This window comes from Thermocatellispora tengchongensis, from assembly GCF_014202315.1.
Lineage (GTDB): Bacteria > Actinomycetota > Actinomycetes > Streptosporangiales > Streptosporangiaceae > Thermocatellispora > Thermocatellispora tengchongensis.
The window spans coordinates 31,602-88,647 of sequence record NZ_JACHGN010000009.1 but is presented as its reverse complement, the minus strand read 5'-3'; the positions used below and the strand labels follow the sequence as shown (position 1 = coordinate 88,647).

Below are 57,046 nucleotides of genomic sequence, written 5' to 3'. Positions count from 1 at the left end.
GACCGCCCCCGCCCCCGGCGGCCGGACCGTCGCGTACGCCGAGTGCCGCGTCAACGGCGCCGTACGCTGGGGCGCCGGCCGCGACGCCGAGCCGCTGACCGCCTCGGTCAACGCGATCCTGGCGGCGGTCAACCGGGCCGCGACGGAGGCCGCGATAGCGTTCGAGATGTGATCCCACACCCCCGCCGCGTCACCCTGCGGCGGCTCGGCGACGACGACCAGGACGAGTTCCTGCGCCTGGTCCGGCTCAGCGCCGAGCTGCACCACCCCTGGATGTCACTGCCCGCCACCCCCGCGGAGTTCCGCGACTTCCTGCACCGGTTCACCGACCCGGAGGCCGCCCAGAGCCTGCTGGTCCTCGTCCGCGAGACCGGCGCCGTCGCGGGCATGATCAACATCAACGGCATCGTCCGGGGACGCTTCCAGTCGGCCTCCCTCGGTTATGCCGCCTTCGCCCCCACCGCCGGGCGCGGGTACATGACCGAGGGCCTGGCCCTGGTGCTCCGGCACGCCTTCGAGCGCCTGCGGCTGCACCGCCTGGAAGCCCAGATCCAGCCGGACAACCACGCCTCGCTCAAGCTGGTACGACGGCTCGGCTTCCGGTACGAGGGCGTCTCGCCGGAGCTGCTGTTCATCGACGGCGCCTGGCGCGACCACGAACGCTGGGCGATCACCAGCACCATGGCCGGCTGCACCGCCGCCCCGCACCCCACCCTGCCCACCCGCTGACCACCCCGTCCTCAGTGGGCGTACTCACTCGCACAAGGCGGTGTCGAGCACGTCCTCGATGTGCTCGGCGGCCGGCAGCTCGGTGGGCAGCGCGGTGACCGCGATGGCCGCGGCGCGCCCGTCGGAGGTCACGGCGTTGCGGGTGACGTACCCGGGGGCGTCGCCACCGTGCGTCCAGGCGAAGCCGCCGCAGCTCAGCTTGAAGGTGCCCAGGCCGAGCCCGTACCGCGACCCGCCGGTCAGGTCGAACCCCGGCGCGGGCACGGTCTTCTTCATCTCCCTGAGCTGCGCGGGCTTGAGCAGCTTGCCGTCGAGCAGCGCGGTCAGGAACCGGTTCAGATCGCTCGGGGTGCCGATGAGCTGGCCCGCCGCCCAGGCCGAGGAGGGGTCCATCCGGGTGACGTCCGTCCAGGGCTCGCCCGGCTTGGTGGCGAAGTAGCCGTGCGGGTGCGGGCCGCGGATGCCCTGCTCGCCCGCCTCGGGCCAGTACGTGTCCCGCAGCCCGATCCTGTCGATCACCCGCTCGGTGATCTGCTCGCCGATCGGCCGGCCGGTGACCCGCTCCACGATCATGCCCGCCAGGATGTAGTTGGTGTTGCTGTAGCTCCACTTCTCACCGGGGGCGGCGAGCGCCTCCTTCGTCAGCGCCGCCTCCAGCAGCTCACGCGGCTCGAAGTACCTGTGCCGCACCGCCAAGTAGTCGCGCAGCAGGAGGTCGTCGTAGTCGGGCAGGCCGCTGGTGTGCTGCAGGAGCTGGCGCACGGTGATCTCGCGCCCGTCGATCCCCTTGCCCCGCACCAGCTTCGGCAGGTACCTCTCCACCGGCGCGTCCAGCTTCACCTTGCCCTCCCCGACGAGCTGCAGCACCACGACGGCGGTGAACACCTTGGTGTTGCTGGCGATGCGCACCCGCCCGTCCACCGGCACCTCGGCCCCGGTCTTCAGGTCGCCCACACCCGCGGTGTAGTGCCGGGTCTTCCCGTCACGCCCCCGCACGGCGGCCAGCGCGCCGGGGAACCCTTCCTTGCCCACCAGTCCGTCCAGCCCACGCTGCACGGCGTCCCCCCGGACGGCGGCCACGGCACTGCCGGTCACAGCACCACCGGCCGTCGCGGCGCCCGCTTCGGCCCCGCCGATCCCGACGGTGAGGGCCGTGGCGGTGATCGCGGCCAGCGCCCCGAGCCGCCGGCGAGAGACAACAGACATGATCGCTCCTGAATGACTGGGTTCGCGTGCTTCCGACGAGCCCCAGACTTCCGGAGAAGCACCCCCTGATCGATCCCGCGTACTGAACTCCCGAAGTAGCGCAGGCACTACGGCGGCTTGGGCGCGGGCCGCGTCTGGCCTGAGGAGCGCGATAGGCAACCCTGCGCGTGTAGGCGGGTCTCACAAAAGGGCGCGGTGACGGGGTAGTGGTGGCTTGGGCGCGGGTCGTGTCTGGAGGAGGAGCGGCGGGAGCGAAGCGACCAGAGCGACGAGGGAAGACGCGACCCTGAAGGGCGCCCAAGCCCGCCCGCGCGGAGCACGGGCCATAAGCACAGCCACTAGCGCCGGTTGACGTCCTCCAGGTAGCGCAGGACGGCCGTGACGCGGCGGTCGGCGCGGTCGGTCGGGGCGAGGTCGAGCTTGGCGAAGATGCTGCGGATGTGCTTGTGCACCGCGCCGTCGGTGACGACCAGACGTTCGGCGATGGCGGCGTTCCCCAGCCCTTCGGCCATCAGCGCGAGCACGTCGCGCTCGCGCGGGCTCAGCCGCTCCAGCCGGGCGTCCGGCCGGGTGCGGGCGAACAGCTGCGCCACGACCTCGGGGTCGATGGCGGTGCCCCCGGCCACGACCCGGCGGAGGGCGTCCAGGAACTCCTCCACCCGGCCCACCCGCTCCTTGAGCAGGTAGCCCAGGCGGGAGCCGCCGTTGGCCAGCAACTCGGTGGCGAACGCCTGCTCGACGTACGCCGACAGCACCAGCACGGCCAGCCCGGGATGCCGGCGCCTGGCCTCGACGGCCGCGGTGATCCCCTCGCTGGTGTGGGTGGGCGGCATGCGTACGTCCACGATGGCGACGTCGGGCACGTGCTCGTCCACGGCGCGCAGGAAGGCGTCGGGGGTGTCGGCGGTGGCCACGACGTCGAACGACTCCGCGCGCAGCAGCAGGGCCAGGCCCTCGCGCAGCAGCGGGTCATCTTCGGCGATCACGATCCGCATGGCAGGCTCACAGTCAGGACGGTCGGGCCCCCGGGAGGGCTGGAGATCACGAACGTACCGTCATGGGCGTCGATCCGGCGGCGGATTCCGCCAAGCCCCGATCCGCCCTCCGCGTCGGCCCCGCCGCGCCCGTCGTCGGCGACGCTCAGGCACAGGCGCTCGTCCTCCCGGCGTACGGTGACGGTGGCGCGGCTCGCGTGACTGTGCCGGGCGATGTTGGTCAGCGCCTCGGCCACCACGAAGTACGCCGTCGCCTCCACGGACGCGGCGCACCTTCCCGGCACATCGGCGTCGATGTGGCACGGCACCGGGCAGTCGGCGGCCAGCGCGGCGAGCGCGTCGGGCAGGCTGCGATCGTCCAGGACGGGCGGCAGGATGCTGCGCACGACCCCGCGCAGTTCGGCCAGCGCCTGCTCCGCGGCCCCCTGCGCCCGCTCCAGCGCGGCGTCGGCCGCGGCCGGATCGCGCGCCAGCGCCCGCCGGGCCGCCCCGAGCAGCACGGTGACGGCGACCAGCCGGTTCTGCGTCCCGTCGTGCAGCGACCGCTCGATCCGCCGCAGCTCGGCGGCGTGCGCGTCCAGTGCGGCGGCCCGGGTGGCGGTGAGGTGCGCGACGCGCAGGGCCAGGTCGGCGCCGGGGTCGGGCGCCAGCAGCCGCCGTCCGGGCCACGCCTGCAACCGCGCCATCCCGGGCGCGACCAGCAGCGTCACCACGATCCAGGCCATGCCCCACAGCCCGACCGCCAGCGCCCCCGGCCAGTCCTCCACCGTCCACCACCCGAGCTGGGCGCTGGCGACGTCCGGCGGCACCAGCCGCCACCACAGCGGGAACGTGCCGTCGCGCACGGCGTACAGGGGCAGGGCCATACCGAGCAGCCCGAGGAAGAACCCCATGGTCGCGTGCACCGGCACCCAGCGCAGCTCCCGCCACACCGCCGGATCGGCGAGGGCCGCCCGCAGCCCTGACGGCACCGGCCCCGGCCCGATGATCTCCTGGGGCCCCCACCGCGACAGCCGCCCCCGCTCCCGGTCGGCGACGATCCGCACCGCCCGCAGCGCGGACGGCACCAGCAGCAGCCCCACGCCCACCAGGCAGGAGACCGCGGTCAGCGCCAGCCAGAACAGCATCACCAGGGCCAGGATCGAGGTGCCGAGCCCTCCGACGAGATGCTCCAACGCGTCCAGCGCCTGACGAGCACGCGCGACCACCCGCGACCGCGCCACCTCCGCGACAGCGGGCTTGGAGTTCAGGGCGGGCATTCCCACCTCCCCTCGCCCAGCGACGATAGGCCACCCCACCCGCCGCCGTCAGCGCCCCCGGCCAAGGAGTGTCAAGGAGTGCCAAGAAGTACAGCCTGCTGTACCGCATGTGTCCTGCTGCCTGGATCGCCGCCCGCCCCGCTTCCGTACCTCGTGTCGTCACAGGTGGGTGCACCCGTCGCGATCCGGAATCGCGGGACCGCTCCTGAGAAAAGCTCGGGACACGGGCGGCTCGGATGCGTAATCATGTGATCACGCACCGCACATCCACTCATGGAAGGACACAGCCACGATGGGAAGGCACTCGGGCCCGCCGAAGGAGGCCAAGAACTACGAGGTGGAGCAGCCCGCCGACCAGCAGCCCGACACGCCGGCCGACGCCGACGGCAAGGTGGGCGCCGACGGCGCCCCTGACGGCGAGAAGTGACACGGCGGTGCGCCGGCCCTTGGCGGCCCCCGCTCATGAGCCGGCCACCGCATCGCCAGTCCGGCGGATTCCCTGCGAAGATCGAGTTCAGGCCGTCGCTTCCAGTGGTGTCGAGATGCGCGGCCCGCCGCAGACCGGCGCGCAGGGCCACCGCTGAGACGCGTGACAGCGAGACTACAATTCCTGTGCATGGATATCTCCGCTGAGGCGCAGCTTGTGCTTTACGTGGTGGTGTGCGGGGCCCCGGCGGCGGGGACGGTTTCGACGCTTGTGGATCTTGCCCAAAAAGAACGGTGGCAGGTACGCGTGATAGCGACCGAAATGGGGCGGCGCTTCATCGACGCGGAGGAACTGGCGCGACGTACCGGGGATCGGGTCCGAACCGGGTTCCGTATGCCGGATGAGCCGGATGAGCTTCCGGCGGCCGACGCGGTGGTCGTAGCCCCGGCCACTTTCAACACGATCAACAAGTGGGCGAACGGCATCGCGGACTCGTTCCCGGTCGGGCTCCTATGCGAATTGATGGGCTTTGGCGTCCCGATTCTGGCGGTGCCGCTGCTGAAAGATGCACTGGCCCGTCACATGGCCTTCAGCCGCAGCCTGGATGCGCTAAGGGAAATGGGCGTACGCGTGCTGTTCGATCCTGATGCGCCGTCGCATGCTCGCATGCCAAGCTGGGAGCGGGTGATTGAAGAGATCCAACAGATGCTGAGGGATCGGGCGCGAGTGTGACGAAACCAGATGCCCAACACCACATCGGCCAACGCATCGCGCGTGCGCGTAAACGGCGCGGCTTGTCGCAAAGTGTGCTCGCGGGCTTGGTGGGCCGCTCCGAGAGCTGGCTGAGTCAGGTGGAGCGCGGGCAACGTGGCGTGGACAGCCATAGCGTCATCAATGCCCTCGCGAACATTCTTGGCATGCGTGTTGAGGATCTCACGACATGCGAGGCGGGGGAGCTGATGGCCCGGTACGAGGCGGCGGCGAAGATCCGGCAGGCGATGATGGGCTACGAGGGCTTGTCAGTCATGATCGACCCCCGCAAAGGCGAGGCGACCCCGGAGAACATGGCCTGGCTGCGTCAGGAGTTGCTGAGCGTCAATCAGCTCTATCAAGCGACACGGTACGACGAGGCGGGCCGGCGGCTTCCGGGCCTGATCATGGCGACAGAGCTTGCCGGCCGCGCGGCTCCGGCCAGGGAGCGGCGCGCGTACCAGGGGTTACGTGCGCTCACCTACCACGCGACCGCGACGGTTTTGAGCAGGGTGGGAGAACCCGAGCTGGCATGGACCGCGGGCGACCGCTCTTTGTCGGCGGCCGAGGACGCGGAAGAGCCACTTCTGGCGGCGGTGAGCGCCTATCGCCTGGGGTACGTCTTCGTCCGGCTCGGCGAGTCGGAGAAGGCGTTGCATCTGGCGATCCGAGCGGCCGAGGCGCTCGAAGGATCCGCGAGAAGGCTGACCCAGGAGCAGTACTCGGTGCTGGGCGGCCTGTATCTGGTCGCGGTGACGGCGGTTGCCATGCGGTTCGATCGTGCGGCGGTGAGAACCTTCCTGAGCCACGCGCGGCGGGTGGCCGATCTCGTCGGTACGGATCGCAACGACTTCTGGACGGCGTTCGGCCCGACCAATGTGACGATCCATGAAGTGTCGGCGGCGGTCGCTTTCGCGGATGCCAAGCAAGCGATCTCCAAGGGAGAACAACTGGACGTATCCGATCTCGCTCCGGGCTTGCTCGGTCGGCGAGCGCAGGTGCATCTCGACCTCGCCCGAGCGTATGCCGTGCAACGTAAGGACGCGGCATCGGTCAACATGCTGCTCGAAGCAGAACGGATTTCCCCGGAGCTCGTTCGCTATGACACCCGGACGAACGAACTCCTCACGCAGCTCATCAAGCGCGAGCATCGCGCGAGCACGCCCGCCCTTCGAGGGCTGGCCCACCGGGCGGGAATCATCTGACCCGCATCTGGGTGCGGCTTTCTTACGTTTACCCTGGTGCGCATTCACAGCCGTGTAGCCGTCTAACGTCGCCTCAGCCCCGGCACAAGGCCGGTTCATCTCGGTAGAGGCGGTGATGTACGTGAGCCCTTCTTCCCGTCAGGTGGGGATCGGACGCTGATGATCCCACTGGGCGCGATGACATGGCTGATGGATACGGTGTCGGCGTCGGTGTCGCCGTTTCTCGAAGTCGAACGAGCAGCCGGCGTGCTGGCGCGGGAGCTGGCGAAGTCGGGTGTGCGTGCGGACGTGCATCGAGCGGGCCGGTCGGCGTTGGTATCGGTCTGGCGGGGCTTGGTGGTGCAGTGCGTGACCGTGCCGGACGGGGCGGTGCACTACGTGTGGTGGACCGGGCGGACCTCGCACCGGACGCGGCGGCCGGTGCTGGCCACGTGCCCGGCCGATCGCCCGAACGCGGCTGCGGCACGGGTGCTGGCGCGCTATCGGGAGCTGAGCACGAGTGCGACGGACATACCAGCGCCACCCACGGCCGAGCCGATGTGATCGGCGCGATCCGCACCACCCGAGGCAGGCGACAGGCCACCGCTCCGGGGTCTTCCCCCGTGCCCGGGGCGGTCTCTTCCTGGTCATGATCGGGGAGAGAAAGGTCCCCTTGGCCGGCGACCCCCGTGACGGCCAAGGGGACCGTGTATGCCTCCGAGGAGGCTCTTGCCCGTACGGGCGTGATGTACCAGCGCGCCCCGCCGATCGCCCCGCGCCGCCGGCCACAGAGTGCGCGGCTGCTTGGGAAGGTGCCCACCTGCCCGGCCGTGCCCGCCCGCTCTGCGCGGATCACCAGGTTGGGACCGGTCAACCGGCCGGGGTGCCTTCGCGATGTGCCGACATCGTGCACGAAGACAAGCGCAGGTGATCCCGTGGACGCCTGTTGGGCCGATCATCTGATGCCGCCTTGCAAACGTCCTCCTACCTCTCCCTGACGGGCGGCGCGCAACCATTCGCTGTGGGCCGCCGGCCGAAGGTCGGCGGGGGTGGCGGGTGGGGCAGCCGCCCGCACTTGTGCGCGGCCGCGCGAGGACACGCGGGGACACGCGGGGCGGGTTTCAGCCCGCCACCACCGGGCGGCCGGGCTTGGAGGCGCGGGGTTACTCCGAGCGGCGGACTGTGGTCTGGACTTCGCCCACCGGGACGTCTCTTGTGACGCCTACCTCCACCGGGTCGTACGCGAACGGGACGATGTCGTCCTCCACCTCGATCGGCCACACGGTCGTCACCGTCAGGACGTACACGTCCCTGGGCTGGTCCACCGAGGCGCGCAGGTAGCGGACCCCGCACGTGAACTGGCCGCCCCGCCGGTACGGGTGGCCGGTGGCGCCGCAGTCTTCCTTGACCTCGGCGCGGTCGGCGGTGGTGCCGGGGTCGATCTGGATGTCCTCCAGGGTGGCGGTGACGGTGACGCTCATGATGCCGGGGATCGTGGCGGTGACCGAGCGGGTGGGTTCGCCGATGCCGGCCAGCCAGACCCAGGTGGGCAGGTTGACGTAGCTCTTGGCGTCGGGGTTCAGTTCGATGCGGGGTTCGGGGACGGTCAGGGCGGCGCGCGCGATGTCGGCGAGTTCTTGCAGGGTGATGCCGGCGGGCGGGGTCTCGCCCGGGGGCACCCAGACGAACGGGTCGAGCGCGCCCCAGCACGACAGGCCGTCGGGGTCGTCCTCGTTGTACGCCGGAACCCACCAGCGCCCGTCCTGCCCGACCCGCTCCCGGAACTGCCGGAGGAACTCCTGGAACTCCTCCTCGGTGCCGTCGGGGTTGGCCTGCTTCCAGCGGGCGAAGAGGTCCTCCTGCGTGTCCAGCATGGAGCCGGCGTCGGGGCCGGGCTCGTACCAGCAGGGGCGCTTGAGCTGGTAGCCGTCGGAGCGGGCGCCGCCGAGGCCGTTGCCGCGCAGGATGATCTGCGAGTTGCGCAGGGTGACGCCGGCCTTCCTGCCGGACTGCCACGCCTCGCCGTCGGCGCCGCCCGGATCGCCGGGCGGGGCCGTCAGGGGAGCCAGGGCTAGCGCGCCGCTCAGGAGGACGGAGAGCAGGCGGGTCATCGTTGGCATCCTTTCGCGCGTTCGTCCGGGTGTACGGCATAGCGGAGCGCCTTGATCCGCCAGACCCCGTCGTCGCCGCGGTGGACGACGGCCCCCTGGAGGTACGTCGAGCGCGGCGGCCTGGTCCACGCCGGCTGGGCGGGCAGCACGTCCCCCGTACGCGCGTCGGTCAGCCGCAGGCCGGACTCATCGACGCACACGTTCACCTGGGCGGCGGTCTCGCCGGTCACGGACGTGACCGCCATGGCGTACAGCTTGGCCGTGCCGCGCACCGAGCGCCGCTGGTCCAGGAACTCCTTGACCCACGCGGCCGACCCCTGGGCGGCCTCCAGCTCCATCGCCTCCAGGTAGCCCTGGTCGCGGCCTCGCGTGACGACGGCGCGCCACTTGTCCACGTAGAAGTCGCGGTAGGTCTCGATCATCTCGGTCTGGGCCGGGTCGAGGGCGGCGGGCCACTCGACCAGGACCTTGGCGGCCCGGCCGATCGCGATGGTCTCGGTGCGCGGGCCCGCGGGGGTCGGCGCCGCGGACGAGGCCGCCACCTCGGACGCGCCGCCGCCCCCCGGGACGAATGGGCGGTCGCCGCCCGTGCCCGCGCAACCCGACGCGGACAGGACGGCGACCACCAGCGTGAGCAGCAGCCCTCCACGCACGGAGATCACGCTAGGTCGCGGCGCGGTGGCCGGGCCACCGTTATGCGGGTATCGGCATGGCCGCTCGCGCCCGTTCATGCCGACGGCACCGAGTGGACGCGCCAGGACGGGTGCAGCTCGTCGATGAGCGCCTCCGTCTCGGGGGCCATGCCGCCTCCGTACGGGTGCGAGGCGGCGCGCCGGTGCAGGGCGTCCACGACGGCGCGCAGCCGGGCGGGGTCGCCGGTGGCGTGGGTGGCGCGGAGCAGGTCGCGCCAGAGCCCTTCGTCGTCGGCGGCGAGCAGCAGCCCCGCCCGTACGGCGGCGACCGCCTGGGCGGGCTCGCCCTGTGCCAGCCGTATCTCGCACAGGCGGTGCGCGGCGTCGGCGACGCTCGCGGTCACGTCGTACTCCAGGTCGTCGGCGGCGAGCCAGGCGTACCGGCCGCGCGGTCGCCCGTTCAGCAGCGGCCCGCGCACCAGGCCGAGCGCCCGCTCCAGGAGTACGGCGCGGGCCGCCGGGTCGCCGTGGGAGCGCCGGACCAGCTCCCGGAACAGCGCCCAGTCGGTACGCACGTCGGGCCCCAGGCGCAGCCGTCCCGCCTCGTCGGCGTACAGGTGCGGGCGCCCTTCGGAGTCCACGCCGAGCCAGTCGGCCACCCGCGCGATGGTCGCGTCGCGGACCTGCGCCTGGACGCCGCGCGGCCACAGGACGCCGCCGAGGACGACCGGGTGCACCCCGCCCGGATGTGTGGACAGGTAGACGATCAGCTCGGTGGCCAATCCCATCCGGCCCTCTTCCAGCGGGTTCGGGCAGGTGATCTCGATGGGGCCGAGTATCCGCACCTCGATGGCCGGCGGGCCGTGGCGTTCCACGGGCAGTTCCCGCTCGACCGGCAGCGGCTCGCCCTCGCCCTCGTGCGCGGTGCGGAACAGCTCGACCAGCGCCCGGTAGTGCCTGCGCGGCAGCAGTTGCGCGGCGACGTCGAAGCCGAGCGCGTCGATGCCGCTGCGGCCCTCCGCCGAGACCTCCCAGGTCCAGGTGGCGTGGGGCAGCTCGCCCGGGACGACGTAACCGGCGGCCATCCGCCGCCCCTCGCGGGCCAGCAGGGCCAGGCGGCGCGCCTCGTCGGCGCTCGGCGCGATCGTGGACAGCAGGAAGTGCGGCGCCCAGGCGGGGTCGTCGGGCCTGGCGTTGATCCGGCCGGTCAGCACGTCCTGCCCCTGCCGCGCCTGGGCATCGGCCCTGGCCTCCAGCTCCGGCAGCACCTCGGCGAGGCTGCCCGCGCAGGTGATCCGCTCCGGCGCGATGGCGGTCAGCTCGTCGCCGAAGCCGACCAGGGTGATCCGCATCCGGTCGGACCAGCGGTTGGTGGCCAGCTCGACGGCGAGCGCCGCCAGCGCGGCCGTGGTGTTCGCGCCCCTGATGTTGATCAGGCCCTGCGCGGCCTCCAGATCGATGAGCACCCGCCCTCCGGCGTCGGTGCCCAGCGTGACCAGCCCCGGGTACGGCGCGGGCGCGTCGGCCACCGACTGCTCGTCCAGCATCCGGCCCTCGTGCGCGGCCAGCCGCCACACCTGGCCGCCGTCGTGCGCGCTCCACGGCCCGGGGGCCTCGGGCTCCGGCGGGTGGATCCACAGGTCCAGCCCGTTCGCGGACAGGTGCGCCGCGAAGACCGTGGGCGGCTTGCGCCCGCGCAGCGCCAGCTCCCGGCCGAGCACCCGCAGCCCGATGTCCAGCATCCGGCTGCCGGGGGCGTCGGCCCCGATCCGCAGCTCGACCTCCGCCGCCGCGGCGTCGCCGCGCGGCCGGGCGATCCGCCGGCCGAAGGCCCGCCGCCACAACTGCTCCCTGCGCCGCCTGCCCAGCGCCACCAGCAGCCCCGCCGCCGCCAGCGACATCCCGATCAGGTACTCCCCCGGGCCGAGCCCGGCCCCGGCCTCGGCCTCAGAGCCGGCCTCAGACCCGGCCTCGGCCTCGGCCGCCGGTTCGCGGGCGGGTTCGGGAACGGGGTCGGCGTGCGCGGGAGGCTCCTGCGGCACCTCGGGCAGCTCCTGTACGGGCGGGCGCTCCCGCTCGGGCTCCTGTACGCGCGGACGCTCGGTCTCCTGCGCCCGCGGGCGTTCCGTCTCCTGTACGCGCGGACGTTCGGTCTCCTGCACCCGCGGACGCTCGGGCTCCTGCACCCGCGGACGCTCGGTCTCCTGCACCCGGGACGGCCGCTCCTCCTCCCGCACCGGGGGCGGGTCCAGCGACTGGGTGCGGCCGTCCAGTTCCGCGGGCTTGGTGGGATGGTCGGCCAGGGTTTCGGTGCGCGGCTGGTCGGCGGGGACCACGTGCACGTTGACCGCGTCGCGGGGCATGTCCAGCACCCAGCCCGGACGGATCAGGTCGGCCATGTGCAGCCGGCTGCCGTCGGGCTGAAGCTTGTGCTGGTTGAGCTGGTAGATCTCGGGGTAGCGGCGGCCGTCGCCCAGGCACTTCTCGGCGATCTCCCACAGGCTCTCGTGGTGCCGCCCGTGCGGCGGCTGCACGACGTACACCTTCTTGGTCTCGGCGACCTCGTGCAGGGGGGCGCGCTCGGCCCGCGCCGGTGCGACCTGCTCGGTCGCGGCGACCGTAGCGGGACGGGCGGGCGGGGGCAGGGCGCCGGCGCGGACGAGGGGCACCGCGACCGCCGAGGCCGTGAACAGCAGCAGTGCGGCGGTGACGAGCTTGTTGGCGAGCGTCTGGGTGCCGCCGGACAACGGCACCCTGGCGGGCATGCCGACCCTGCGCACCCCGGCGTACACCTCGACGAGGACGCACAGCGCGAACTGCAGCCAGGCCAGCCAGACCAGCAGGACCAGGATCGCGACGATGGTGCTGGTGCCGACGCTGCCGGTGAGCAGGTCCAGGTCGAGCAGTTCGGGGGCGACGGGCGGGCCGACGAAGCGGAGCAGCGCGTACGGCACGCCGCCGAGCAGCGCGGCCAGCGCGGCCAGCGCCGCGAGGCCGAGCACCACGTCGCCGAAGGTGCGCCGTGGCCGGATGCGCTGCGGCTGCATGGCTCTCCCCTCCTCCTTCTCGCGTGCCGGTCGCGTCACGGCGCCGGGGCCTCCTCGCCGATGTCGGGCCCGGCGGTGGCGGACGCCTCCATCCGCGAGCCGCCGAACCCGAGCGCGGCCAGGAAGAACGCCTCCCAGCTCACCCCGACGGTGACCGTCACCTGCTCCTGGCCGGCGCCGACCTCGCAGCCGGTCTGCTCGACCTCGTCGGTGTCGTGGGCGGTGACGATCTCCTCGGCGCGCCCGCACACGGCGCCGTCGTCGGCCAGCAGCCTGGCCTGGCCGGTGGCGCGCAGGTGTTCCACGTCGATCTGGTCGGCGGCGGCGCGGGCGGCCTGCTCGGCGATGTCGGCGGCGCGCAGCCGGGCGTTGATCGCGGCGCCGCCGTCCACGAGCAGCCCGGCCAGCAGGAACACCACGACCGAGAAGACCACCGCGAAGACGGACATCGACCCGCGCTCGGCGTGCCGTTCAGGACGGGCCCTCATTCCTCGACCCTCCTGAACTGCTCCAGGGGCACCACGGCGGTGCCGGTGAGGCTCTTGACCGCGTCGAAGCCGAGGAAGCCGAGGTCCAGCTCGCAGGTCACCCGGGCCTGCACCTGGCCGCCCTCCTCCCACTCCGAGCCCGACAGGTCCACCTCGGGCGAGCCGCACTGGCCGGCCAGCGCCGCCTCGGCCGCCGCGCCCGCGGCCTCCTCGGCGTCGCCGAGCGTACGCTCGACGGAGGCGGCCCTCGCGGCGTCCCTGGAGGCGCCGTTGACCTCGCCCTGCGCCTCGACCAGCCGCCCCGCCCCGGCCAGGAACAGCAGGAAGAGCAGGAAGACCGGGGCGAGCAGCACCGTCTCCACGCTCATCGAGCCGCGCTCGGCGCGCTTGGCGTTCACTGGCACTGGTCCGATCCGTCGTCGGGGCGGAAGCACTCCACCGGCCCGCCGAACCTGGCGGTGATCGAGAAGGTTAGCTCGGGCAGCAGCGGGATCACCTGGACGGCCTGCCCGGTCACCTCGACGCCGCGCTGGTCGCCCTCCTCCCAGGCGGTGGCCTCGGCGTCCTGCAGCAGTTCCGGGCCGACCGCCCGCACGATCGACCGGGCCCGCTCGGCGGCCTCGTCCTGCCAGCCCTCCGACTCGGTGCCGGCCGCGCGCGCGATCCTGGCGCCCTCTCTGGCCGCGGCGTCGGCGACCTGGCGGCCGTGGAACCACAGGGCCACCTGGACGATGAGCAGCACCACGGCCAGCACCACGGGCATGATCATGGCCAGCTCGATCGCGGTCGCACCGCGCTCGCCACCGTGACGCCGCAGCCGGGCCGGGAACCGCCTCACGGCTGTTGTTCGCCGCCGTTGCCGCCGAAGTTGCCCTGGATCTCGGCCTGCTTGGACTCGACCAGGGTCCTGATCAGGGTGGCCAGGCCGAGCGCCACGCCGGCGATGATCGCGGTGATGACGGCCCACTCCACGGCGGACGCGCCCCGGGTGGGCGCGGTGCGCGCCCGGTGGATGCGTACGTTGAGCAGGGCGATGGTGTAGACGACCCACGGATGGTTCAGCATTTATGCCCCCAACATCTTCATGGCTGCCGGATAGGTGATGAAGACCACGAAGCCCGCGCACAGCAGGAGCTGGGCGACGAGCATCGACTGCGAGCGCTCGCCCGCCCGCCCCTCGATCTCGGCGAGCTCGCGGCGGCGCAGGGTGGCCGCGCGGGCGGTGAGCGAGGCGCGTACCTTGGCGCCGTCGTCGGCGACCAGGCCGAGAGCGGCCGACAGGTCGCGCAGTTCGTCCACGTTGATCTCGTCGCCGAGCTGGCCGAGGGCCTGCCACGGCGTGATGCCGACGATCCTGGCGTTGGCCAGCGCCTCGCGGATGCGGGCCATCGGCCAGTTGGCCTCGTCGCCGCTGACCGACACCGACAGCAGCAGCGCCTCGGGCACGCCCCGTCCGCCGGCCAGGTTCATCGCGACCAGGTCCAAGAACGCGCCGACGACGTGGCGGAAGTCGCGTCTGCGCGCGTTGGCGTCGCGGCGTACCTGCACGTCGGGGAGCAGGAAGAACACCGCCGACACCGCGAGCGCCACCCACAGCGGGATGGTCGGGGAGACCTCCCAGCCCATGAGGTAGAGCCAGCCCGCCACGAACGGGTAGGCCAGCAGGCCCCACACGGCGAGCAGCACCTTGGTGGCGAGGAAGCCCTCGAAGGAGCGGCCGAGCAGCGCCAGGTCGGCCCGCACCGAGCGCGCCTCCCAGCCGCGGGCGGCGTAGAAGCGGGCCAGCCGCTCGCCCAGGCCGCGCCGGAACGCCCCGACCTCCTCGTCGGGCAGCACGAGCTGGAAGCGCGGCGGCCCGTCGCCCTGGCCGGCCGCGTCGAGTTCGAGCAGCCGCGCGACCAGCCCCGGCCTGGCCGGGAACAGCGCGCGCAGCAGCAGGAACACGCCGAGTCCGAGCACGCCGCCGGTGATCAGCGCCTCAGTCATGCGTCCCACCTCCCATCGGCCCGTCGAACCGGCCGCCCGGCGTGCCGTTCAGCCGCCCGTCTCCGGGGCGGGGCGCGCGTACGGCCTCAGGGGTGCGTGCGCCGGGCACGCGTGCGCCGGGCATGCTCGCCAGGGCCGGGACCCGGCCGGGCGGGGGTTGCGCGGCGGGCTGCGCCTCGGCGCCCTCGCGTACGGCGCCGAGCAGCCGGGCCGGCTTGTCGAACCGGGCCAGGCGGCGCATCCAGGCGAACCCGGCCCCGAACAGCCCGCCCACCACGACCAGGACCGCCTGGCCGAGCACGTCGTTGTACTCCGACACGTAGTCGGGGTTGAACACCACGAGCGCGGCGGCGAAGGCGAGGGCCGTGCCCACCACGATCTGCGCGCTGCGCCGGGTGGAACGCCGCTCGGCCTCCACCCGGCGGCGCATGTCCAGCTCCTCGCGGGCGGAGACCGCGAGCGCGCCGAGCACGTCGCGCAGGCCGGGGCCGCGCAGCCGGGAGTTGAGGATGAGCGCCGCGACCACCAGGTCGGCGGACGGGTCGTCCAGCTCGTCGGCGAACATGCGCAGCGCGTCGGGCAGGGCCATGCGGGTGTGCAGCCGGTCCACCAGCGCACGCAGGTGCGGCTTGAGCGTGGGGGCCGCGGCCCGGATCGAGGACGGGATCGCCTGCTCCAGCCCGGCCGCCCCGGCGATGGTGTCGCGCAGCGACTCGGTCCAGGCGGCCAGGCCCTCCAGGCGGCGCATCGCCGCGCGCTCCTCCGCCGCGCCGCCGGACAGGCCGCGCCAGGCCAGCACCAGCAGCACCGCCCCGGCCGCCATCACCGGCCACTCGGTGATCACCAGGACCAGGGTGCCGACGATGGCCCCCACGGCGGTGCGGGTGGACAGCATCCGCACCAGCTCCTTGCGCCCTCCGCCCTTGCCGGGGGACGCGGGGCGGCGCCGGGTGCCGTACAGGGACAGGCCGAGCAGGAACAGGCCGCCGCCGATGGCCGCGCCCGCCAGCAGGACGTACGGGTCGAGGAGACCGGGCGGCATCAGCCCCACCCCCCGGGGACGTACCCGTGGCTGATCAGCTCGTCCAGGCAGGAGATCGGGGCGTGCGGCACGGCGGGGCCCTCGGGCGAGGGCTGGAACACCTCCGAGGACAGCACCCGGCCGTCGCAGCCGGTCACCTCGCGCACGCTGGAGACGTACCGGCGCAGCCGGCCGCCGCGCAGGTAGTCGTTGCGCTTCTCGATGAACACCACGAAGTCGATCGCGCCCGCGATCAGCATGTGGGTGGCCTCGACCGGCAGCCGCTCGGCCGCCTGCAGCGCGTAGGTGGCGATGCGGTTGAAGACCTCCATGCTGGAGTTGGCGTGGATGGTGGACAGCGAGCCGTCGTTGCCCTGGGTCATCGCGTTCAGCATCGTGACGATCTCGTCGCCCAGCACCTCGCCGACGATCACCCGGCTGGGGTTCATGCGCAGGCTGCGACGTACCAGCTCGGCCATGGTGATCTCGCCCTGGCCCTCGGAGTTGGGCAGGCGCTGCTCGAAGGCGACCACGTTGGGGTGCAGCTCGGGGAACTGGTCCAGGCCCAGCTCCAGCGCCCGCTCCACCGTGATCAGCCGCTCGGACGGGGGGATCTCGTTGGCGAGCGCGCGCAGCAGGGTGGTCTTGCCCGCGTTGGTGGACCCGGCGATCATGATGTTCTTGCGCGCCGACACCGCCGCCGACAGGAACCGGCCCAGCTCCGGGCTCAGCGTGCCGTTGCCCACCAGGTCGCCGAGGAACACCTTGCCCAGGCGGGCGCGGCGGATCGACACCGCCGGGCGTACGGTGACGTCCATCACGGCCGACAGCCGCGAGCCGTCGGGCAGGCGCAGGTCGAGCTGCGGGTTGGCGGTGTCGAACGGGCGGCTGGACAGCCCGCTGTACGCGGCGAGGATCTGGATCAGCTCCACCAGCTCCTCGTCCGACTCGGCCACCGGCTCGTGCATGACCTCCTGGCCGTCGGCGTAGCTCACGAACACCCGGTCGCAGCCGTTGATGTCGATGTTCTCCACCTCGGGGTCGTCCAGCAGCGGCTGCAGCCGGCCCACCCCGAACAGCGCGGCGTGGATGCCCGCCGCCAGCGCCTCTTCCTCCTCGGCCGTCGGCGGGGTGCGGCCCACCCCGATCTCGCCACGCGCGTACTCCTCCAGGACCTGCGCGATCAGGGCCCGCGCGAACTGCCGCTCGTCCTCACCGGTCATCGGCGGCAGCCCGCTCGCCTGGTCCAGCCGCCGCTGATGCGCCAGCCGGTCCCCCACCTCCTGCCGGAACCGCTTGACCAGCGAATGATCAGTACTCATGGCCTCGCTCCGCTCGGCGGTTCGGGACGCCTCCAGTCGGCGGCTTCCCTCGTCGCTCTGGTCGCTGCGCTCCCGCCGCTCCTCAGTCCAGTCACCGACGCGTCCCTCACGCTCATGGCCTCGCTCCGCTCGGCTGGTTCGCGGCGGGGGCGGCGACGTGGGCGGCCAGGCGGCCGGCCAGCTCGCGGCAGGTGCGGATCAGCAGGGAGCGGTCGAGGCGGCCGCCCCACTGGCCGCGCAGCAGCTCGGCGCCCTTGGGGTCGTGGGCGATGCCGCCGACGAAGACGACCGGCCTGCCGGTCGCGGTGATGATCCGGCGCACCTCGTCGATCGAGGAGCGGTACTGGCGGGGGTCGGCGATCACCACCACGCCGACCTGCGGGCCCCGGCCGATGGACGCCAGGCGCTCGCGCAGGTGGGCGACGTGGTCGAGGCTGGCGCGGGTGAACAGCACCACGAGGTCGGCCTCGGCGATCAGGTCGGCCATCTCGGGGTGGCCGCCGAGCCGGCCGCAGTCGGCCAGCACGTCGGCGTACGGCATGGCGGCCATCGCGCGGCCGAGGGGTCCCCACAGCCAGGTCAGCCCCGCGGCCTGCTCGCCGTGGGTGAGCCCGAGGAGGACGTCCAGCCCGCCGACGATCTTCTGGGTGTGCTCGTGGATCAGGTCGGGGTGCAGGCCGCGGCGGGCGACCGCGCCCAGGGTGAGCAGGCCCTTGCCCGGGTTGAGCACCCCGCCGCCCTCCGCGGGCAGCCGGTAGGCGATGTCGCCCCCGGCCGGGTCGCACTCGGCGAGCAGCACCGGCCGGGGCCAGACCGCGCCGAGGGCCGTGGCCGCCGTGGTGACCCCCGGTGCGCCCTTGTCGGCGGCGAGGACGATGAGGGCCACGTCAGCGCGCTCCCGGCAGCTCGGCGACCGCGATCTCGCCGGTGGCGGCGTACGCGGCGACGGTGGGCGAGATCGCGGTGTCCACGATCACCGTCACCAGGCCGCTGGAGCTCGACGAGCCGGAGGAGCCCGTACGGTTCTGCCCGCCCACGCTGTCGACCAGCGCGCTCTGCGCCAGCACCTTGACCTCGCCGTCGGCCGCCGAGCCCCTGCCGGGCACGTAGATGATCTGCACCCGGTCGCCGGGGTTCAGCACGGCGGGACGCTGGCCGGCCTTGAGCGCCAGGCCCACCCTGGCCTTGCCCGGCCCCAGCTCATCGCTCGCCTCCATGGTCATCTGCTCGGTCAGCAGGGTGCCGGGCAGCAGGGTGACCCGCGCGTACGCCTGCGTCACGCGCTGCCGCTGCGACCAGTGCACGAACGCGATCCCGGTGTCGGCGATCTGGACCTCCTCCATCGCGGACTCGGGGATCGCCTGACCGGCGCCGACCTGTTGCACGATCCTGATCGCCGAGACCCGGTCGCCGCTGCGCAGCACGAGCAGGGTGGTGGCCAGCGCGCCACCGAGAATGAGCAGCACGGCCAGCGCCGCCAGCGCGGGCCGTCGCTCCCGCGGCGGAACCGGCAGCTTGCGGGACGCGGGCCCGGACAGCGCGCCGCCGCCTCCCGGGGCCTCGGCCACCGGGCTGCGGGTGTCGCGGGCGGGCTTCTCACTGATCCTCATGGGTCGGGGGCTCCCAGGAGTCGGTGGATCCGCCCACGCGGCGAGGCGAGGGCTGTGATCACATTATTGGGCGAACGTGAATTGGGGAATTCTCGCTAATTATGAGCTACCGCCGGGACGGGCCGGGAGTCAAATGACCGGAACCATGCCCGATTCATTGAGCTGACCACGTCCATGCCCAACGGGCAAGACTTATTCGTTAGGTTAGCTAGATTTAGGCGACTTTTCGTGATAGGGGGCGATATTTACTGAGGTATCAGTCGTACCAAAAATCCCGCGAGCCCCACACCCGGCCACTCCGGTGGACGCGCGCATGGAAGATGGTGAACCATGCGAATGGCGTGAACCCGCAAAGGGCACACGAGCCCGGGCCCGCCACGCCGACGCGCACGCGCGAGGGTGCGCGGACGCGCGAACGCGCGCGGACGCGAGCAGAGGCGCGGACGCGCATGAGGCGGGGACGCGTGCAGAGGTGCGGACGCGCATGAGGCGCGGGCGCACTTCGGCGGCGCGCACCCGCATGGAGGTGTGCGCGCACGCGCATGGGAGTGTGCGGACGCCACGAGGTGTGCGGAGGTAGGCGGAGGTGTGCCGCCCGCCGGGAGGTGAGCAAGACCTGATCCGCTCCGGAGGAGGCCACAGCCCGCCCGGCAACCCGCCGAACGCCGGCGACCCGGCCCACGAAGGCGCCCACCACGCTCGCCTCGGTCCGCTTCACCCACCGGAACGGGCAGCCGGGCCGCGAGCGCGCCCGCACGCAATCGGACCTGATGGGCCACCCCAGGTGGCCCCAGCCCAGATGGCCCCAGCCCAGATGGCCCCAGCCCAGATGGCCCCAGCCCAGGCGGGCCCAGCCCAGGCGGGCCCAGCCCAGGCGGGCCCAGCCCAGGCGGGCCCATGCCGGGTGGCCCCACGCCGGGTGGGTGCCCCTGGGCAAGCGCCCACGGGCAAGCCACCCCACGGGCAGCCCACCCCACGGGCAGCCCACCCCAGGGGCAGAGTGTGTCCCGTCTGGAGACGCATTCGGCTCACTCCCCGGGAGGCGGGAGCAGTCGCGATGAACACGGAGCGTACATATGCGGATCTTGCTCACCGTGGTCGGAGAGCACGGTGGCCGGGAGGTCGCCGTCGAGGCCGACGAGGGCACGACCGTGGGCAAGTTGGGCGACGCGTTGCGGGCGGCCATGGGAGAGCGGCTGGCCACGGTGGTGCGGCTGCCTCGCTCGCGGGCGCCGTACGGGATGGACCGGGCCGGGGCCCGGGCGGCGCCGCGGGAGACGGGGGCGGGGCTGTGGAGCGGGGGCAGGGCGCTGGACCCCGACGCGCGGGTGGCGGGGCTGCTGCGTGACGGGGATCTGGTCGCGCTGGAGGCCAGGCACGCCACCGCGACCGTGCTGGACGAGCCCGGCGGGATCGTCGAGGTGCGGGTGGTGGGCGGTCCCGGTGCGGGCGCGGTGCACCGGCTCGGGCCGGGGGCGCACCTGATCGGGTCGGCGCCGACCTGCGCGATCGTCGTACGCGATCCCGAGCTGCCCGAGGAGGCGATGGTCGTACGGGTCACGCCGTCCGGGACGACGGTCGAGCCGGCCGGGCGCGGGGCCCTCGGCGGCGGCGACGGGGAGGGGGACACGGGCGGCGGCGGGGACGGGCCCGCGGCGTTCGGCCGGACGGGGCGGATGGCGCCGCCGGCCGCGCCCGTCCATGAGGGGGGAGGACGGGCCGGGCGGACCACTGCGGCGAAAGTCGATGGGCGGGGCGGGTTCCGGGGTGCCGGGCGGACCACTCCGGCGAGCGACGACGGGCCGGGCGGGTTCGGGCTGGGCGGGCGGGTTACGCCGTTGGCGGCCCCCGTGTACGAGGACGGCCTGCCGGTGCGGGGGCGGCGCCGGGTGGGTGGGGTGGCGGGGCCCGATCCGGTTCTGGACGGGCGGCCGGTGGACGGAAGGGTGCCCTGGCCGGTCGGCGGGCTGGTGGTGTGCGGCAACTCGGCGTTCACGCTGGCCGTGATCGAGCCGCCCGACGCCCACCTCGACGCGCGCCCCGACGGCGGGTACGCCTACAACCGGCCGCCCCGGCTGGCGCGGCCCGAGCGCGCCCGGCGGCTGGAGGTGCCGGCGGAGCCCAAGCGGAGTGACGGCATCCGGTTGCAACTGCTGGCCGCGTGCCTGCCCGCGGTGCTCGGGCTCGGGTTCGCGCTGATCTTCCGGCTGTGGTACTTCCTGCTGTTCGCCCTGATGACCCCGGTGATCATGATCGGCCAGTGGTACAGCGACAAGCGGCACGGCCGCAAGCAGTACCGCCAGGCCGTCAAGCAGTACAAGGAGCGTACGGCGGCGTTCGAGGTGGCGCTGGAGGCCGCCAGGGTGGCCGACGAGGCCGCGCGCCGGGCCGGGGCGCCCGACCCCGCCGAGGTGCTGCTGACCGCCACCGGGCCGCGCCGCAGGCTGTGGGAGCGGCGCATCCATGACGCCGACGCGCTGCGGCTGCGCGTCGGGCTGGCCGACCTGCCCGCGGATCTGGAGCTGGTGCCCGAGCGGGGCGCGCCCCCGGATGCGGCGGTGCCCGACCCGCCGCGCTGCCACGCCGTGCCGGTGTCGCTGCCGATGCGCCGCCTCGGCGTCGTGGGCGTGACCGGAGGACGGTCGGCGACGACGGGGCTGGTGCGCTGGCTGGTGGGGCAGGCGGCGGCGCTGCACAGCCCGCGCGATCTCGCGATCGTGGTGCTGTCGGCGCACGCCGACGGCGGCGCCCAGTGGGGCTGGGCGCGCTGGCTGCCGCACTGCGCCCCGCACGGCGGCGAGGACTGCGTGGCGCTGGTCGGCGCCGACCCGGAGGCCGCCGGGCGGCGGGTGGCGGAGCTGGCCGCGCTGATCGAGGAACGGCTGGGCGCGGAGTCCTCGGCGTTCGGCAAGATGCCCTCCGGCTGGGACGACCTGGGCTGGGGCGTGGGCAAGCAGGCCGAGGAGCCCGCCTTCTCCTCCTACGACCAGCGTCCGTACGACGTGCTGGTGATCGCCGACGGCGCCCAGGTGCTGCGCGCGCTGCCGGGCATGCCGCAGGTGCTGCGCCAGGGGCCGCGCGCGGGCGTCTACACGATCGCCCTGGACGAGGACCGCAGACTGCTGCCCGAGGAGTGCGCCACCGTCGCCGACTGCGGGGCGGACGGGCTGGTGCGCCTCGGCGGCGGGGGCCTGGAGGCGGTCGGGGAGATCCTGGCCGACCAGGTGGCGGTGGCGTGGTGCGACCGGCTGGCCCGCGCCCTGGCACCGATCCGCGACGTGAGCCGCGACGACGGCTCCGCGGCGCTGCCCGACGCCGCCCGGCTGCTCGACCTGCTCGACCTGCGCGACCCCACCCCCGAGGCCGTGGCCCGGCGCTGGACCGGCGCGACGACCAGGGCGGTCATCGGCGTCGGGCCCGAGGGGCCGTTCGCGGTGGACCTGCGCGTGGACGGCCCGCACGCGCTGATCGCCGGAACCACGGGCGCGGGCAAGTCCGAGCTGCTGCAGACCCTCATCTGCTCGCTCGCCGCCGCGAACCGGCCCGACGAGATGACGTTCGTGCTGATCGACTACAAGGGCGGGGCGGCGTTCAAGGAGTGCGTGCGCCTGCCGCACACCGTCGGCATGGTGACCGACCTGGACGGCCACCTCACCGGACGCGCGCTCGCCTCGCTGGCCGCCGAGATCCGCCGCCGCGAGCGCATCCTGCTGGGCGCGGGCGCCAAGGACATCGAGGACTACCAGGCGGCCCGCGCCCGGGGCGCGAAGGAGTGCCAGGACCCGCTGCCCCGGCTGGTGCTGATCATCGACGAGTTCGCGGCGCTGGTCACCGAGCTGCCCGACTTCGTCAGCGGGCTGGTGGACATCGCCAGGCGGGGGCGTTCGCTGGGCATCCACCTGATCCTGGCCACCCAGCGCCCGGCGGGCGTGGTCACGGCCGACATCCAGGCCAACACCTCGCTGCGGATCGCGCTGCGGGTGACCGAGGCGGTGGAGTCGTCCGACGTGATCGACATGCCCGACGCCGCGCACATCTCCAAGGCGACCCCGGGCCGCTGCTACGTGAAGTCGGGGGCGGGCGAGGCGGAGGCGGTGCAGACGGCGCGGATCGGCGGCGCGCGTACGCAGGAGGGCGGGGGCGGCGAGGGGCGGCTGTCGGTGGTGGAGCTGGACTGGCGGGCCCTCGGCCACCCGCTGCCCGCCCAGCGGCCATCGGCGGCGGCGCGGCGGCCGGCGGCGGAGCCGCGCAGCGACCTGGCGGCGCTCACCGAGGCGGTGATCGGGGCCGCCGAGCTGCTGCGCGTGCCGGAGCAGCCGACGCCGTGGCTGCCGCCGCTGCCGGCCTCGGTCACGGTCTCCGGCGTGCGCGAGATGACCGGCGACGGCGGCGCGGGGCTGGTCTTCGGCGTGACGGACGAGCCGTGGGAGCAGGCGCGCGGCACGCTCGCGCTGGACCTGGTCAACGGCGGCCACCTGCTGCTCGCCGGGTCGGCCCGCAGCGGGCGCTCGACGGCGCTGCGCACGCTGGCCGGGGTGATCGCGGCCGGCACGAGCCCGGCCGACGTGCACGTACACGCGATCGACTGCGGGTCGGGGGCGCTGCTGCCGCTGGTGGCCCTGCCCCACTGCGGCGCCGTGGTCACCCGCGACCAGCTCGACCGGGTGGAGCGGTTGCTGGGCCGGCTGCGCGCCGAGGTGGGCAGGCGGCAGCAGCTCCTGGCGGCGGCCGGGTTCGCCTCGCTGGCCGAGCTGCGCGCCGCCGGCCGCGCCCGCGCCGAGGCGGCGGGCGAGAGCCTGCCGCCGTGGCTGGTGCTGATGCTGGACCGGTGGGAGGGGTTCATCGCGGCGTTCGAGGGTTACGACTACGGGCGGCTGATCGAGGCCGTCCTGCAGCTCCTGCGCGAGGGCCCCGCCGTGGGGCTGCGCGCGGTGGTGACCGCCGACCGGTCGGGACTGCTCGGCCAGATCTCCACGGTGTTCGAGGACCGGTTGATCATGCGGCTGTCGGACCCGGCGGACTACGGGCTGGCCGGGCTGCCGCTGAAGGACCTGCCGTCGTCCATGCCGCCCGGACGGGCGCTGGCGATCGGCGAGCACGGCGTCGTGGAGAGCCAGATCGCGCTGCTGGCCGAGGACCCGGCCGGTCCCGCGCAGGTCGCGGCCCTGCAAGAGCTCGCCCGTTCCGTGGTGCCGCGCGGGGAGCGCCCGCTGCGGGTGGACGCGCTGCCGGTGCGGATCACCACCGAGCAGGCGATGGAGCTGGACCCGGCCTTCGAGCCGCCCTCGCCGCTGTGGGCGCTGCTGGGCGCGGGCGGCGACGCGCTGGGCCCGCTGGGCGTGGACCTGATCGCGCACGGCCCCGGGGCGGTGGTGGCGGGCCCGTCGCGCTCGGGCCGGTCCTCGGCGCTGCTGACGGCGGCGCGCTCGCTGCTGGCCGCCGGCACCCCCCTGGTGGTGGTCACCCCGCGGCGCAGCCCGCTGCGCGACCTGGCCGGGCAGCCGGGCGTGCTCGCGGTGCTGAACGGCCGGGGCGAGCCCCAGGACGGCGCGGCGGGCCCGCAGGACCTGCGCGAGGCCGTCGCGGGCCGCGACAGGTACGTCGTGCTGGTGGACGACGCCGAACTCGTGCCGCAGGACACCCCGCTCGCCACGGCCCTGGAGGAGGTGCTGCGCTCGGGCCGCGACGCCGAGCACGGCCTGATCATCGCGGGCACCACCGGCGACATGACCACGGCCTACCGCGGCTTCGTGGCCGAGGCCCGCAAGTCACGCACCGGCATGCTCCTGTCGGTCCAGGGCCCCACCGACGGCGACCTGTTCGCCGTCCGCCTCCCCCGCGGCGCCGTAGGCGGCCCCCCAGGCCGCGGCCTGCTCATCACCCTGGGCGCCATCACCCCCATCCAGGCCGCCCTGCCCACCTGATCCCGCTCCCGCGTCCCTGGGGCAGCGGGGCATGGCCGGGAACGGCGAACGCGAGAGCGCGGCCGGGCATGGCGCACGACCGAGCGCGGCCGGGCACGGCGTGGTGAGAGCGCGGCCGGGACACGGCGGGGGCGGTTCCCGCCTCGCCCCGGCGGCACGGCGAGCGCGAGAGCGACCGAGCCTGGCGAGCGCGAGAACACGGCCCGGCATGGCGCACGACCGAGCGCGGCCGGGCCTGGCGAGCACGAGCGCGCCCGGGACACGGCCGAGGCGGCTCCCGCCTCGCCCCCGGCGGCACGGCGAGCGCGAGAGCGACCGGGCACGGCGAGCACGAGAACACGGCCGAACCCGGCGTACGACCTGGCGCGGGCCGCGACCGGGCGTGAGGTGCGCGCTCGGCCGGGCATGGCGTATGACCTGGCGCAGGCCACGCGTGGGCGCGAGGTGCGCGCGGCACCGGGCACACCTCGGCGCACCCCGGCAGGGCGGGCACACCCCGGCAGGGCCGGCGCAGAACGACGGGCGCGCCGGAACCGGCGCGCCCGTCGTGTGGGTGGGATCTAGGCGGTGGCGGACTCGATGTTGCCGCGGTAGGTGTTGATCACTCGGGCGGCCTCCTGCAGTTCCTCGGACATGCGCTGGAAGGCGACGCGGTAGTTCTGCCACGAGTCGCGGAATCGCTCGGCGCCCTGGCCGGTCCATGCGGTGCCGACCTTGGCCGCCTCGCGGTCGAGGGCCGCCACCGTCGCGCGCACCTGATCGGCCTGCTGCGTGAACTGCGTGGCCATCTGCTGCATTTCAGCGGGATTGCCACCCAGCAGATTCTGGGTCATGCAGGTCTCCTTCTGGTCGTCCAGATGACAGGCGGTAGCCGAGCGACCCCACCTTAGACGTCGGACTGCGGCGCCACGGCGGGTTATGCCGAGCGGCTATGAAGAATGGAGCGACGAAAACAGGTTACGTACCACTATCCAAACATTTATCGGTGCGGAAATCAGCGGCAATGCGCGAGCCGGTCCGAAGATCCCGTGCGGCACGCGGGGGCTCCAGGCGGGGGGAGCCGCGATCCTGAGATCAGGGGGCGCTTACACTCCCTTGGGGGATCCTGTCGCGCTGCGCTCGCGCGGGGCGGGCTTCCGGCCTCATGAGGAAGGGACGACCTCGGTGCAGAAGGTCCTGATCGCCAACCGTGGCGAGATCGCCGTGAGGGTCGCGCGCGCGTGCCGCGACGCCGGGCTGGCGAGCGTCGCCGTCTACTCCGACCACGATCTGGACGCGCTGCACGTCAGGGTGGCCGACGAGGCGTACGCGCTGTCCGGCGAGACGGCGGCCGACACGTACCTGTCCATCGAGAAGATCCTGCGGATCGCCGCCGAGAGCGGCGCCGACGCCGTGCACCCCGGCTACGGATTCCTCGCCGAGAACGCCGCGTTCGCGCAGGCCGTCATCGACGCCGGGCTGACCTGGATCGGCCCGCCGCCGTCGGCGATCGACGATCTGGGCGACAAGGTGCGGGCCAGGCACATCGCGCAGCGCGTCGGGGCGCCGCTCGTCGCGGGCACGCCCGACCCGGTCGCCGGGGTGGAGGAGGTCGTGGCGTTCGCCGAGGAGCACGGCCTGCCGATCGCGATCAAGGCGGCGTACGGCGGCGGGGGCCGGGGCCTGAAGGTCGCCAGGACCCTGGAGGAGATCCCCGAGCTGTACGACAGCGCGGTGCGCGAGGCGGTGGCGTCGTTCGGCAGGGGCGAGTGCTTCGTCGAGCGCTACCTGGACCGGCCCCGGCACGTGGAGACCCAGTGCCTTGCCGATTCGCACGGCAACGTGGTCGTGGTCAGCACCCGCGACTGCTCGCTCCAGCGGCGGCACCAGAAGCTGGTGGAGGAGGCTCCGGCGCCGTTCCTGACCGCCGAGCAGGAGGCGCTGCTGCGCCGCAGCTCCAAGGCGATCCTGCGCGAGGCGGGCTACGTCGGGGCGGGCACCTGCGAGTTCCTGGTGGGCCAGGACGGCACGGTCTCCTTCCTGGAGGTCAACACCCGGCTCCAGGTGGAGCACCCCGTCACCGAGGAGGTGGCCGGGATCGACCTGGTGCGCGAGATGTTCCGGATCGCCGCGGGCGAGGCGATCGGCTACGACGACCCGCCGCTGCGCGGCCACTCCATCGAGTTCCGGATCAACGCCGAGGACCCGGGCCGCAACTTCCTGCCCGCGCCCGGCACTCTGACCGTCATGCGCGCGCCGTCGGGGCCCGGGGTGCGGCTCGACTCGGGCTACGAGGAGGGCATGACGGTCCCGCAGGCGTACGACTCGCTGGTGGCCAAGCTGATCGTGACCGGGCGCACCCGCCGGGAGGCGCTGGAGCGCTCGCGCCGGGCGCTGGCCGAGTTCGAGATCGCCGGCATGCCCACCGCCATCCCGTTCCACCGCGCGGTCGTCGATGACCCGGCCTTCACCGGCGAGCCGTTCTCGGTGCACACGCGGTGGATCGAGACCGAGTTCGACAACCGCATCCCGCCCTACGACGCCGCGGCGGCCGAGGTGGGCGCGCCTGCGGCGGGCGAGCGCGAGCGCGTCACCGTCGAGGTGGGCGGCAAGCGGCTGGAGGTCGTCCTGCCCGCGGGGCTCGGCGGGCTCGCCACGGGCGGCGGCGCGGGCGGCGGACGGGCGCAACGGCCGCCCCGGCGCGGCGGCGGGGCCGCGAAGAAGGCGGCGGCGAGCGGCGCGGCGCTGGTCAGCCCGATGCAGGGCACGATCGTGAAGGTGGTGGCCGCCGACGGCGACACGGTCGCGGCCGGCGACCCGATCGTGGTGCTGGAGGCGATGAAGATGGAGCAGCCGCTCCTCGCCCACAAGGACGGCACGGTCACCGGCCTGAGCGCCGCGGTCGGCCAGACCGTCACCTCGGGCGCGGTCATCTGCGAGATCAAGGACGCCTGAGCCGGGCGGGGCATCCGGCACGCCCGCTCAGGAGATACGGTCGGATTTGAGGGGGCGTCGCGGGAACTCCCCCGTCCGCCCATTCGTCCACAAGGGCGAAGGAGGCTTGCTGCCGTGAACATGACCCACCCGGTTCGCCGTGCGGGCACAGCGCTTGTGGCGCTGCTCGCCGGGCTTTTCGCGCTTTTCGCGCTGGCGCCCGCGGCGAGTGCCGCGGCGCCGCCCGACGCCAATTCGGTCGTCCAGTCCTGGCAAAAGAACGGACCGCTCTTCGTGGAGAGCGGTGCGGCCCTGACCTCTGCCCAGCAGTCGGAGGTCCGCGGCATCCTTGAGGACTCGCAACGTAAGATCTACATGGCGGCGCTGCCCGACGGCACGCTGCCCACCCCGCAGGCCGCCGGGCCGTACGTGACGCAGCTCGGCCAGGCGCTCGCCGCCGCGGGCCGTCCTCGCGCGACCGTCGTGGTGCTCGACGGCACCACGGTGTTCGCCGCTTCGAGCGAGCTGCGCCGCAACGTCGCCGGCCAGATCGCCAACCTGGCGGCCCAGAACAACCCCGGTGACGTCGTCGCGGTCACCCAGGAGATCGTCAACCGCGTCAACGACCGGCCGGCCGACCAGCTCGACCCGGGCAACCGCTCCGGCGGCTCCGGCAGCGGGGTCGGCGTGCTGCTGGCCATCCTGGTGCTGGCCCTGGCGGGCGGCGGCGGCCTGCTGCTGTACTCCCGCAAGAAGAAGCGCGAGCGCGAGGCCCGCGAGGCCGCCGAGCTGGCCGCGGTGAAGTACACCGTCGAGGAGGACGTCACCAAGTTCGGTGAGGAGATCACCGCGCTCGACACCGACGTCAAGCTGCTCGGCGAGGGCGGCGGCCACCTCGACGAGTGGCAGAAGGCCCTCGACTCCTACGAGAAGGCCAAGACCGAGCTGGCCACGATCAAGCGCCCCGACGACGTGCGCCAGGTGACCAGCACGCTGGAGGACGGCCGCTACGCGCTGGCCGTGGTGAAGGCCCGGGTCAACGACCAGCCGATCCCCGAGCGCCGGGCGCCCTGCTTCTTCAACCCGCAGCACGGCCCGTCGGTGCGCGACGTGCGCTGGGCGCCGCCCGGCGGCGCGGTGCGCGACGTGCCCGCCTGCGCGGCCGACGCCGAGGCGGTGGAGCGCGGCTTCGACCCGCAGATGCGCGAGGTCATGGTCAACGGGCAGCGGCGTCCCTACTACGACGCGGGCCCGGCCTACCAGCCCTACGCCTACGGCTACTACGGCGGCTTCGGCGACGTCATGACCGGCATGCTCGTCGGCACCATGCTGGGCAGCATGCTCGGCGGCGGCTGGGGCATGGGCGGCTACGGCCTCGGCTACGAGCAGGGCATGGCCGACGCCGGGGGCGACTTCGGCGGCGGCGGTGACTGGGGCGGCGGCGGAGGCGACTTCGGCGGCTTCGGTGACTTCGGCGGTGGCGACTTCGGCGGCGGCGACTGGTAGCAGGCGCCCGCCGATCGGTGGCCCGCACGTCGGCCGCTGTCGGTTGAGCTACGGTGAACCCCGGTGGGGCCACGGCCCCGCCGGGGTTCTTCGTGTGCAGGCGCGCTGCAAGCGGCCTGTAACGACCGGCTGCCATGATCGGGGGCGTTCCACAAGGAGGCTCCGTTGCGTCGTACCACCCGCCGGGTGCTCGGGCGTGCGCTCGCGCTCGTCCCGGCCGTCCTGCTCGCCGTCCCCCTGGCGGCCCTGTCCCTCCCCGCGCACGCCGCCACCGCGGCCGGCGCCCCGTGCAAGCCCGGCCAGGGGCCGAACTACCGGGGCAAGACCATCGCGCCCAGCACCGACCTGCCCCGCGACCTGAGCTGCGCCGACTTCACCGGGGCCACGCTCGACGGCGTGGAGCTGTCGCAGAGGCAGCTCGCCGGCGCGATCCTGCGCAACGCGTCGCTGAAGGAGGCGAACCTGCGCCAGGCGCACCTGGAGTACGCCGACCTGCGCGGCGCCGACCTCAGCGAGGCCGATCTCGGCCAGATGCAGGCCGACCACGCCGACCTGCGCAAGGCGGTCCTGATCGACGCCGACCTGCGGCAGGCCGAGTTCCCGCACGCCGACCTGACCGAGGCCAAGCTCACCCGGGCCCAGCTCACCCAGGTCAACTTCACCGACGCCACGCTGGTCGGCGCCGACCTCACCGAATCGACCCCGGGCCAGATGCGGGCCCGCGGCGCCGACTTCAGCCGGGCCTCGCTGCGCGAGGCGGAGCTGAGCCAGGCGCACATGGAGCACACCTCGCTCAAGGGCGCGGACGTGCGCGAGGCCGAGTTCACCCAGGCCGAGCTGGACGGCGCCGACTTCACCGGCGCGCTGGTGGAGGGCGCGTCGTTCATCCAGGCCGACGAGGTGGACCTGACGGGCGCGAAGGGCACCCCGAAGGGGATCGACGCCCTGGTCCCGACCGTCGAGCAGGAGCCGGAGATCCCCGGCGACATCCGCCGCACCGACCCGTACGAGCCCACGGCGCCGGTCTCCTCCGGGCCTTCGGCGGGCCTGGTCCTGGTCGTGCTCAGCGCGATCGGCCTGCTGGTCACCGGCCTGGTCTGGGCGGGGGCGTACCAGCGCCGCTCGCGCGCCGCGGCCGCGTACGCCATCGCCCGCCGCGCCGCCGAGGAGGACGTGACCCGGCTGGGCGAGGAGATCGACCGCCTGGACTACGAGTTCCAGATCAGCGGGCCGGTGGGCCCGACCGCCGACCGCGACTGGCGCTACGCCCTGGACGCGTACGAGGCGGCCAAGAACGCCCTGGCCCACGCCCGCAGCATGGAGCACCTGTCTGTCCTACGTGGCCCAGGCCGTCGGCGACGGCCGCGCCGCCCTGGCGAGCCTGCGGGCCAAGGACCGCCTCCGCTGATCGGCGCCGCAGGACGCCGCCGGCAAGACCCGACGCCTCCCACCGGCACGCGAACCGCCCGGTCGCACTTCGCGACCGGGCGGATTGCGCGCCGGGGGATCACGCGCTGACGGCCCGCTTGTACAGCCGGGTCGCCAGCGGCACGAACACGACCAGGAGCAGCGCCGACCACAGCAGCGAGGCGGTCACCGCGTGCTGGAGCGGCCAGGCGGCGGGCACCGGCATGGCCGGGTTGGTGTTGCCGAACAGCTCGCGGGTGGCCTGGACGAAGGTGGAGACGGGGTTCCACTCCGCGACCGCCTGGAGCGGCCCCGGGAGGCGGGAGCTGTCCACGAACGCGTTGGACAGGAACACCATCGGCAGCGACACCAGGGTGGCGATGTTGTTGAACACCTCGGGGGTGCGCAGCGCCAGCGCGACCGTGGCCGTCACCCACGAGAACGCGTACGCGAACAGCACCAGCAGCAGGAAGCCCAGCAGCGCCTCGCCCGGCGAGGAGTTGATCCGCCACCCGACCAGCAGGCCCACCAGCCCCATGATGACGATGCTGGCCATGTTCATCAGCAGGTCGCTGATCGTCTGCCCGGTGAGGACCGCGGAGGGCGCCATGGGCAGCGTGCGGAACCGGTCGAAGATGCCCTTCTGCAGATCCTGGGTGAGCGTGTAGCCGGTGATCTGGGCGCTCGTGACGATCGTCTGGACGAAGATCCCGGGGAGCAGGTACTCCTTGTAGGAGATGCCGGGCAGGTCGATCATGCTGCCGAAGACGTAGGCGAACAGCAGCACGAAGATGATCGGCAACATGACCACGCCGCCGAGCAGGTCGGGGGCCCGTCTGATCTTCAGTGCGTTGCGCTTGGTGATCGTGATCCCGTCGGCGAGCGCCATCTGGAGCGCGTTCATGCCACCTTCTCCTTCGTCGTCGTGGTGTTCTCGTCCGCCTCGTGTCCGGTCAGTGCCAGGAACACGTCGTCCAGCGTCGGCCGCCGCAGGCCGGCGTCGCGTACGGCGACGCGTTCGGCCGCCAGGTAACCCAGGGCCGTGGTGAGCGAGGCCGCCCCGTTGGCCACCGGGATCGTGATCCGAAGGGCGGTCCTGTCGATCTGCGGCTCGCCGGTGGCGAGGGCCGCGAGGCCGCGGCGCACGGTCTCCAGGTCCGCGGCGCTCGTCAGGGTCAGCTCGACGCGGTCGCCGCCGACCTGGTCCTTCAGCTCGTCGGCGGTGCCCTGGGCGATCACACGGCCGTGGTCCACGACCGCGATGCGGTCGGCCAGCCGGTCGGCCTCCTCCAGGTACTGCGTGGTCAGCAGCACGGTCGTACCGCCCTGGACCAGCTCGCCGATGATGTCCCACAGGCTCGCGCGGGCCCTCGGGTCGAGGCCGGTCGTGGGCTCGTCGAGGAACAGCACCGGCGGGTCGGCGACCAGCGCGCCGGCCAGGTCGATCCGGCGCCGCATGCCGCCGGAGTAGCCGCGTACGGGGCGGTCCGCGGCCTCGGTGAGGTCGAACCGCTCCAGCAGCTCCCGGGCGCGCTGCTTGCTCCGCCGGGTGCCGAGGTGGTACAGGCGGCCGACCATCTCCAGGTTCTCCGCGCCGGTGAGGTGGTCGTCCACCGCGGCGTACTGGCCGGAGGCGCCGATGTGGGAGCGCAGCCGCTTGGCGTCGCGCACGACGTCGTAGCCCGCCACGACCGCGCGTCCGGCGTCGGGCCTCAGCAACGTGGTCAGGACGCGTACGGTCGTCGTCTTGCCGGCGCCGTTCGGCCCGAGCAGGCCGAGCACGGTCCCCTCGGGGACGGCCAGGCTCAACCCGTCGAGCGCCTTCACGGTGCCGTACTTCTTGACGAGTCCCTCCGCCACGATGGCGTTCGTCATGGTCTTCCTCTCGGGGAGTTGTTCCGGAACGGTGAATGAGAATGTGAATCGGCGTCGATGGCGGCGGAGACGGCCCGTACCAGCCAGGCGTTGACCGACAGCCCCTCCCTCTCGGCCGCTTCCTCGATGCGCTGTTTGAGGTGCTCGGGCACCCGCAGGGTGATCCGTGCCGTACGCCCCTCGTCGTCCTGCGGCGGCGGCGCGGGCGGCTGCGCGACGCCCTCGAATCCGCCCTCCCGCGCCGCGGGCGCGGGCGGTGGCGTCACGATGAAGTCAGGGTCGCGCCCACGGAGGCGGACATCGACCGAGCCCGGCGCCAGCTCGCGGGTGATCTCGTCGGCGGCGGCGGCCAGCGCCTCCAGCAGGACGAGCCTGGCCGCCGGCTCCAATGCCAGGGCCAGCCGCTCCGCCGGCGCGCGTACCTCCTCTCCCCCGGCCGCGACCGCGAGCTCACGCCGCAGGTTGTCCACGAATGGCGTAAGGTCCACGCCCTCAGTATGACGTCATGATGACGTCATATACAAGCCCTCCTCGCCTATATGGCGTCGCCAATGGCGTCACCAGGACGAGGAGTGGCCACAACAGCGACGTCATAGCCTCCAAAAAAAAAAGACCCCGCGCGAGGCGGGGCCTGCGGGGTCGCGCGGGGTCAGCTCGGCTGCATGAGCCTTCGGGCGGCTTCGGTCACCGAGCCCGACAGGGACGGGTAGACCGCGAACGTGTGGGCCAGTTGGTCCACCGTGAGACGCTGCTGCACCGCGACCGAGACGGCCAGGATGAGCTCGGAGGCACGCGGGGCGACGATGACGCCGCCCAGGATGATGCCGGTGTGGGGGCGGCAGAACAGTTTGACGAAGCCGTCGTTGAAGCCCTGCATCTTGGCGCGGGCGTTGGTGGCCAGGGGGAGCTTGACCACGTTGGCCTCGATCTCGCCGGCCTCGATCTGCCTCTGGGCCACGCCCACGGTGGCGATCTCGGGGTCGGTGAAGATGTTGGCGGCGACCGTGGCCAGGCGGAGGGGCTGGACGGCCTCGCCGAGGGCGTGCCAGACGGCGATGCGGCCCTGCATGGCGGCCACGGAGGCCAGCATCAGGACGCCGGTGCAGTCGCCGGCGGCGTACACGCCGGGGGCGGAGGTGCGGGAGACCTTGTCCACCTCGATGAAGCCGTTGCGGTCGAGGCCGACCCCGGCCTCCTCCAGGCCCAGGCCGCTGGTGTTGGGCACCATGCCGACGGTCATCAGGCAGTGGGAGCCCTCGGCGGTGCGGCCGTCCTCCAGGGTGACCACGACGCCGTCAGGAGTGCGGCGCACGGACGAGGCGCGGGAGCGGCCCATGACGTTCATGCCGCGCCGGCGGTAGACCTCTTCGAGGACCTCGGCGGCGTCGGCGTCCTCGTTGGGCATCATGCGGTCGCGGCTGGAGACGAGCGTGACCTCCGAGCCGAGCGAGCGGTACGCGCCGGCGAACTCGGCGCCGGTGACGCCGGAGCCGACCACGACCAGATGCTCGGGCAGCTCGGGCAGGTCGTAGAGCTGGCGCCAGTTCAGGATGCGCTCGCCGTCGGGCTCGGCCCCGGGCAGCACCCGGGGGGTCGCGCCGGTGGCGACGATCACGACGTCTGCCCGGATCGTACGGTCGCCGGCCCGCACCACCTGCGGATCGACCAGGCGTCCGCGCGCCCGGACGACCTCGACGCCCTCGGCCCGCAGCCGCGCCGCGATGTCGGCCGACTGGGCCTGGGCCAGTTCCTTCACCCGCTTGTTGACCAGCGGCATGTCCACCATGACACCTCCGACCTCGCCGTCGCCGCCACCGGTGAAGTGGACGCCGAGCGAGGCGGCGTCGAGGAGCGCCTGCTTGCGGACGGACGTCGCGATGAGGGTCTTGGAGGGCACGCAGTCGGTCAGCACGCAGGCGCCGCCCGGGCCGTCCTCCTCGATGACCGTGACCTGGGCTCCGAGTTGCGCGGCCACCAGCGCCGCCTCGTAGCCGCCGGGCCCGCCTCCGATGATCGCGATCCTCGTCACCCCTCCATTGTCGCGTATGCGCGGACCCGCCCGGGTAGCGGGTCGTGCTCCGGTGGAGAGAACCGCGCCCCGGCTCCGGAGCACGATGGGGATCTTGGATTATCCTTTGGTGCCGTGCCTGTTTACGCCGCGTACGGCAGCAACATGGACCCCAAGCAGATGGCCCAGCGGGCCCCGCACTCCCCCATGCGGGGGACGGGCTGGCTGGAGGGCTGGCGCCTGACGTTCGGAGGGGAGAACGTCGGGTGGGAGGGCGCGCTCGCCACCGTGGTCGAGGACCCGCTGGAGCAGGTCTTCGTGGTCCTGTACGACGTCCCCGAGTGGGACGAGCCCTCGCTCGACCAGTGGGAGGGCGCGGCGCTCGGCCTGTACCGCAAGGTGCGGCTGCGCGTGCAGACCCTGGAGGGCGAGGTGGTCGCCTGGTTCTACGTCCTGGACGACTACGAGGGCGGCCTGCCGTCGGCGAGCTACCTCGGCATCCTGGCCGACGCCGCCGAGAAGGCCGGCGCGCCCGACGACTATGTGAAGAACCTGCGCGGGCGTCCCTGCAAGTCGCTGGGCGACTGATACACGGTCTCGCAAGAGACGGCAAAAACCGACATACCTGCTGGCATGCGGCCGGGGGTAGCCTCGTGATCCGTGAGCGAGCGAACCAGTGAGCACGGCCGTATTTTGTTCATGGCGCCGAAGAAGGAGGTGCCGTGAACAACGACCCGTACGCGCGCGCCGCCGAGGCCGCGACCGCGCTGAAGAGCAGTACCGGCGTCGATTCCTTCGATGTGGCGCTGGTGATGGGCTCCGGCTGGGTGCCGGCGGCCGACGCGATCGGCCGTACGGTCGCCGAGATCCCGGTGACCGATCTGCCCGGGTTCGCGCCGCCGTCGGTGGAGGGGCACGCGGGACGCGTCCGCGCGGTCACGACCGGCTCCGGGACCAACGTGCTGATCTTCCTCGGCCGCACCCACCTGTACGAGGGCCTGGGCGTGGAGCCGGTGGTGCACGGCGTACGCACGGCGCTCGCGGCCGGCGTGCGTACGGTGGTGCTGACCAACGCGGCCGGCGGCCTGCGCCCGGAGACGCAGAACGTCGGCGACCCGGTCCTGATCAGCGACCACATCAACCTGACCGGGGCCAACCCGATCACGGGCGCGCGGTTCGTGGACCTCACCGCCGTCTACAGCCCGCGCCTGCGCGAGCTGGCCCGTGAGGCCGACCCGTCGCTGGCCGAGGGCGTGTACGTCGCCTTCCGCGGCCCGACGTACGAGACGCCGGCCGAGATCCGCATGTGCCGGGCGATCGGCGGCGACATGGTGGGCATGTCCACGGTCCTGGAGGCCATCGCGGCCCGCGAGGGCGGCGCGGAGGTGCTGGGCCTGTCGCTGGTCACCAACCCGGGCGCGGGACTGGTCGGCGAGCCGCTGAACCACGAGGAGGTGCTGGCGGTGGGCCGCGCCACGGCCACCCGCATGGGCGCGCTCCTCGCGCGGGTCATCGACAAGCTGTGATCGACAAGATCGACGAGCTGCAGGGGTTGCGCATGGACGATCTCGCACGCCGCGCGGAGGAGTGGCTGGCCCAGGACCCCGACCCCGACACGCGCGAGGAACTGGGCAAGCTGCTGGCCGCCGGCGACACCGCCGCGCTGCGCGACCGGTTCGGCGCGAAGCTGGAGTTCGGCACCGCGGGGCTGCGCGGCGAGCTGGGCGCGGGCCCGAACCGGATGAACCGGGTCACGGTACGCCGCGCCGCCGCCGGGCTGGCGGCGGTGCTCGGCGCCGGGCGGCACGTCGTGATCGGCTATGACGCCCGCCACAAGTCGGAGGTGTTCGCCCGCGACTCCGCCGCCGTGCTGACGGGGGCGGGCCTGCGCGCGTCGCTGCTGCCCCGGCCGCTGCCGACCCCGGTGCTGGCCTTCGCCGTACGCCACCTGGGCGCCGACGCGGGCGTGATGGTGACGGCCAGCCACAACCCGCCGCGTGACAACGGCTACAAGGTGTACTGGGGCGACGGGTCGCAGATCGTGCCGCCGCTGGACGCGGAGATCTCGGCCGCGATCGACGCCGTGGGCCGGGTGGACGAGCTCCCGCTCGGCGAGGGCGAGACCCTGGATGACGCCATCGTGACGTCATACCTGGCCGCGGTGACCGCGCTGCCGCTGGGCGAGGCGCGCGAGCTGCGGGTGGCGTACACGCCGCTGCACGGGGTGGGGCGGGCCACGCTGGAGGCGGCGTTCGCGCGAGCGGGGTTCGCCGCGCCGCACGTGGTGGCGGCCCAGGCCGAGCCCGACCCGGAGTTCCCGACGGTGGCCTTCCCCAACCCGGAGGAGCCGGGCGCGACGGACCTGGTCATCGAGCTGGCCGGACGGACGGGCGCGGACCTGGTGCTGGCCAACGACCCCGACGCCGACCGCTGCGCGGCCGGGGTGCCCACGCCCGGCGGCGTGCGCATGCTGACCGGCGACGAGCTGGGCGGCCTGCTGGCCGAGCACGTGATCAGGCACACCTCGGGCCCCGACCGGGTGGTGGCGACCACGATCGTCTCCTCCTCCCTGCTGTCCAGGATCGCCGCCGCGCACGGCGTCGGCTACGCGGAGACCCTGACCGGCTTCAAATGGATCATGAAGGCGGGCCCCGGCAGGCTGGTCTTCGGCTACGAGGAGGCCCTGGGCTACAGCATCGGCTCCGACGCGGGCCCGCCGGTGCACGACAAGGACGGCATCGGCGCGGCCCTCACCGTCGCCGCCATCGCCGCCGCGGCCCGCCGCGAGGGGCGTACGCTGCTGGACCTCCTGGACGACCAGGCCAGGCGCTACGGCCTGCACGCCACCCGCCAGCTCTCCATCCGCGTGGACGACCTGTCCCTGATCACCACGGCGATGGACCGCCTGCGCACCACCCCGCCCACCACACTCGGGGGCCGCCAGGTGGAGTCGGCCGACGACCTCACCACCGGCCCCGGCGGCCTCCCGCCCACCGACGGCCTGCGCTACCACCTCTCGGGCGGCGCCCGCGTCGTCATCCGCCCCAGCGGCACCGAGCCCAAGCTCAAGTGCTACCTGGAGGTCGTCATCCCCAGCCCGGCCGACGTCCCAGCGGCCCGAGCGAAGGCCGCCACCGCCCTCACCGAGATCGCCACCGACCTCTCCGCCATCCTGACGTAGATAGGACCAGATCTGGTCCTACCGACTTTGGTCCTACCAGATTTGGTAGCGTCAAACCTGGGGTGATGCCGCGTGGACACATTCATCGGCAGAAAGCGAGAGCTGGCCAAGCTGCGGCGGCAGATGGACAAAGTGCGCGACGGCGGGCGCGTCGGCCGGCCGGGGCGGGCGATTCTGATGCGCGGGCGACGCCGGGTGGGCAAGTCGCGTCTGGCAGAAGAGTTCATCCGCCAGGAGCAGGTCCCCCATGTGTACTTCGCGGCCGAACAGGAGTCCGTTCAGGAGCAGTTGCAGCGGTTCTACGCCGCCGTCTCCGCCTCGGAGCTGCCGGGGGCACGACTGTTCGCCGGCCAGTCCCCCCAGTCGTGGAGCGGAGCACTGGAGCTCCTGGCACGCGCCCTTCCGCAGGACGCGCCGAGCATCGTGGTCATCGACGAGCTGCCCTACCTGATCAGGAGCGATCCCTACCTGGAGAGCAAGCTGCAGCGAGCCTTCGACCGCGAGCTGTCCCGGATTCCGGTACTGCTGCTGCTCATCGGCTCCGACCTGTCGATGATGGAGGCGATCAACCAGTACGACAAGCCGTTCTACATGCGGGCGACCGACATGGTCGTCCCGCCGCTGACTCCGGCCGACGTCGCCGACAAGCTGGGCCTGCCCGCCGCCGAGGCCATCGACGCCCACCTCGTCACCGGCGGGATGCCGATGGTGTGCGAGGAGTGGGAGCCCGGCGCCACGCTGTGGGACTACCTGGAATCCGCGGTGGCCGACTCCACGTCCGCGCTGGTGGTGAGCGGGGAGCGGGCGCTGGCGAGCGAGCTTCCGGGTGACGCGCAGGCGCGAAGAGTGCTACGGGCCATCGGCTCGGGCAGCCGCACCCGGGCGTCCATCCTGCGGTCCGCGGGCGACATCCCGCACACCACGATGAGCCGCACGATGCAGATGCTGCTCGACAAGCGCATGGTGCTCGCCGAGCTGCCGCTGTCGGCCAAGCCCTCGCGGGAGACCCGCTACTCCGTCGCCGACTCCCACCTTCGTTTCTGGCTGCCGTTTCTCAGCACCTCGCTGACCGATATCGAGCGCGACCGGGCCGACCTGGTGCTGCGGCGGATCAAGCGGGGGTGGAGCTCCTGGCGCGGCATGGCCGTGGAGCCGCTCGTCCGCGAGTCGCTGCGGCGCCTGGACGGCCTGCCCGAGGACACCGTGGCCGTGGGCGGCTACTGGACCAGGACCAACGACCCCGAGATCGACATCGTCGGGGCCGACCGGGAGCCGGTCGCCCAGCGGGTCACCATGGTGGGGTCGATCAAGTGGCTGGAGAACCGGCCGTTCGACCGGCATGACCTGGCGGAGCTGGTGGTGCACCGGTCCAAGCTGCCCGGGGCCGACAGCGGCACGCCGATGTACGCCGTCTCGCGCAGCGGGGCCGACACGGGAGAGGTCGTCGTGGTGACGCCGGAGGATCTGGTGGACGCGTGGCGGTGAGGGGGCGGGTCAGGAGACGGCGAAGGCGGCGATGACCAGGGCTATGGCCAGGATCGAGATGGCGATGCTGGCGATGGACCAGGTGACGCGGGGGGTGGGGGGCTCGGTGGGGGCCGGGTCGGTCAGGGCGGCGCGGCGCTTGGCGGTCTCCATGCGTTCGGTGAGCTGCTGGGCGACGAAGTCGGCGTGGGTGCGGCCGGCCACGGCGTCGAGGGCCGCCTGTTCGGCCTTGGTGGGGGTGGGGTCGGCGGTGAAGCGGCCGCGGCGGGGCGGGGCGGTGCCGCGGCGGGTGGCCGAGGCGCGTTCGCGGGCCGACGCCTGCGGGGTCCAGCAGCGGACGATCTTGCCGTCGCCGTGCTCGATCTGGATCGCGTGCGAGACCCGGATGTCGTCGATGGCGGTCCAGGGCAGGAAGGTGTCGCGGAACGGGTTGCGTACGAGGACGCCGTCCTCGCGCAGCACCGTGGCCGGGCGCAGGGACGTGATGTAGATCAGGGCGGTGAGCACGGCCAGCACCGCGCCCGCGACCACCGACGGGGCGCCGTTGAAGCGGATGATCAGGTCGGCGGCCATGACCGCGGCGAAGACCACCCAGATCCAGCCCAGCACGAAGGCGGCCTTGGACCGGAAGATCTGCTTCACTTCGTCTCCACCGCCCACTTCAGGCGGGCGAAGCCCGGCTTGATGACCCCGTTGATCAGGGCGAGGCGGTCGTCGAAGGGGATGAAGGCCGACTTCATCGCGTTGACCGTGAACCACTGCAGGTCGTCCCAGCCGTAGCCGAACGCCTCGACCAGCTTGGCGAACTCGCGCGACAGGGTGGTGTCGCTCATCAGCCGGTTGTCGGTGTTGACGGTGACCCGGAAGTGCAGGCGGCGCAGCAGGCCGATCGGGTGCTCGGCGATGGACGCGGCGGCGCCGGTCTGCAGGTTGGAGGTGGGGCACATCTCCAGCGGGATGCGCTTGTCGCGGACGTACGCCGCCAGCCGGCCCAGCTTGGCCGTCTCGGCGACATCGCCGCCGCCGGCGGCCGTGATGTCGTCGATGATGCGCACCCCGTGGCCGAGCCGGTCGGCGCCGCACCACTGGATGGCCTGCCAGATCGAGGGCAGGCCGAAGCCCTCGCCCGCGTGGATGGTGAAGTGGGCGTTCTCGCGCTGGAGGTACTCGAAGGCGTCGAGGTGGCGGGTGGGCGGGTAGCCCGCCTCGGCCCCGGCGATGTCGAAGCCGACCACGCCCACGTCGCGGTAGCGCACGGCCAGCTCGGCGATCTCGCGCGAGCGGGCCTGGTGCCGCATGGCGGTGAGCAGGGTGCCGACCCTGATCCGGCCGTCCTGGGAGCCGAGCCGGAAGCCCTCCAGCACCGCCTCGACGACCTCCTCCAGCGACAGGCCGCCGCCGGTGTGCTGCTCGGGCGCGTAACGCACCTCGGCGTAGACGACGCCGTCGTCGGCGAGGTCCTGGGCGCACTCGGCCGCGACCCGGACCAGCGCCTCGCGGGTCTGCATGACCCCGACCGTGTGGGCGAAGGTCTCCAGGTAGCGCTCCAGCGAGCCGGAGTCGGCCGCCTCGTGGAACCATTCGCGCAGGCTGCCGGGGTCGGTGGTGGGCAGCCGGTCATAGCCGCTCTCGCGGGCGAGGTCGACGATGGTCTCGGTACGCAGCCCGCCGTCGAGATGGTCGTGCAGCAGCACCTTGGGAGCGCGGCGGATCTCGTCGAGGGTGGGCGTGTGGCTCATCCCGCCATCTTAGGCGGCCTCGCCTGCCCGGGGGCGGGTCACGCCTCGCGGTTGGCGGACTCCGGGGAGAAGGCCGGCAGGCACACGGCGACGTACTCGGCGCCCTCGGGGCCGGAGCTGTAGCGGATCTTCTCGCCGGGCTCGCTGACGTACGCCTGGCCGGCCCGCACCTCGACCGTGCCGCCCTCCTGCTCCACCAGCACGCTGCCGCGCAGCACCAGGGTGAACTCGGCGAAGGAGGGGGTCTGCGGCTCCTCGGTCCAGCCGGCCGGGGCCTTCATGTGCGCGATCGACACGCGCTCGTCGCCGCTGTTCACACGCCCGACGTATTCGTCGATGGTCTTGCCGCCCGGCACCGGGATGCGGGTGGCGGCGTCGATGAGTCGTCCCACCGGGCCAGTGTGGCACGCCCCGCGACGCGCCGGTCAGCGGGCGCCGGTCAATGCGCCACGTCGATCACCAGCCGGTTCGGGGAGCGCTGCTCCAGGGCGCGGAAGCCGGCCTTGTGGTCCAGCGCGAGCGCGACGCTGACGATGCCCTCGAAGTCGCCGTTCCTGACCACGCTGCGCACGTTGGGCAGGCCGGCCTGGAAGATCGGCCCGCCGGCCCAGGTGGACTCGCCGGTGTCGTCGTGGGCCTGGGCCGGTGTCAGCGTGATCTGCAGGTAGGCCCCGCCGGGCACCTCGACCGGCTCACCCGACCCGTCCTGCACCACCTCGTCCACCCAGCGGATCGTGTAGCCGGGGATCTGGCCGTCGAGGTCGATCACCACGCGGTCGTAGTCGTCGTGGCGGGCGTACCTGGCCCCGGTGACCGTGGTCGGCTCGGCCAGCTCGTGCACGACCTCCAGCTCGCCGGTTGCGGTGGGCGGGCCCAGCGCCGCCTGGGTCGGCTCGGCCGTGGGCGACGACGGCGACGGCGCGGGCGTGCTGGCCTCGGGCGCGCGCGAGGTCGGGGCCGTACTGGCGGGCTCGGACGGCGCCGGCCCCGGCCCACCGCCGCCGCATCCGGCGAGCAGGACCACGGACACGGCGAGGACCGCGAGGGCGCGGGCGGTGCGACTGGCGTTCATTGGGCCTCCCAGCCAGTTTGATGCCCCGCGGTCGCGCAGCGTTCACCCCCATACCCGTTCGGATGAGATGCGGAAAACCCCCACGCCCGGGGCGTCCCGGGTGTAGGGGTTCCCTGCGGCCGGACTGCGGCCGGACTGCGGCCCGTCCGTGGCCGGCCTGGGGCCAGGCTGTGGTCAGACGGTTTCCAGGACCTTCTCGTCCTGGGCCGGGACCGGCTGCGGACGGCGGGCGGAGCGCAGGCCGGTCACCGCGATGCCCAGCCCGATCAGGGCCAGGATCGCCGAGACCACGACCGCCGCGCGGATGCCGCCGATCGGGTCGGCCGCGGAGTTGGAGGTCATCACCGCGGTGACCACCGCGAGGACGATCGCGCCGCCGACCTGGCCGGAGGTGTTGAGCAGGCCGGAGGCCAGGCCCTGCTCGTCGTCCGCCACGCCGTTGGTGGCCTGGATGTTGAGCGAGGGGAACGACAGGGCGAAGGCGATGCCGAGCAGCACCATCCCGGGCAGGATCATGCCGAGGCCGGGGTCGGCGTCCACGCCGAGGAAGATGCCGTAGCCGCCCGCGAGCGCGACCGCGCCCACGGCGATCAGGCGCTGGGTGCCGAACCTGTCGGCGAGGTCGCCCATCTTGGTGGAGGTGACGGCCACGAGCAGGCCGGCGGGCAGGAAGGCCAGCGCGGTCTCCAGCGCCGACCAGTGCAGCAGGTTCTGGAAGTACTGCATGGCCACGAACTGGAACCCGACGTAGGAGCCGAACAGGATCACCAGCCCGAGGTTGGCCCGTACGAGCGGCGCCGAGCGCAGGATGCCCAGCCGGACCAGCGGGTGGCGTACGCGCATCTCGGTCAGGACGAACACGGCCAGCAGCGCGACCGCGCCGGCCAGCGTGGCGATGGTGCGCGGCGAGCCCCAGCCGACCTCGGGCGCCTCGACGACGCCGTACACCAGCAGCAGCATCGAGGCGGTGATGGTGACCGCGCCGATCAGGTCGTGGCCGCCGGTCGCCCGCTCCTCGCCGCGGGGCAGCAGCTTGAGCCCGGCGACCAGCGCGATGATCGCGACCGGCACCGGCATCAGGAAGGTCCAGCGCCAGCCCAGCTCGGTCAGCAGCCCCGACAGCACCAGGCCGAGCGAGAAGCCGCTCGCTCCGCAGGCGGTGAAGATGCTGAGCGCCCGGTTGCGGGCCGGGCCCTCGGCGAAGGTCGTGGTGATGATCGACAGGGCGGCGGGTGCGGTGAAGGCGGCGCTGATGCCCTTCAGGAAGCGGGCGGCGATGAGCAGCGCCCCGTCGTCCACGACGCCGCCGAGCAGGGACGCCACGGCGAAGACGGCGAGCGCGGCCAGGAACACCCGCCTGCGGCCGAGCAGGTCGGCGGTCCGGCCCCCGAGCAGCAGCAGACCTCCGTAGCCCAGCACGTAACCGCTGACCACCCACTGCAGTGACGACGTGGTCATGCCCAGGTCCGCCTGGATGGACGGCAGCGCGACACCCACCATCGATACATCGAGTGCATCAAGGAAGATCACAGCGCACAGGACGGTGAGCGCTCCCCACAGGCGCGCGCCCCAGCGCTCTCCGGTTCCGGTTGATGAGGTTGATGAGGTTGACGAGGGAGTCATAGGGTAGACCATACATGCGCACGCATCTAATGCGCCAGCATTTAATGCGTGTACATATGATGAACGCGCATGGTACAATCCGGGTGTGAGCGAAGAGGCAGTGGTCACCGCGTGGCGTACTCTGCTCGCGCAGCACGCCGCGGTCTGGTGCGCCCTGGAACGCGAGCTCGGCGAGAAGCACCACCTCGGGCCCAGCGAGTTCGAGGTGCTGGATCGCATGGTCGAGTCCGGCCAGGACAAGTACCGCGTGCAGGAGCTGGCCGACGCCGTCCACCTCAGCCAGAGCGCGCTGTCGCGCCTGATCGCCCGCCTGGAGCGGGCCGGGCTGGTGAGCCGGTCCATCTGCCAGGCCGACCGCCGCGGCATCTTCGTGTGCATCACCGACGACGGCCGCGCCCGCCACGCCGCCGCCGCGCCCACCCACCGCGCCGTGCTGACGGCCGTCCTGGGCGATGCCGCGCCCGCCACCCTCGCCACCGTCCCGGCCTGAGCCCGCACGAGATTCCCGCCCCGGCCCCGGCCTGCGCGTACGCCGGGCGGCTGACGGCGTTTGGAGAAACAAGACTGTTTTTCGGCGATTTTCCGGTGCACGGTTGTCGGCGTCCCCCAACCACGCCGACAGGAGATCCACCATGGCCGAGACCGTCCCGCTGCACCTCGCGGGCAACAACGCGCCGGTCGCCGCGGAGGTGACGCTGGAGCCGTCGAAGGTGACCGGCGAGATCCCCGCGGAGCTGTCGGGCCAGTTCTTCCGCAACGGGCCCAACCCGCGCACCGGCTGGTCGCCGCACTCCTTCGCGGGCGACGGCATGATCCACACCATCGCCCTGGACGGTGGCCGGGCGCGCTGGTACCGCAACCGGTACGTCCGCACGCCGCTGTACGAGCACCCCGGCGAGTCCCGCTTCGCGCTCGCCTTCGACCCCGAGACGGGCCGGATCGACTACCGGGTCACCACCGCCAACACCCACCTGATCGCGCACGCGGGCCGGCTGTTCACGCTGGAGGAGGGCGGCTTCCCGTACGAGGTGACGCCGGAGCTGGCCACGATCGGGGCCTACACCTTCGACGGGCGCCTGGAGACGCCCATGACCGCGCACCCGAAGACCTGCCCGATCACCGGCGAGCTGCTGTTCTTCGGCTACCGGCTGCGGCCGCCGTACCTGACCTACTACCGGGCCGACGCGGCGGGCACGGTGGTGCAGAGGCGGGTGATCGACGTGCCGCGGGCCACGATGATGCACGACTTCGCCGTCACCCGCGACCACGTGGTCTTCCTGGACCTGCCGGTCGTCTTCGACGCGGCCGGCGCCGCCGCGGGCGGGCCGCCGTGGCGCTGGGACGACGCCCACCGGGCCAGGTTCGGCGTGCTGCCGCGCACGGCCGGCGACGACACCCCCGTACGCTGGTTCGACGTCGCGCCGTGCTATGTGTGGCACACCATGAACGCCTTCGACGACCCGGACGCGGGCACGATCACGGTCACCGGCACCCGGGTGCCGTGGCTGTGGCGCGGCGGCCCCGAGGACGTCGGCGGCGGGCTGCCGGCCCTGCACCGCTGGACGCTGGACCTGCGCGCGGGCACGGTCGCCGAGGGCCCGCTCGACGACACGCCCAGCGAGTACCCGCGCGTCGCCGACGCCGTGATCGGGCTGCCGCACCGCTACGGCTACACCACCGCCTTCTCCCTCGACCCCGAGCCGGAGCGCTCGGAGATCTACGCCTACGACCTGGCGGGCGGCGGCGTACGGGCCGTGCACCGCCTCCCGCGCGGGCACACCTGCGGCGAGGCGGTGTTCGTGGCGAGGGAGGGCGCGACCGCCGAGAACGACGGGTATCTGATGACCTTCGCCCACGACCGGGCGAGCGACCGGAGCTACCTGGCCATCCTGGACGCCGCGGACCTGGCCGCGCCGCCGCTGGCCGAGGTGCACGTCCCGGTGCGCGTACCCGCCGGGTTCCACGGCAACTGGGTACCGATGGGATAGGCCCGAGAAAGGGGGGCACATGGTGGACCTGCGGGTCGCGGTGCACGCGAAGGCGAGCCCGGAGCGGGTGTTCGCGGTGCTCACCGACTGGCCGCGGCACGAGGAGTGGATGCTGCTCACCCGCGCGGAGGTGACCGGCGGCGACGGGCGGAGCGTGGGCAGCGGGCTCGCGGCCTTCACCGGGCTGGGGCCCGTGGGGTTCACCGACACGATGGAGATCACCCGCTGGATTCCGCCGCACACCGTGGAGGTGCGGCACACGGGCGGGCTCGTCCGCGGCACCGGCCGCTTCCACGTGCTGCCGCGCGCGGGCGGCGGCAGCACCATCGTGTGGGAGGAGTCGCTGGACCCGCCGCTCGGCCCGGTGGGATGGCTCGCGCTCACCCTGGCCCGCCCGGCGAACACCACGTTCCTCAAGCTCTCCCTGCGCCGCCTGGCCGCCCTCGCCGCCGCCGGGTGAGCGTACGGCTCAGCCCTCGGGGTGCTCGCCGTACGGCGTGGTGATCAGCTCCATGCTGTGGCCGTCGGGGTCGTCGAAGTAGACGCCGCGCCCGCCGTAGTGGTGGTTGATCTCGCCCGGCCGGCGCCGGAACGGGTCGGCGTAGTAGGTCAGCCCCGCCTCCCGGATGCGGGCGAAGGCCGCGTCGAACTCGGCCTCGCTCACCAGGAACGCGTAGTGCTGGGGCTGGACCTCGCCCCGCTCCACCTGGAGGTAGTCCAGCGTGACCCGGTTGCCCAGCTCGACCGGCAGGAACGGCCCCCACGGCCGTCCCACCGGCAGCCCCAGGATGCGGGCCAGGAACTCCGCCGACGCGGCCTGGTCCGTAGCGCGGACGATGGTGTGGTTCAGCTCGACGCTCATGCTCGGGTCTCCTTGTGATCGTCATTTCGCGAGGGGCACGGCCCGCGGATGGGTCTCCAGATGCGTGCCTGCCCACCGCGACGGCGCTCTCACCGTGCTCGCGCGGCGAAAGCGATCAAGACTTCCGCCGTCGCGGCGCGAGCACCGCCGCCGCCGTGAGAACCTATATCGCCGATCAAACCGCGACGAAGAAGGACGATCCGCGATGTCCGCCACCCCTCCGCCCGCCATCCGGCTCTGCGTCACCGGGGGCGGCACGGGAGGGCACACCTATCCCGCGCTGACCACCATCGACGCCGTACGCAGGCACGCGCGGGCCCGCGGGCGCGATGTGGACGTGCTGTGGGTGGGCACCGCCACCGGCCTGGAGGCCCGGGTCGCGCCCGAGCACGGCATCCCGTTCACCGCCATCACCACCGGCAAGCTGCGCCGCTCGCCCAACCTGCGCGAGCTGGGCACCAACGTCGCCGACGCGTTCCGGGTGCCCCTCGGCGTGCTCCAGGCGATCTCGGCGGTGCGCCGGCACCGGCCCGACGTGGTGCTGTCCACCGGCGGGTACGTCGCCGTGCCCATCGGCCTGGCCGCCTTCCTGCTGCGCCGCCCGCTCGTCATGCACGAGCAGACCACCACGCTGGGCCTGGCCAACCGCATCCTCGCCCGCTTCGCCACCCGCATCGCCGTCAGCCACGACAGCTCCCTGGAGCACCTGTCCGGCGCGGTACGCCGCAAGGCCGTGGTCACCGGCAACCCGGTGCGGCCCGAGGTGCTGCGCGGCGACCCGGCCCGGGGCCGGGCCATGCTCGGCCTGGCGCCCGGCCAGCCGCTGGTCTACGTCACCGGCGGCGCCCAGGGCAGCAAGCAGATCAACACGCTGATCGAGGCCCTGCTGCCGCACCTGCTCACCCGGGCCTACGTCCTGCACCAGTGCGGGCCCGCCTGGGCCGACCAGCTCGCCCAGGCCGCCGCCGCGCTCCCGGGCCACCTGCGCGCCCGCTACCGCCCGGTCCCCTACCTCGGCGCGGAGCTGCCCGACATCCTGGCCGCCGCCGACGTCGTGGTCTCGCGCAGCGGCGCGGGCACCCTGGCCGAGCTGACCGCGATCGGCAAGCCCTCGGTGCTGATCCCGCTCATCCCCAGCGGGGGTGACGAGCAGCGCGGCAACGCCCGCCACCTCGCCGCCGCGGGCGCCGCCCGCGCCCTGCTGGAGCCCGGCCCCACCCCCGAGGACCTGATGCGCGAGCTGGCCCTGGTCCTGGACGACCCGGGCCGCCGCGCCCACATGGCCGCCGCCGCCCGCGCCCTGGGCCGCACCAACGCCGCCGACAACCTGACCGCGCTGATCATGGACACGCTGCGCTGACTCAGGCGGTCACGCGGTCGATCACCAGTGGCAGGAGGTCGGCGGGGGCGTCGGCGATGGTCCAGGCGTCGCGCAGGGCCTCCTGGGCCCGGGGGAACCGGGAGGGGTCGTCGGCGTGCAGGGTCATCAGGGGGCGGCCGGGCTCGACCTTGTCGCCCGGCTTGGCGTGCAGGGTGATGCCCGCCCCGGGGCTCACCGGGTCCTCCTTGCGGGCGCGGCCCGCGCCCAGCCGCCAGGCGGCCACGCCGACCGCGTACGCGTCGAGGGTGGCGAGGACCCCGCTCGACCCGGCGGTGATCTCCAGGGTCTCGGGGGCGGCCGGCAGCGGCGCGTCGGGGTCGCCGCCCTGAGCGATGATCATGCGCCGCCAGGCGTCCATGGCGCTGCCGTCGGCCAGGGCGCGTTCGGGGTCCTTGGCGCCCGGTACGCCGGCCGCCTCCAGCATCTCGCGGGCCAGGCGCAGGGTGAGCTCCACCACGTCGGCCGGCCCGCCGCCGGACAGGACCTCGACCGCCTCGGCGACCTCCAGGGCGTTGCCGACCGCCAGGCCGAGGGGGCGGTCCATGGCGGTCAGCAGGGCCACCGTGCGGACCCCGGCGTCGGTGCCCAGCTCGACCATGGTCCGGGCCAGCTCGCGGGCCGTCTCGGTGGTCTTCATGAAGGCCCCTGAGCCCACCTTGACGTCCAGGACCAGCGAGCCGGTGCCCTCGGCGATCTTCTTGCTCATGATGGAGCTGGCGATCAGCGGGATCGACTCGACGGTGCCGGTGACGTCGCGCAGGGCGTACAGCTTCTTGTCGGCGGGGGCCAGGCCGCCGCCTGCCGCGCACACGACCGCGCCCGCCTCGCGGATGACCGCGAGCATCTCGGCGTTGGTCAGGTCCGCCCGCCAGCCGGGGATCGACTCCAGCTTGTCCAGGGTGCCGCCGGTGTGGCCGAGACCGCGGCCGGAGAGCTGCGGGACGTACGCGCCGCAGGCCGCCACCAGGGGCGCCAGCGGAAGGGTGATCTTGTCGCCCACGCCGCCGGTCGAGTGCTTGTCGGCCGTCGGACGCTCCAGCATCGACCAGTCCATGCGCTCGCCGGAGTCGATCATGGCCTGGGTCCAGTCGGCGATCTCACGCCGGGTCATGCCGCGCAGCAGGATGGCCATGGCGAGGGAGGACATCTGCTCCTCGGCGATGGCGCCCCGGGTGTAGGCGTCGATCGTCCAGCGGATCTGCTCGGTGCTCAGCTCGCCGCCGTCGCGCTTGGTGATGATGACGTCGATGGCGTCCACGGCTCACGCCCCCCTGCTCAGGTCGTCGGGGCCGAACGCGTACGGCAGGATCTCCGCCATCGGCTTGGGCCCGTCGGCCGTCTCGACCAGCAGTTCCGGGCCGCCGTGCTCGTAGAGGAGCTGGCGGCAGCGTCCGCAGGGCATCAGCAGCTCCTCGTGGCCGTCCACGCAGGTGAAGGCCACCAGGCGCCCGCCGCCCGTGGCGTGCAGGGCCGAGACCAGGCCGCACTCGGCGCACAGCCCCACGCCGTAGGAGGCGTTCTCCACGTTGCAGCCGGTCACGATGCGACCGTCATCGACCAGCGCCGCCGCGCCCACCGGGAACTTCGAGTACGGCGCGTAGGCGTGCGTCATCGCCTCCACCGCGGCCTGGTGCAGGCGGGTCCAGTCGATGCTCAATGTTGCTCTCCTCTGCGGTAGCGAACGCCGTCGGCCTTGGGCATCCGCAGCCGCTGTGAGGCTACCGACAGCACCAGCAGCGTCAGCACGTGCGGGGTGATGAAGACGAACTCGTTCGGCAACGTGTCCACCGTGAGCCACAGCCACAGCAGGGCCACCGCGCCGAGCGCGGCGAAGGCCACCGCCGTGTACGTCCCGGCGGTGCGGTTCGCGGCCGTCGCCGCCTTCCGCGCCTGCATGATCGCGTAGCCGAGCAGGAGCAGCGCGCCGAACAGGAACAGGCCCGTCACCGCCTGGGAGCTGCGGAGCTGCAGGCCGTCGGCGTAGCCGAACAGCGACGCCCCCGCCGCCAGGCCGCCGGGGCGCCAGTTGCCGAAGATCATGGCGGCCAGGCCGATGAAGCCGCGGCCGGAGGTCTGGCCCTCGACGTACTTCTGCGTCACGAAGACCAGGAACACGCCGCCCAGGCCGGCGAAGGCGCCGGAGATCACGGTGGCGATGTACTTGGTGCGGTAGACGTTCACGCCCAGCGACTCGGCCGCCCACGGGTTCTCGCCGCAGGAGCGCAGCCGCAGGCCGAAGGCGGTGTGCCAGAGCACGTAGTACGTCAGCGGGATCAGCGCCACCGCCAGGATGGCCAGCACGTTGACATCCCTGGTGAGGCCGCGCAGCATCCCGGCCACGTCGGACAGCAGGAACCAGTGGGTGCTCTCCAGGTCACCCAGCCAGTCCTGGCCCGACGACAGCAGCGGCACGCTGACCGTGGGCACCTCGGCGAGCGTGGGCGAGGTGGTGATGCCGGCGCCGGCCTCGCTCGCCGCGGTGCCCTCGCGGTAGAGGACCTCCGACAGGAAGCGGGTGATGCCGGGGCCGAGCAGGTTGATCGCGACGCCGCTGATGATGTGGTCCACGCCGAAGGTGACGGTGGCGACGGCGTGCAGCAGGCCGCCGAGCGCGCCGCCGAGCAGGCCCGCGACCAGGGCGGCCAGCGGCCCCCACTGGTAGCCGGCCCAGCCGGCGAACCAGGTGCCGAGCACCATCATGCCCTCAAGGCCGATGTTGACCACGCCGGCCCGCTCGGCCCACAGGCCGCCCAGCCCGGCCAGGCCGATGGGGATGGCCAGGCCGAGGGCGGCGCGGAAGGTGCCGGAGGACGTCAGGTCGGTGGCGTCGGCGAGCACCCGGACCAGGGAGAGCGCCACGATGAGCAGGGCCACCCCGATCAGGACGAGGTGGTAGCGGCGTACGCGGCGGGCCTCGGCCGTGCCCTCGGAGACCGTCTGGACGCTCATGCGCTCGCTCCGGCGGGGGCCGGGGCGGAGGCGTGCCCGGCGGCGCGGCGCTCCTCCTGGCGGAGGGCGAACCGCCTGGTGACCTCGTTGGCGATGACGACCATGAGCACGATCGCTCCCTGGATGATGGAGACGACGGACGGCGGGATGTCGGCGAACTGCAGCGGGGTGGTCGCGCGGTCCAGGAACCCGAACAGCAGCGCGGCCAGCGCGATGCCGCCCGGCTTGTTCCGGCCGAGCAGGGCGACGGCGATGCCGAGGAAGCCGAGGCCGGGGGTGAAGCTGGTGCCGTAGCTGCCGGTGCGGCCCAGGATCTCGGGCAGGCCGATGAGCCCGGCGACCGCGCCCGACAGCACCATCGCCGAGATGATCATTGTGCGCGGGTTGACGCCGGAGGCGAGCGCGGCCGTGCCGTTAAGGCCGCTGGCCTTGACCTCGAAGCCGAAGCGGGTGCGCTCCAGCACCACCCAGATGACCACGCCCACGACGGCCGCGACGATCAGGAAGCCCCACAGCCCGGCGCCGCGCGGGGCGGGCAGGCCGAACATCGTGAACAGCCAGTTCACGTTGGGGAACATGCCCGACTCGGGGATCGGCGGGGTGGAGGTGGTCAGCACGCCCTCCTCGCGCTCGCCGGCGAACGGGCCGCGGACGAGGTAGGCGGCCATGCTGATCGCGATGAAGTTCAGCATGATCGTCGCGATGACCTCGTTGACGCCGCGGTAGACCTTCAGCAGCGCGGGGATCAGCGCGTACAGGCCGCCGGCGACCATCGCGACCACGATGATCACGGTCAGGTGCAGCGGCGCGGGCAGCGCGAGCTGGCCGCCGACGAAGGCGGCGACGAGCGCGGCGATCCGGTACTGGCCCTCCACGCCGATGTTGAACAGGTTCATCCGGAAGCCGATGGCCACGGCCAGGCCCGCGATGAACAGCGGGGTCGCCCGGTTCAGGATGGTGGTGATGTTGTTGACGACGGCGTTGGTGACGTCGCCGAAGTCGAACATCGCCTGCAACGCGGTGATCGGGCTGGCCCCGGCCGCGACGATCGCGATGCTGGAGACCGCGAACGCGAACAGCACCGCGGCGACCGCGCCGAGCGCGGTGAGCCCGGCCCGCTGCAACCCTGCGATCTTCATGCCTGGTCCTCCGCGATGGCGCCGGTCATGTAGCCGCCGAGTTTCTCGGGGGTGACCCGGCCGGGGTCGAGGCGGGCGACGAACCGGCCCCGGTAGATGACGTACAGGGTGTCGGACAGGCCGATCAGCTCGTCCAGGTCGGCCGAGATGAGCAGCACGGCCAGGCCGGACGCCCGCGCGTCGCGCAGGTGGTCCCAGATGGCGGCCTGGGCGCCGACGTCCACGCCGCGCGTCGGGTGGGCGGCGATGAGCGCCTTGGGGTCGCCGCTCATCTCACGGCCGACGATCAGCTTCTGCTGGTTGCCGCCGGACAGGGCCAGCGCGAGCGTGTCCACGCCGGGGGTGCGCACGTCGTACGCCCTGACGATCCGCTCGGTGTCCTTGCGGGCGGCGGCGCGGTTGATCCAGATGCCCGCGCGCGCCGGAGGCCGGGTCTGGTGGCCGAGCACCCGGTTCTCCCACAGCGACGCCTCAAGCAGCAGGCCCTCGCGGTGCCGGTCCTCGGGGATGTAGGCGATGCCCGACTCGCGGCGCCTGCGGGTGGACCAGGCGGTGATGTCCTCGCCGCCCAGCTCGATCGCGCCGGCGGCCAGCGGGTGCAGGCCCATGATGGCCTCGATCAGCTCGGTCTGGCCGTTGCCCTCGACCCCGGCCACGCCGACGACCTCGCCCGCGTGCACCGGGAACGACACGTCGTCCAGCACCACGCGGTCGCCCTCGGTGACGCGCAGGCCGCGCACGTCGAGCACGACCCGGTCGGTGACCGTGGACTCGCGGGTCTCGGGGGTGGGCAGCTCGCTGCCGACCATCAGCTCGGCCAGCTCGCGCGAGGTGACGTCGCGCGGCAGCACGCTGGCGACGGTGGTGCCGCGCCGGATCACGGTGATCGCGTCGGCGATGTCCAGCACCTCGTCCAGCTTGTGCGAGATGAAGATCACGGTCAGGCCCTCGGCCTTGAGCTCGCGCAGGTTGTCGAACAGCTCCTCGACCTCCTGCGGCACCAGGACCGCGGTGGGCTCGTCCAGGATCAGGATGCGCGCGCCGCGGTAGAGCACCTTGAGGATCTCCACCCGCTGCCGCTCGCCGACGCCGAGGTCCTCCACCAGCCGGTCGGGATCGACCCGCAGGCCGTGCGCCTCGGCGAGTTGCCTGATCCGGGCGCGGGCGGCGCCGGTGTCGAGCCGGCCGGCCTTCTTCGGCTCGGCGCCGAGGACGATGTTCTCCAGCACGGTCAGGTTGTCGGCCAGCATGAAGTGCTGGTGCACCATGCCGATGCCGGCCGCGATGGCGTCGCTGGGGGTCTTGAAGCTCACCTGCCGGCCGTTGACCCGGATCGTGCCCTCGTCCGGCCGCTGCATGCCGTACAGGATCTTCATCAGCGTGGACTTGCCGGCGCCGTTCTCGCCCACGATGGCGTGGACGGTGCCCGGGGCGACGGTGATCCGAATGTCGTGGTTGGCGACGACGCCGGGGAAGCGCTTGGTGATGCCCTCCAGCGCGACGGCGGGCGGCGCCGTGGAGAGGGTGTCCGAGCTCGTCGACAATGGGTTCTCCTCGAAGCTCCCCGCCGGGCCGCCGGGGGTGTGGCGGCCCGGCCGAGGTAAGTCCAGGGCGTGGCGAGGGCGGGGCGGCGGCCGCGAGATAGGGCGAAGCCCGGGAAGCGGATGTGGGTCCGCTCCCCGGGCCACGCGCGAACCTCGCGCACGGTCTTTACCCGGTACGGCCGGAACACGATCTCGTGATTCGCACCCTTTTCCCACCGCTATCAGGAGATAGCAGGGGGTATCAGGAGTTGCAGGATTTCCGGCCTGTGCAGCCCGGTGCGTCAGGGCTTGTCGGGCACCGTGATCTCGCCGCTGATGATCTTCTGCTTGGCCTCGTCAAGCTTGTCCTGGATGTCGGAGATGTGGTCACCGGTGGTGGCCAGGCCGACGCCCTCGGTCTTGAGGTCGTAGACGACGTCGCTGCCGCCCTTCGCACCGCCCTGGAAGGCCTTGATGTACTCGAACACCGCGTTGTCCACCCGCTTGAGCATGGACGTCATGATGACCTTGGACAGCGCCTGGTCCTTGACGGTCAGCGCCTGGTCGGCGTCCACGCCGATCGCCCACTTGCCCTCGCCGGCCGCCGCCGCGGCCTGGAAGACGCCCTGGCCGGAGTCACCGGCGGCGTGGTAGACGATGTCGGCGCCGTCCTGGAACATCTTCTCGGCCGCGATCTTGCCCTTGTCTGGGGCCTTGAAGCCGCTGAAGTCGCCGTCGGGGGTGAGGTACTTGGAGTCGATCTTGATGTCCGGCTTGGTGGCCTTGGCGCCCGCCAGGAAGCCGGCCTCGAACTTCTTGATCAGATCGCTCTCGACGCCGCCGACGAAGCCGAGGTGGCCGGTCTTGCTCTTCAGCGCCGCCGCGACGCCCGCCAGGTAGGAGCCCTGCTGCTCGGCGAACAGCAGGCCGGTGACGTTCGGCCCGTTGGAGGCCGAGTCGACGATGGCGAACTGGACGTCGGTGTACTCCTTGGCGACCTTCTCGACGTCGGCCGCGTACGCGAAGCCGACCGCGACGATCGGGTTGTAGCCGGCGTCGGCGAGCTGACGCAGCAGCTCACCGCGGTTCGAGCCGTCGCCGGCCGGGCTCAGGTCCCTGATCTCGGCGCCGAGCTCCTTCTGGGCCCGCTCCAGGCCGGCGTAGGCGGAGTCGTTGAACGACTTGTCACCGCGACCGCCGACGTCGAACGCCAGACCGACCTTGAGGCTGCCGGACTGCGACGCCTCGCCGGAGGCACCCGGGCTCGCGGTGCTCGATCCGCTGTCGCTGCTACCTCCACATGCGGCTGCGGCCATGAGCATGGCGCCGGCCAGCGTACTGATGGCCAGCTTGCCAAATTTGTTGCGGAGCAAGGTGACTCCTCCCATTCCCCGCCGTCCACTCTCGTCGCGCGCGCGCAGAGCACGCGGCAACCCTGCACGGAAGATAGTTGTTTGACCAGGACACACCAAACCTGCACACAGCTCCGCAACCGCTCCGTTACCGACCTCAAGCGCGTCTGTGACCCGATCTCATATTCGGACGAGCGGCGCACATCGGTCACGGCGTCCGGCCCGGGGGGAGACTCCGTCACGAAGAGTGCGACCGGGATCGCCGCGCGTGTGCCCGCGCGAAGCTTACGCGGTCTTGACCGTCGGCCCAAGTCCGGTGCCGGTCCTCAAGCCCACCTTTACCTAAATTTTGGCCGCTGTCGAGATCTTGCGTCAGTGCGCGTCCTGGCGGACCCTTCAGGCAGTCGCGCGGCGTCCCCCCTCAGGAGATCATGATGCGCAGCGGTCGGCAGGCGGTACTCCTCAGCGTGCTCCTCGCGGCGGCCCTGGCCGCCGCGCCCATCTCTCCCGCCGGGGCGTCGGCGCCGCCGGTGAAACCGCCCGTCGCCGGCGGGGCCACCCAGCCGGTGTACTCGCGCGCCGACGCGGTGGTGCAGACCGTGTACGTCGAGGTCGCCGGGGTGGACAGCGACGCCGACGGCACCCCCGACCGGGTCGCGGTGGACATCATGCGCCCCAAGGAGACCGAGCAGGGCCTGAAGGTGCCGGTCATCATGGAGGCCAGCCCGTACTACGCGGGCGGCAACGACGTGCCCAACCACGACGTGGACATCGACGACGGCGAGGCGTTCAAGACCCGCAGCGCCCGCAACAAGATGGACGCCCTCGCCGAGGCCGGCGTCACCGTGAACGCGGCCGGCCCGTTCGACGGCTACTACGACAACTACTTCGTGCCGCGCGGCTACGCGGTGGCGCTGGTGGAGAACCTGGGCAGCGGGCGGGCGACCGGCTGCCCCACCACCGGCGACCGCAACGAGACGCTCGGCCCGAAGGCCGCGATCGACTGGCTCAACGGCCGGGCCCGCGGCTTCGACGCGACCGGCGCGCCGGTGACGGCGTACTGGTCCACCGGGAACGTCGGCATGATCGGGGTCTCCTACAACGGCACGCTGCCCAACGCGGTGGCCACCACCGGCGTCAAGGGCCTGAAGACGATCGTGCCGATCGCCGCGATCTCCTCCTGGTACGACTACTACCGCGCCAACGGCGGCGTGCTCGCGCCCGGCGGGTTCCAGGGCGAGGACGCCGACGTACTGGCCAGATACGTCCTGACCCGCGCGAACGGGCAGCAGGCGTGCGGCGCGCTCATCGACCGGATCGAGCAGGACCAGGACCGGGTCACCGGCGACTACAGCCCCTTCTGGGACGCCCGCAACTACCTCGACGACGTGCGCAAGGTCAAGGCCAGCGTGTTCCTGGTGCACGGGCTCAACGACTGGAACGTCAAGACCAAGCAGGCCGCGCAGTGGTGGGACGCCCTGGCCCGCCAGGGCACGCCGCGCAAGATCTGGCTGACCCAGGGCGCGCACAGCAACCCGTTCAACATCCGCACCGCCGAGTGGCTGCGCCAGCTCCACGCCTGGTTCGACCACTGGCTGTACGGCATCGACAACGGCATCATGCGCGAGCCCCAGGCCGACATCGAGCACGCGGCCGGGCAGTGGGGACGGCACGCGTCCTGGCCGCTGCCCGGCACCCGGCCGGTCTCGGTCCCGCTGGGCGGCGCGGGCACCCAGGCGTTCACCGACCAGAAGACGCGTACGGCCGAGCAGCTCGCCGCCGCCCCCGAGACGGCCGACCCGAACCGGCTGGCGTACCTGTTCCCCCCGCTGACCAGGGACGTCCGGATCTCCGGCACCCCCACGATCAAGGTCCGGGCCTCCCTGGAGGCAGGCCGCTCGCCGTACCTCACCGCGCTGCTGGTGGACTACGGCGAGGACACCCGCGCCACCGGCGCCCTGCGCGCGACCGGCGAACAGCTCTGCTACGGCCAGGGCGTACCCGGCGACACCGGCTGCACCGCACTGCGCGAGCACGTCACCGCGACCGCCCCCTTCAAGATCGTGACCCGCGGCTGGCTCGACGTCCGCAACCGCCACCGCGCCGACCGCACCCAGGAGCTCCGCCCCGGCAAGATGTACGACTTCCGCTGGGACCTCCAGGCCCAGGACTACATCTTCAAGGCCGGCCACCGCATCGGCGTCGTGCTGCTCTCCACCGACCACGACTACACCCTGCGCTACCCGCCCGGCACAGTGATCAAGGTCCAACCCGCCAAGAGCACCCTCTCCCTGCCCGTGTCGCGCACAGACAGGGCTCACGAGGCACCCTGAAAGCGGGTTGTGCTGTGCT

At 73.0% G+C, this 57,046-nt stretch carries 51 protein-coding genes (1 of these 51 running past the window's edge); 19 read left to right on the top strand and 32 right to left on the bottom strand.

The window, feature by feature from the left end; translation table 11 throughout:
* Both HNP84_RS21755 and HNP84_RS21750 read left to right on the top strand, forming a co-directional pair.
* A protein-coding gene (locus HNP84_RS21755; RefSeq protein ID WP_185051632.1) for a 2-isopropylmalate synthase crosses the window boundary here: on the top strand, positions 1-172 show its 3' end. 1,619 nt of this gene lie to the left of the window's left edge; 172 of the gene's 1,791 nt are visible here — the last part of the coding sequence; the start codon falls outside the window, past its left edge; its stop codon occupies positions 170-172.
* Positions 169-729 carry a GNAT family N-acetyltransferase gene (locus HNP84_RS21750; protein WP_185051631.1) on the top strand — a complete coding sequence of 187 codons (561 nt, stop codon included), beginning with the start codon at positions 169-171 and terminating at the stop codon, positions 727-729. The genes HNP84_RS21755 and HNP84_RS21750 overlap by 4 nt, the downstream gene beginning before the upstream one ends.
* Positions 730-753: 24 nt before the next feature.
* Here the strand turns inward: HNP84_RS21750 and HNP84_RS21745 are convergent, their stop codons facing one another.
* The 3 genes from HNP84_RS21745 to HNP84_RS21735 all read right to left on the bottom strand — a co-directional run bounded on the left by HNP84_RS21745 (position 754) and on the right by HNP84_RS21735 (position 4,189).
* The gene (locus HNP84_RS21745; RefSeq protein ID WP_185051630.1) at positions 754-1,935 is read right to left on the bottom strand and encodes a serine hydrolase domain-containing protein; all 1,182 of its coding nucleotides are present in this window, start codon (positions 1,933-1,935) and stop codon (positions 754-756) included.
* A 338-nt stretch (positions 1,936-2,273) separates the two neighbouring features.
* Positions 2,274-2,930: a response regulator transcription factor gene (locus HNP84_RS21740; RefSeq protein ID WP_185051629.1), complete on the bottom strand. Its 657-nt coding sequence runs from the start codon at positions 2,928-2,930 to the stop codon at positions 2,274-2,276.
* A complete protein-coding gene (locus HNP84_RS21735) occupies positions 2,918-4,189 on the bottom strand; it encodes a sensor histidine kinase (protein ID WP_185051628.1) in 1,272 nt (423 codons plus the stop codon). The genes HNP84_RS21740 and HNP84_RS21735 overlap by 13 nt, the downstream gene beginning before the upstream one ends.
* Before the next feature lie 292 nt (positions 4,190-4,481).
* Here HNP84_RS21735 and HNP84_RS55120 point away from each other — a divergent pair, with 292 nt between their 5' ends.
* From HNP84_RS55120 to HNP84_RS21720, 4 genes are all read left to right on the top strand, one after another.
* The gene (locus tag HNP84_RS55120) at positions 4,482-4,616 is read left to right on the top strand and encodes a hypothetical protein (RefSeq protein WP_281396215.1); all 135 of its coding nucleotides are present in this window, start codon (positions 4,482-4,484) and stop codon (positions 4,614-4,616) included.
* A gap of 189 nt (positions 4,617-4,805) precedes the next feature.
* Positions 4,806-5,348 carry a flavoprotein gene (locus tag HNP84_RS21730; protein WP_185051627.1) on the top strand — a complete coding sequence of 181 codons (543 nt, stop codon included), beginning with the start codon at positions 4,806-4,808 and terminating at the stop codon, positions 5,346-5,348.
* Entirely contained in the window at positions 5,345-6,571 is a 1,227-nt protein-coding gene (locus HNP84_RS21725; RefSeq protein ID WP_312925413.1) for a helix-turn-helix domain-containing protein, read from the top strand. The genes HNP84_RS21730 and HNP84_RS21725 overlap by 4 nt, the downstream gene beginning before the upstream one ends.
* Before the next feature lie 159 nt (positions 6,572-6,730).
* A complete protein-coding gene (locus HNP84_RS21720) occupies positions 6,731-7,114 on the top strand; it encodes a hypothetical protein (protein ID WP_185051626.1) in 384 nt (127 codons plus the stop codon).
* A 599-nt stretch (positions 7,115-7,713) separates the two neighbouring features.
* On the opposite strand, the gene HNP84_RS21715 is transcribed toward HNP84_RS21720, so the two are convergent.
* The 12 genes from HNP84_RS21715 to HNP84_RS21660 form a co-directional block, all read right to left on the bottom strand.
* Positions 7,714-8,661 (bottom strand): hypothetical protein, encoded by a 948-nt coding sequence (locus tag HNP84_RS21715; protein WP_246518473.1) that lies wholly within the window; start codon positions 8,659-8,661, stop codon positions 7,714-7,716.
* Positions 8,658-9,314, bottom strand: a complete 657-nt coding sequence (locus HNP84_RS21710) for a hypothetical protein (RefSeq protein ID WP_185051624.1) — start codon at positions 9,312-9,314, stop codon at positions 8,658-8,660. The genes HNP84_RS21715 and HNP84_RS21710 overlap by 4 nt, the downstream gene beginning before the upstream one ends.
* A 74-nt stretch (positions 9,315-9,388) precedes the next feature.
* Positions 9,389-12,379, bottom strand: a complete 2,991-nt coding sequence (locus HNP84_RS21705) for a BTAD domain-containing putative transcriptional regulator (protein WP_312925411.1) — start codon at positions 12,377-12,379, stop codon at positions 9,389-9,391.
* Complete coding sequence (locus HNP84_RS21700; protein ID WP_246518472.1) at positions 12,376-12,828, bottom strand: pilus assembly protein TadG-related protein; 453 nt, start codon at positions 12,826-12,828, stop codon at positions 12,376-12,378. The genes HNP84_RS21705 and HNP84_RS21700 overlap by 4 nt, the downstream gene beginning before the upstream one ends.
* Positions 12,825-13,232 carry a TadE/TadG family type IV pilus assembly protein gene (locus HNP84_RS21695; RefSeq protein ID WP_312925410.1) on the bottom strand — a complete coding sequence of 136 codons (408 nt, stop codon included), beginning with the start codon at positions 13,230-13,232 and terminating at the stop codon, positions 12,825-12,827. Before HNP84_RS21695 ends, HNP84_RS21700 begins: the two co-directional genes overlap by 4 nt.
* Positions 13,223-13,666 (bottom strand): TadE/TadG family type IV pilus assembly protein, encoded by a 444-nt coding sequence (locus HNP84_RS21690; RefSeq protein WP_312925409.1) that lies wholly within the window; start codon positions 13,664-13,666, stop codon positions 13,223-13,225. The genes HNP84_RS21695 and HNP84_RS21690 overlap by 10 nt, the downstream gene beginning before the upstream one ends.
* Complete coding sequence (locus HNP84_RS21685; protein ID WP_185051623.1) at positions 13,663-13,893, bottom strand: Flp family type IVb pilin; 231 nt, start codon at positions 13,891-13,893, stop codon at positions 13,663-13,665. Before HNP84_RS21685 ends, HNP84_RS21690 begins: the two co-directional genes overlap by 4 nt.
* Positions 13,894-14,814, bottom strand: a complete 921-nt coding sequence (locus HNP84_RS21680) for a type II secretion system F family protein (protein WP_185051622.1) — start codon at positions 14,812-14,814, stop codon at positions 13,894-13,896. It lies immediately after the preceding gene.
* Positions 14,807-15,856, bottom strand: coding sequence for a type II secretion system F family protein (locus HNP84_RS21675; protein ID WP_185051621.1), 1,050 nt, complete (start codon positions 15,854-15,856; stop codon positions 14,807-14,809). Before HNP84_RS21675 ends, HNP84_RS21680 begins: the two co-directional genes overlap by 8 nt.
* On the bottom strand, positions 15,856-17,157 hold the full coding sequence (locus tag HNP84_RS21670; protein WP_185051620.1) for a TadA family conjugal transfer-associated ATPase: 1,302 nt from the start codon (positions 17,155-17,157) through the stop codon (positions 15,856-15,858). The genes HNP84_RS21675 and HNP84_RS21670 overlap by 1 nt, the downstream gene beginning before the upstream one ends.
* 112 nt (positions 17,158-17,269) lie before the next feature.
* Positions 17,270-18,043, bottom strand: coding sequence for a CpaE/TadZ family protein (locus HNP84_RS21665; RefSeq protein ID WP_185051619.1), 774 nt, complete (start codon positions 18,041-18,043; stop codon positions 17,270-17,272).
* A gap of 1 nt (position 18,044) precedes the next feature.
* A complete protein-coding gene (locus HNP84_RS21660; protein ID WP_185051618.1) occupies positions 18,045-18,767 on the bottom strand; it encodes a CpaB family protein in 723 nt (240 codons plus the stop codon).
* A gap of 1,076 nt (positions 18,768-19,843) precedes the next feature.
* Here HNP84_RS21660 and HNP84_RS21655 point away from each other — a divergent pair.
* Positions 19,844-24,691 (top strand): FtsK/SpoIIIE domain-containing protein, encoded by a 4,848-nt coding sequence (locus HNP84_RS21655; RefSeq protein WP_246518471.1) that lies wholly within the window; start codon positions 19,844-19,846, stop codon positions 24,689-24,691.
* A 560-nt stretch (positions 24,692-25,251) separates the two neighbouring features.
* Here the strand turns inward: HNP84_RS21655 and HNP84_RS21650 are convergent.
* A complete protein-coding gene (locus HNP84_RS21650) occupies positions 25,252-25,524 on the bottom strand; it encodes a WXG100 family type VII secretion target (protein ID WP_185051617.1) in 273 nt (90 codons plus the stop codon).
* Between the two features lie 331 nt (positions 25,525-25,855).
* On the opposite strand from HNP84_RS21650, the gene HNP84_RS21645 reads away from it, so the two are divergent.
* The 3 genes from HNP84_RS21645 to HNP84_RS21635 all read left to right on the top strand — a co-directional run bounded on the left by HNP84_RS21645 (position 25,856) and on the right by HNP84_RS21635 (position 30,628).
* The gene (locus HNP84_RS21645) at positions 25,856-27,625 is read left to right on the top strand and encodes an acetyl/propionyl/methylcrotonyl-CoA carboxylase subunit alpha (protein ID WP_185051616.1); all 1,770 of its coding nucleotides are present in this window, start codon (positions 25,856-25,858) and stop codon (positions 27,623-27,625) included.
* Between the two features lie 120 nt (positions 27,626-27,745).
* Positions 27,746-29,110 carry a hypothetical protein gene (locus HNP84_RS21640; RefSeq protein WP_185051881.1) on the top strand — a complete coding sequence of 455 codons (1,365 nt, stop codon included), beginning with the start codon at positions 27,746-27,748 and terminating at the stop codon, positions 29,108-29,110.
* Between the two features lie 165 nt (positions 29,111-29,275).
* Entirely contained in the window at positions 29,276-30,628 is a 1,353-nt protein-coding gene (locus HNP84_RS21635; RefSeq protein ID WP_185051615.1) for a pentapeptide repeat-containing protein, read from the top strand.
* On the opposite strand, the gene HNP84_RS21630 is transcribed toward HNP84_RS21635, so the two are convergent.
* From HNP84_RS21630 to HNP84_RS21615, 4 genes are all read right to left on the bottom strand, one after another.
* Positions 30,618-31,421, bottom strand: coding sequence for an ABC transporter permease (locus HNP84_RS21630; RefSeq protein ID WP_185051614.1), 804 nt, complete (start codon positions 31,419-31,421; stop codon positions 30,618-30,620). The genes HNP84_RS21635 and HNP84_RS21630 overlap by 11 nt on opposite strands.
* On the bottom strand, positions 31,418-32,392 hold the full coding sequence (locus tag HNP84_RS21625) for an ATP-binding cassette domain-containing protein (protein WP_185051613.1): 975 nt from the start codon (positions 32,390-32,392) through the stop codon (positions 31,418-31,420). Before HNP84_RS21625 ends, HNP84_RS21630 begins: the two co-directional genes overlap by 4 nt.
* Positions 32,389-32,880 carry a YlcI/YnfO family protein gene (locus HNP84_RS21620; protein WP_185051612.1) on the bottom strand — a complete coding sequence of 164 codons (492 nt, stop codon included), beginning with the start codon at positions 32,878-32,880 and terminating at the stop codon, positions 32,389-32,391. The genes HNP84_RS21625 and HNP84_RS21620 overlap by 4 nt, the downstream gene beginning before the upstream one ends.
* A 161-nt stretch (positions 32,881-33,041) precedes the next feature.
* The gene (locus tag HNP84_RS21615; protein WP_185051611.1) at positions 33,042-34,421 is read right to left on the bottom strand and encodes an NAD(P)H-quinone dehydrogenase; all 1,380 of its coding nucleotides are present in this window, start codon (positions 34,419-34,421) and stop codon (positions 33,042-33,044) included.
* Between the two features lie 114 nt (positions 34,422-34,535).
* Here HNP84_RS21615 and HNP84_RS21610 point away from each other — a divergent pair, with 114 nt between their 5' ends.
* From HNP84_RS21610 to HNP84_RS21595, 4 genes are all read left to right on the top strand, one after another.
* On the top strand, positions 34,536-34,988 hold the full coding sequence (locus HNP84_RS21610; RefSeq protein WP_185051610.1) for a gamma-glutamylcyclotransferase family protein: 453 nt from the start codon (positions 34,536-34,538) through the stop codon (positions 34,986-34,988).
* Between the two features lie 134 nt (positions 34,989-35,122).
* Entirely contained in the window at positions 35,123-35,926 is an 804-nt protein-coding gene (locus tag HNP84_RS21605; protein ID WP_185051609.1) for a purine-nucleoside phosphorylase, read from the top strand.
* Positions 35,927-35,958: 32 nt separating this feature from the next.
* Positions 35,959-37,581 carry a phospho-sugar mutase gene (locus HNP84_RS21600; protein ID WP_185051880.1) on the top strand — a complete coding sequence of 541 codons (1,623 nt, stop codon included), beginning with the start codon at positions 35,959-35,961 and terminating at the stop codon, positions 37,579-37,581.
* Between the two features lie 72 nt (positions 37,582-37,653).
* Positions 37,654-39,066: an ATP-binding protein gene (locus HNP84_RS21595; RefSeq protein ID WP_185051608.1), complete on the top strand. Its 1,413-nt coding sequence runs from the start codon at positions 37,654-37,656 to the stop codon at positions 39,064-39,066.
* A 9-nt stretch (positions 39,067-39,075) separates the two neighbouring features.
* On the opposite strand, the gene HNP84_RS21590 is transcribed toward HNP84_RS21595, so the two are convergent.
* From HNP84_RS21590 to HNP84_RS21570, 5 genes are all read right to left on the bottom strand, one after another.
* Positions 39,076-39,708 (bottom strand): PH domain-containing protein, encoded by a 633-nt coding sequence (locus HNP84_RS21590; RefSeq protein ID WP_185051607.1) that lies wholly within the window; start codon positions 39,706-39,708, stop codon positions 39,076-39,078.
* Complete coding sequence (locus HNP84_RS21585) at positions 39,705-40,805, bottom strand: adenosine deaminase (protein ID WP_185051606.1); 1,101 nt, start codon at positions 40,803-40,805, stop codon at positions 39,705-39,707. Before HNP84_RS21585 ends, HNP84_RS21590 begins: the two co-directional genes overlap by 4 nt.
* Before the next feature lie 38 nt (positions 40,806-40,843).
* Positions 40,844-41,197, bottom strand: coding sequence for a cupin domain-containing protein (locus tag HNP84_RS21580; protein WP_185051605.1), 354 nt, complete (start codon positions 41,195-41,197; stop codon positions 40,844-40,846).
* A 47-nt stretch (positions 41,198-41,244) separates the two neighbouring features.
* Positions 41,245-41,877: an AMIN-like domain-containing (lipo)protein gene (locus HNP84_RS21575; protein ID WP_185051604.1), complete on the bottom strand. Its 633-nt coding sequence runs from the start codon at positions 41,875-41,877 to the stop codon at positions 41,245-41,247.
* A gap of 174 nt (positions 41,878-42,051) precedes the next feature.
* The gene (locus HNP84_RS21570; RefSeq protein ID WP_246518470.1) at positions 42,052-43,500 is read right to left on the bottom strand and encodes an MFS transporter; all 1,449 of its coding nucleotides are present in this window, start codon (positions 43,498-43,500) and stop codon (positions 42,052-42,054) included.
* 85 nt (positions 43,501-43,585) lie between these two features.
* On the opposite strand from HNP84_RS21570, the gene HNP84_RS21565 reads away from it, so the two are divergent.
* The 3 genes from HNP84_RS21565 to HNP84_RS21555 all read left to right on the top strand — a co-directional run bounded on the left by HNP84_RS21565 (position 43,586) and on the right by HNP84_RS21555 (position 45,948).
* On the top strand, positions 43,586-43,990 hold the full coding sequence (locus tag HNP84_RS21565) for a MarR family transcriptional regulator (RefSeq protein ID WP_185051602.1): 405 nt from the start codon (positions 43,586-43,588) through the stop codon (positions 43,988-43,990).
* Between the two features lie 142 nt (positions 43,991-44,132).
* On the top strand, positions 44,133-45,488 hold the full coding sequence (locus HNP84_RS21560; RefSeq protein WP_185051601.1) for a carotenoid oxygenase family protein: 1,356 nt from the start codon (positions 44,133-44,135) through the stop codon (positions 45,486-45,488).
* 19 nt (positions 45,489-45,507) lie between these two features.
* Entirely contained in the window at positions 45,508-45,948 is a 441-nt protein-coding gene (locus tag HNP84_RS21555; protein WP_185051600.1) for an SRPBCC family protein, read from the top strand.
* Positions 45,949-45,957: 9 nt separating this feature from the next.
* On the opposite strand, the gene HNP84_RS21550 is transcribed toward HNP84_RS21555, so the two are convergent.
* Positions 45,958-46,350, bottom strand: a complete 393-nt coding sequence (locus tag HNP84_RS21550) for a VOC family protein (RefSeq protein ID WP_185051599.1) — start codon at positions 46,348-46,350, stop codon at positions 45,958-45,960.
* A 205-nt stretch (positions 46,351-46,555) separates the two neighbouring features.
* On the opposite strand from HNP84_RS21550, the gene HNP84_RS21545 reads away from it, so the two are divergent.
* Positions 46,556-47,710, top strand: a complete 1,155-nt coding sequence (locus HNP84_RS21545; RefSeq protein WP_185051598.1) for a UDP-N-acetylglucosamine--N-acetylmuramyl-(pentapeptide) pyrophosphoryl-undecaprenol N-acetylglucosamine transferase — start codon at positions 46,556-46,558, stop codon at positions 47,708-47,710.
* A 1-nt stretch (position 47,711) separates the two neighbouring features.
* On the opposite strand, the gene HNP84_RS21540 is transcribed toward HNP84_RS21545, so the two are convergent.
* The 6 genes from HNP84_RS21540 to HNP84_RS21515 form a co-directional block, all read right to left on the bottom strand.
* Positions 47,712-48,989, bottom strand: coding sequence for a thymidine phosphorylase (locus tag HNP84_RS21540; RefSeq protein ID WP_185051597.1), 1,278 nt, complete (start codon positions 48,987-48,989; stop codon positions 47,712-47,714).
* Between the two features lie 3 nt (positions 48,990-48,992).
* The gene (locus tag HNP84_RS21535; protein WP_185051596.1) at positions 48,993-49,388 is read right to left on the bottom strand and encodes a cytidine deaminase; all 396 of its coding nucleotides are present in this window, start codon (positions 49,386-49,388) and stop codon (positions 48,993-48,995) included.
* Positions 49,385-50,680: an ABC transporter permease gene (locus HNP84_RS21530; RefSeq protein WP_185051595.1), complete on the bottom strand. Its 1,296-nt coding sequence runs from the start codon at positions 50,678-50,680 to the stop codon at positions 49,385-49,387. Before HNP84_RS21530 ends, HNP84_RS21535 begins: the two co-directional genes overlap by 4 nt.
* Positions 50,677-51,819 carry an ABC transporter permease gene (locus HNP84_RS21525; protein ID WP_185051594.1) on the bottom strand — a complete coding sequence of 381 codons (1,143 nt, stop codon included), beginning with the start codon at positions 51,817-51,819 and terminating at the stop codon, positions 50,677-50,679. The genes HNP84_RS21530 and HNP84_RS21525 overlap by 4 nt, the downstream gene beginning before the upstream one ends.
* A complete protein-coding gene (locus tag HNP84_RS21520; protein WP_185051593.1) occupies positions 51,816-53,363 on the bottom strand; it encodes an ABC transporter ATP-binding protein in 1,548 nt (515 codons plus the stop codon). Before HNP84_RS21520 ends, HNP84_RS21525 begins: the two co-directional genes overlap by 4 nt.
* A 281-nt stretch (positions 53,364-53,644) precedes the next feature.
* Entirely contained in the window at positions 53,645-54,715 is a 1,071-nt protein-coding gene (locus HNP84_RS21515) for a BMP family lipoprotein (RefSeq protein ID WP_221336556.1), read from the bottom strand.
* A gap of 410 nt (positions 54,716-55,125) precedes the next feature.
* Here HNP84_RS21515 and HNP84_RS21510 point away from each other — a divergent pair, with 410 nt between their 5' ends.
* Entirely contained in the window at positions 55,126-57,027 is a 1,902-nt protein-coding gene (locus HNP84_RS21510; protein WP_185051591.1) for a Xaa-Pro dipeptidyl-peptidase, read from the top strand.
* The last annotated feature ends 19 nt before the right edge of the window (positions 57,028-57,046 follow it).

What these genes read in the sequence shown, in the direction of transcription:
- HNP84_RS55120 (WP_281396215.1), top strand. Translation starts at nt 4,482, where the DNA reads ATGGGAAGGCACTCGGGCCCGCCGAAGGAGGCCAAGAACTACGAGGTG.
- HNP84_RS21530 (WP_185051595.1), bottom strand. Translation starts at nt 50,680, where the DNA reads ATGAGCGTCCAGACGGTCTCCGAGGGCACGGCCGAGGCCCGCCGCGTA.
- HNP84_RS21655 (WP_246518471.1), top strand. Translation starts at nt 19,844, where the DNA reads ATGCGGATCTTGCTCACCGTGGTCGGAGAGCACGGTGGCCGGGAGGTC.
- HNP84_RS21730 (WP_185051627.1), top strand. Translation starts at nt 4,806, where the DNA reads ATGGATATCTCCGCTGAGGCGCAGCTTGTGCTTTACGTGGTGGTGTGC.
- HNP84_RS21720 (WP_185051626.1), top strand. Translation starts at nt 6,731, where the DNA reads ATGATCCCACTGGGCGCGATGACATGGCTGATGGATACGGTGTCGGCG.
- HNP84_RS21675 (WP_185051621.1), bottom strand. Translation starts at nt 15,856, where the DNA reads ATGCCGCCCGGTCTCCTCGACCCGTACGTCCTGCTGGCGGGCGCGGCC.
- HNP84_RS21560 (WP_185051601.1), top strand. Translation starts at nt 44,133, where the DNA reads ATGGCCGAGACCGTCCCGCTGCACCTCGCGGGCAACAACGCGCCGGTC.
- HNP84_RS21700 (WP_246518472.1), bottom strand. Translation starts at nt 12,828, where the DNA reads ATGAGGGCCCGTCCTGAACGGCACGCCGAGCGCGGGTCGATGTCCGTC.
- HNP84_RS21685 (WP_185051623.1), bottom strand. Translation starts at nt 13,893, where the DNA reads ATGCTGAACCATCCGTGGGTCGTCTACACCATCGCCCTGCTCAACGTA.
- HNP84_RS21680 (WP_185051622.1), bottom strand. Translation starts at nt 14,814, where the DNA reads ATGACTGAGGCGCTGATCACCGGCGGCGTGCTCGGACTCGGCGTGTTC.
- HNP84_RS21525 (WP_185051594.1), bottom strand. Translation starts at nt 51,819, where the DNA reads ATGAAGATCGCAGGGTTGCAGCGGGCCGGGCTCACCGCGCTCGGCGCG.
- HNP84_RS21745 (WP_185051630.1), bottom strand. Translation starts at nt 1,935, where the DNA reads ATGTCTGTTGTCTCTCGCCGGCGGCTCGGGGCGCTGGCCGCGATCACC.
- HNP84_RS21660 (WP_185051618.1), bottom strand. Translation starts at nt 18,767, where the DNA reads ATGAGGATCAGTGAGAAGCCCGCCCGCGACACCCGCAGCCCGGTGGCC.
- HNP84_RS21570 (WP_246518470.1), bottom strand. Translation starts at nt 43,500, where the DNA reads ATGACTCCCTCGTCAACCTCATCAACCTCATCAACCGGAACCGGAGAG.
- HNP84_RS21670 (WP_185051620.1), bottom strand. Translation starts at nt 17,157, where the DNA reads ATGAGTACTGATCATTCGCTGGTCAAGCGGTTCCGGCAGGAGGTGGGG.
- HNP84_RS21715 (WP_246518473.1), bottom strand. Translation starts at nt 8,661, where the DNA reads ATGACCCGCCTGCTCTCCGTCCTCCTGAGCGGCGCGCTAGCCCTGGCT.
- HNP84_RS21550 (WP_185051599.1), bottom strand. Translation starts at nt 46,350, where the DNA reads ATGAGCGTCGAGCTGAACCACACCATCGTCCGCGCTACGGACCAGGCC.
- HNP84_RS21510 (WP_185051591.1), top strand. Translation starts at nt 55,126, where the DNA reads ATGATGCGCAGCGGTCGGCAGGCGGTACTCCTCAGCGTGCTCCTCGCG.
- HNP84_RS21630 (WP_185051614.1), bottom strand. Translation starts at nt 31,421, where the DNA reads ATGAACGCGCTCCAGATGGCGCTCGCCGACGGGATCACGATCACCAAG.
- HNP84_RS21545 (WP_185051598.1), top strand. Translation starts at nt 46,556, where the DNA reads ATGTCCGCCACCCCTCCGCCCGCCATCCGGCTCTGCGTCACCGGGGGC.
- HNP84_RS21625 (WP_185051613.1), bottom strand. Translation starts at nt 32,392, where the DNA reads ATGACGAACGCCATCGTGGCGGAGGGACTCGTCAAGAAGTACGGCACC.
- HNP84_RS21640 (WP_185051881.1), top strand. Translation starts at nt 27,746, where the DNA reads ATGACCCACCCGGTTCGCCGTGCGGGCACAGCGCTTGTGGCGCTGCTC.
- HNP84_RS21735 (WP_185051628.1), bottom strand. Translation starts at nt 4,189, where the DNA reads ATGCCCGCCCTGAACTCCAAGCCCGCTGTCGCGGAGGTGGCGCGGTCG.
- HNP84_RS21740 (WP_185051629.1), bottom strand. Translation starts at nt 2,930, where the DNA reads ATGCGGATCGTGATCGCCGAAGATGACCCGCTGCTGCGCGAGGGCCTG.
- HNP84_RS21600 (WP_185051880.1), top strand. Translation starts at nt 35,959, where the DNA reads ATGGACGATCTCGCACGCCGCGCGGAGGAGTGGCTGGCCCAGGACCCC.
- HNP84_RS21585 (WP_185051606.1), bottom strand. Translation starts at nt 40,805, where the DNA reads ATGAGCCACACGCCCACCCTCGACGAGATCCGCCGCGCTCCCAAGGTG.
- HNP84_RS21650 (WP_185051617.1), bottom strand. Translation starts at nt 25,524, where the DNA reads ATGACCCAGAATCTGCTGGGTGGCAATCCCGCTGAAATGCAGCAGATG.
- HNP84_RS21575 (WP_185051604.1), bottom strand. Translation starts at nt 41,877, where the DNA reads ATGAACGCCAGTCGCACCGCCCGCGCCCTCGCGGTCCTCGCCGTGTCC.
- HNP84_RS21555 (WP_185051600.1), top strand. Translation starts at nt 45,508, where the DNA reads ATGGTGGACCTGCGGGTCGCGGTGCACGCGAAGGCGAGCCCGGAGCGG.